The sequence below is a fragment of the Micromonospora sp. LOL_013 genome (genome assembly GCF_048060315.1).
Taxonomy (GTDB): domain Bacteria; phylum Actinomycetota; class Actinomycetes; order Mycobacteriales; family Micromonosporaceae; genus Micromonospora_E.
In genome coordinates this window covers 1-57,671 of the sequence record NZ_JBHMIQ010000017.1, presented here as the reverse complement: position 1 = coordinate 57,671, position 57,671 = coordinate 1, and the positions used below count along the sequence as shown (strand labels likewise).

The following is a 57,671-nucleotide window of genomic DNA, read 5'->3' as shown; positions in this document are numbered from 1 at the left end:
TGTACCTGTCGTTCACCGACTACAACCTGTTCACCACGCCGGGATGGGTCGGGCTGGACAACTACCGCCGGCTCTTCGACGACGACCGGTGGCTGCAGTCGGTCCGGGTCACCGCTGGGTACGTGCTGCTCGCCGTACCGTTGAAGCTCGCCGCGGCGCTGGCGGTGGCGATGCTGCTCAACCAGCGCCGCCGCGGCCAGGGCTTCTACCGGGCGGCGTTCTACGGGCCGTCGTTGATCGGCGCCAGCGTCAGCGTCGCCATCGTCTGGAAGGCGCTGTTCAGCGACGACGCGGTGGTCGACCGACTGCTGAGCTCGGTCGGTCTGGGCAGCGGCGGGTGGGTCGGCAATCCCGACTTCTCGCTGCTCATGCTGGTGCTGCTGGCGGCCTGGCAGTTCGGCGCGCCTATGGTGATCTTCCTCGCCGGGCTCAAGCAGGTGCCGGCCGAGCTGTACGAGGCGGCCGAGGTGGACGGCGCCGGCCGGGCGCGTCGATTCTGGTCGGTGACCCTGCCGATGATCTCACCGGTGCTGTTCTTCAACCTGCTGCTGGAGACAATCAACTCGTTCCAGATCTTCACCTCGGCGTACGTCATCGGCGGCCGCAACGGCAGCCCTGCCGGCTCGACCCTGTTCTACACGGTCTACCTCTATGACCGGGGCTTCACCGACTTCCGGATGGGCTACGCCTCGGCGATGGCTTGGATGCTACTGCTCGGCGTGGGGCTGGTGACCGCGATGCTGTTCCGAACCGCCCGTGGCTGGGTCCACTATTCGGGAGACGACCGATGACCCCCGCGTCTCGGGCGGCGGGTGCCGCCACCCGGCGGCGTCGCCTCGGCAGCGTCGGCTGGCATCTGGCGGCGGTGGCGCTGCTGGCGGTGATCCTCTACCCGGTAGTCTGGGTCGTCTCCGCCTCGTTCAAACCGTCCGGGTCGATCGTCGGCAGCCTGGAACTGTTTCCCCAGGAGCCGACGCTGGGCAACTACCAGCGGGCGGCCGAGGGCATGGCCGGTATCAGCGTGCTGCGGTTCTTCTGGAACTCGGCGGTGCTGGCGGTGCTCGCCGTGGTCGGGACGGTGGCGTCGTCGGCCCTGGCCGGCTACGCCTTCGCCCGGCTACGGTTCCATGGCCGTACCGTCCTGTTCGTACTGATGATCTCGACCCTGCTGCTGCCGTTCCACGTGCTGATCGTCCCGCAGTACGCGGTCTTCCAGAAACTCGCTCTGGTCGACACCTACGTGCCGCTGCTGGCCGGCAAGTTCCTCGCCGCCGAGGCGTTCTTCGTCTTCTTGATGGTCCAGTTCATGCGCGGCATCCCGCATGAACTGGACGAGTCGGCCCGGATCGACGGCGCTGGGCCGTGGGGCATCTTCTGGCACGTGGTGCTGCCGTTGTCCCGGCCGGCAATGGTCACCACGGCCATCTTCACCTTCATCTGGACCTGGAACGACTTCCTCGCCCCGCTCATCTACCTCAGCACCCCCGACAAGTACCCGTTGCCGTTGGCGCTGCAGCTCTACATCGATCAGACCACGCTGTCCGACTACGGTGCGTTGATGGCCATGTCGATGCTCGCGCTGCTGCCGGTCATCGGGTTCTTCCTGTTCTTCCAGCGTCTGCTGGTCGACGGGGTCGCCACCTCGGGGTTGAAGGGGTGAGCGCCACCGGCCGCGACGACCTCGCCACCGCCGCCGGAGCCGGTGTGCGTAACGCCCGCTTCGCGTTGTTCGGTGAGACCCTGCTGGTCGGAGTGCTGGTGCTGGTCAGCTTGCTGCCGCTGGTCACGCTGCTGGCCGCGCTGGCCGCCGGGTGCGCGCAGCTGCGGGCGTACATCGACGACACCGGCAGCACCCGGCTCGGTGCCTTCGGCGTACGGTTGAGGGCCGCGCTGCCCGGCAGCTGGCCATGGTCGCTCGCGGCGGTCGGGGCCGGGCTGCTGCTGTACTTCGACGCGGCGGTGGTACGCACCGGCCAGTTGCCCGTCGGTGAGCTGGTCGCGGCGGCCTGCCTGCTCACCGCGGTCGGCCTGGGCGCCCTACTGTTGCGGGCCGCCGCTGGCTGGCACCCGGGCGCAGCCTGGCCGGCGCTGCTGCGCGCCGCGGCGCGCACGCTGCGGACCGACCCGGGCGGTACGGTGCTGCTGACGCTCGCCCTCACCGGTCTGGTCCTGGTCACCTGGCAGCTGGTCCCGCTGGTGGTGCCGATGACCGGCTGTGTACTGCTCGCCGCGGTCGCGGTGCACCGCCGTCAGGCGGCACCGGCTGGACCCGACTGACCCTCCGGTCCCGTCGGATGGACAGCTGACGGTCAGTCGTGCAGCTGGGCGAGGTGCCGCATCTTGTTCATCGCGTCCAGCGCGGCGACCTTGTACGCCTCGGCAAGGGTCGGATAGTTGAACACGGCGTCGACGAAGTAGTCGACGGTACCGTTGCAGCCCATCACCGCCTGCCCGATGTGCACCAGTTCGGTGGCCCCGGTGCCGAAGATGTGCACGCCGAGCAGTTGCCGGCTGTCCGGGGCGACCAGTAGCTTGAGCATCCCGTACGAGTCGCCGACGATCTGCCCGCGGGCGAGCTCCCGGTAGCGGGCGACCCCCACCTCGAAGGGCACCCGGTTGTCGGTGAGCTGGTCCTCGGTGCTGCCGATGAAGCTGATCTCCGGGATCGTGTAGATGCCGATCGGTTGTAGCTGTGGCATGCCACGGGCTGGTTCACCGCAGGCGTGGTGGGCGGCGAGCCGGCCCTGCTCCATCGAGGTGGAGGCCAGGGCGGGAAAACCGATGATGTCTCCGACCGCGTAGATGTGCCCGGCCGTGGTCTGGAAGTTCTCGTTGACCTGAATCCGGCCCCGGGCGTCGGCGGTCAGGCCGGCCCGCTCCAGATCAAGGTCACCCGCAACGCCCTGGCGCCCGGCGGAGTACATCACGGTGTCGGCGGCGATCCGCTTGCCGCTCTCCAGCACCGCGACCGCCCCGCGCTGGTGGCGCTGCACCGACGCCACCTCCTCGCCGAAACGGAAGGTGACAGCGAGGTCACGCAGGTGATACTTGAGCGCTTCGACGATTTCCAGGTCGCAGAATTCGAGCATCCGGTCCCGCCGCTCCACCACGGTGACCTCGGTGCCGAGCGCGGCGAACATCGAGGCGTACTCGATGCCGATCACCCCGGCTCCGATCACCAGCATCGACTGCGGCACCTGTTCGAGGTTGATGATGCCGTCCGAGTCGATGATGGTCCGCTCGTCGAAGTCGACGCTGGCCGGGCGGGCCGGGCGGGTACCGGCCGCGATCACGATCTTCTCGGCGGTGACCTTGTTTCCGTGGCCGGTCGCATCGGTCACCACCACGGTGTGCGCGTCATCGAACCGTGCCGTGCCGGTCATGATCCGTACCCGGTTGCGGGTCAACTGGCTGCGGGTCACGTCGATTTCGCGCCCGATCACGTGCTGGGTCCGGGCAGTTAGGTCACTGACCGTGATGTGATCCTTGACCCGGTAGCTCTGACCGTAGACCTCGCGCTGGTTGAGGCCGGTCAGGTAGAGGACGGCCTCGCGCAGGGTCTTGGAGGGGATGGTGCCGGTGTTGATGCACACGCCGCCGAGCATGTGCGCGCGCTCGACGACCATGATGCTCCGGTCGAGCTTCGCCGCGGCGATCGCCGCCTTCTGTCCACTGGGGCCGGATCCGATCACGAGCACGTCGACGTCATACACCGACCCAGTGTGACAGGCCCGGGTTTCCGGATGCTTACGACCACCCCTGTCCGTCCGGACGACCTGGGGCGATAGACGGGTTGCCTTCCGCAGCGAAAAGCTTACTATGGGGCAGCACATGAAGGCAACGTGTATGAATATATGATGGCACGGGCGTTGATGTCCGCTATGCCGTAAGCCACCGCTTCCCTCTCCAGTCGGAGCTCCGCCCGCCCAGTCGGACCTGAGAGGCACTACCGTGAGCCACCCCTACCGCACCTCTGCTGACCACTCCGGATTCTCCCCCTCCCGCCGCTCCCGCCGCCGGCCCGTCTGGCTGTGGATCACCGCGCCGGTCCTGCTGGCCGTCCTGGTCATCGGGATCGGCGCGCTGACCAGGGGCGAGCAGTCGCAGGCGACGCCGACGCCGACAATCGACGAGAGCACGTCGCAGACCCCACCGGCCGACACCGAAGGCTGGCAGGCGTGCCAGGACCTACGTGAGATCAGCGCGGCCGAGCTCGACCACGACGTCAATCGGGAGATCGGCCGGCAGGCACAGGCGTCGACCGACGCCACGCTGGCCGCCCGTGGAAAGGACCTGGTGGACGCCGCCCGGGCCGCCGCCGACCAGGAGCCGATCGAGGGGAACCTGACGATCTCGGCCGCGCAGGTCGACCTGCGCGAGGCCTGCGACCGGGTGTTCGGCCCGGCCTGACCCGACGGACAGGTGCCGGCCAGCCGGGGGCTAGCCGGCCGGGGCCGGCCGGCGCCACGTGTCGAAGGCGATTCGCACCGCCTGTTCCACCGCCGCGATGCCGGCATCCAGCGAGTCGTGGTGGTCGGACAGCACCGCCACCAGCCAGTCGTGGTCGTCCTCGACGATCCGCCCGATGCTGTTGACCAGCCAGCGTCCGTCATGATCGTCGACGGTGTCCCAGCCGTTCTTCACCCAGGTACGGGAGCCGGTCGTACCGGCACCGACCGGCACCCCCCACCGCTGTCCATCGACCACCCGACGCATCAGGTCCAGCACCAGGCCCCGCTCCGCCGGTCGCAGCGGGCTCTCCTCGTCGACCAGCACTCGAAGCAGCCGGACCTGGTCGGCTGAGGTGGTGACAGTCGTTCCCCAGGCCGACCTCGGTCGGGTCCGGGTCAGGCCCAGCTCGGTGTTGACCCGGTCCAGTCCGGAGACGCCGCCGATGGCGGCGAAGAGTTCACTGGCCGCCGCGTTGTCACTGGCTGTGATCATGGCCTCGGCCCGGTCGCGTTGCACGGCGGTCAACGGGATCCCGCCCCGGTCCAGCAGCAGGGCAGTGAGAATCTCCACCTTGACGATGCTCGCCGTCTGAAACTGGAGCTCGTCACCGGTACGGAACCCGGCCCCGGTGCCGCGCTCGACAGCCGCGAAGCTGAACTGGCCGGGCAGGCCGGCGGCGTACTCGCGTACCTGTCGGGCCGCCAGCGCCGCCCGGCGGCGCTGCTCCACCACGACGTCCGGGGTCGGCACCGCAGAGGTCGGCACGGCCACTACCGTACCCGGCCCGCCAGCGGCCACCCGACCGCCGGTCACCGGCAAACCGGCGGCAGCCCGCCACCCATAGCCGAGGCCACCTGCGGCGAGCAGGCCGGACAGGCCGAAGCCGAGCAGTGACCGACGAGATGTTCCGCCACGGGAGTCGGCGCGTCGGCCGGACGTCGCGGTTCGCCGGGCAGGGTGCCGGGAGTTCCCGGACCGGCCGGACCGATCCGCGAGGCGACCACTAACCGGGCCTTCTCCGATGATCACGTGGGCCCCCAGATCCGGTGCTGTCCGCTCTACCACCGGTGGTACGGGCATCGCACGGCGGACGTTCAAATCGACGGCTCAACGGAGGGCGTGTCCGGGTGCGACCGGGGGCAACGCATAAGGTGGCGGGCATCCTCCCTAAGACGGACAAGGCGGATCGACGATGGCGGACACGGCTGCGGTTGGCACGCTCGGCGCTGGCGACCATGCCTGTCTCACCTTCTCCGACCAGGAGGAGCGACTGGACCTGGTGGCGGCCTTCGTTCGTCGCGGGCTGCGGGCCGGGCAGAAGGTGGTCTGCTGGACCGACTCGGTGAGCCCGGACGAGCTCGCCGGTGAGCTGCACGACCGCGCGGTACGGCCTGGATCGGCCCTGCGCCGGGGCCAGCTGCGCATCGTCTCGGCCACCGAGTCGCTGCTCGGCGGGGCAACCGCCGACGCCGGGGCGATGGTGCGGACACTCGCGCGGGAGGCGCGCCAGGCCAGCGACGAGGGGTACGCCGGCCTCCGGGTGACCGCCGACATGTGCTGGGCGACCCGCCCGGCCGCCGCAGCCGATCAACTGGTCGAGTTCGAGACGCTGGTCGCCGACCTGTTCGCACACGGCCAGCTCTGTCTGATCTGCCAGTACGACCGGGAGCGGTTTGACGCCGTCACGCTGGCGTTCGCCGCCCGGGCCCATCCCCGGACCGTCGCCGCTCAGGTCTACCTGGAGCATCCGCTGCTGCGGGTCTGCCGGCAGTACAGCCCGGCCGGCCTGCGCATCGCCGGTGAGCTGGACTACCGGCACAAGGATGTGCTCGAGTTGGCGCTGGCCGAGTCGGTACGGATCGACCGCCACCTGCACATCAACCTGACCGGGCTGGACTACATCGACGGAGCCTGCGCCGGGATCATCCTGGCTGCCGCTCGGGCGTTGCCGGGATCGCGCCGAATGACGGTATCCTGCCGCCGGCTGGTCGGTACCGTGCTGTCCCTGGTCGGCGCGGATGACGTGGCTCAACTGCGGGTACAGAGACGCCATGAGCAGCCCTGATCCCACCTCGCTCGGCATCGGGGGACGGCCGACGGGCACTCCGTCCCCGGCCGGTGCCGTTGACCAGCCGTTCGACCGGGACGGTCTGTACGGCCTGCGGGCTACGCTCAGCGCACACGCTCCCGGGCTGGGCATCTCGGCCGAGCAGACCGAGCATCTGCTCATCGTTGCCGGGGAGCTCGCCACCAACGCGTTACGCCACGGCGGCGGCAGTGGCCGGCTCCGGTTTTGGCGCCGCGACGACATCCTGTACTGCCAGGTCAGCGACGGTGGACCGGGAATGCGTGACCCGCAGGTGGGAACCGTTCCGCCGGACCAGGCGCGGGCCGGTGGTCGGGGGATCTGGATCTGCCGGCAACTCTGCACGGAGTTGATCATCGATCGTGTCGAACCGGGGCCGGGGGCGGTGGTTACCGCAGTGATCAGCCTGGCCCGGCCGGCCGGTGACCGACGATCCGGGGCGCTGATGCTGGTGTCAGAGGGCCAGGACCGCGACCACGGCGAGGTAGCCGCCGAACAACAGGGTGCCTTCGAAGCCCAACCGACCCCAGCCGCGGACCTGCCGGGCCAGCAGCCCACCGAGCAGCACCGTGGTCATCAGTAGCGCGGCAGAGGTGAGGAACAGTTCGTCCGGACCGGCCGCGTGGTAGATCGACCCGGGGCGGTAGAAGACATCAGCGACCACCAGGTTGAGCGCGTCGAGGCAGTTGCCGCCGAGGACGGCCGCGACCGCGAGGGTCACCGCCCCGCGCCGTACCGCCGCGATCGCGGTGATCGTCTCCGGCAACGCGTTGACCAGGCCCATGAGCACCCCGCCGACGAATCCGGCCCGTAGCCCGGTCGCCTGCACCAGGCTCTCGGCGGCGAGTGCGGTCAGCCAGCCGCTGGCGGCGACGGCCAGCCCGACGAGAGCGAACCGCACCCACAGCCGACGCAGTGGACGGTCGTCGAGGGGACCGTGACTCTGCGGCAGATCCCGGCGGGTCTCGTTGGTGTCGACGGCTTGCCAGTAGGGCGTAACGTCGGTGGAGTGGACGATCATGACGCCGCCGAGGTAGCAGCCGATCATGATCATCGAGACCGGGTGGACGCCCGCCACCGCGCCGTCCGGGGTGTAGGTGGCCAGCAGCGCCAGGGCCAGCAGCGCCAGCAGCAGGCAGCCGAAGAGCAAATTGGACAGCGAAGCGGCGGCGTGTTCGAGGTTGACCCGCCGGTAGAACAGGTCGGCCACCGCGATTGCGGTGGTCTGCGCAGCGATGCCGCCGACGGCGTTGCTGTAGGCCAGTTGCGGAGCGTCACTAGCCGCGGTCACCGCAGTCATCACGATCCCGGACAGCGACGTCGCCAGACCAAAGAAGACCGCACCGAAGACCGCTTCTCCCCAGCCAGTCCGGTCGGCGAGCGCGTCACCCACGGCGACGAGCCGGATCCCAGCCGCCACCGTTACCACTCCGGCGATCGCGAACGCGGCTATCGACCAGGAGACAGGCCAGTCCGCCGTCACCAGGAAATCCGGCATAGACGCATTTTTTCACATGTCCCGCAGTCGCGTGCGATAACCGGACCACGCCGACAACCGCCCACGACAACCCGCCACGATAGATCAGGATAAACTGAACACCTGCCATTATATCCACACTGGATGCCCCGAATGCCGGTACCGGCAGGGCACGGTCCGTCAACCGAGAACCGAGAGGAATGTACGTGGTATTCAAGAAGATGCTGGGCGCTCTTGGAATCGGCGCTCCCAGCGTCGACACGGTGCTACAGAACCCCAACGCCCGGCCGGGCCTTGCCCTCACCGGGCAGGTGAACATCACTGGCGGCAGCCACGACGTGCAGCTGGACCAGATCACGGTCAGCTTGGTCACCCGGGTTGAGGTGGAGGCCGGCGGCGAGGACCACAACGCCCTGGCCGAGTTCCACCGGTTCCCTGTGTCCGGCGGCATCCACCTGCGCGAAGGCCAGCAGTTGTCGTTGCCCTTCCAGTTCCCGGTGCCGTGGGAGACCCCGGTGACCGACCTCTACGGGCAGCGCCTGCACGGCATGACCATGGGTCTGCGGACCGAGGTCGCCATCCCGGGGGCGATCGACCGAGGCGACCTCGATGCGGTGCACATCTACCCGCTGCCGTTGCAGGAGCGCATCCTGGAGGCGTTCGCCCGGCTTGGCTTCGCCTTCAAGGGCGCCGACCTGGAGTACGGGCGGCTACACGGCGTGCCCCAGACCCTGCCGTTCTACCAGGAAATCGAGTACTACGCCGCACCCCAGTACGCCGGCGGCATCAATGAGGTCGAGCTGACCTTCGTGGCCAGCGAGTACGGCATCGACGTCGTGCTGGAGTTCGACAAGCGCGGTGGTCTTTTCCGGCCGGGGCACGACTCGTACGGCCGCTACCGGGTCAGTCACACAGACGCCGACCAGGTGGACTGGACCGCCCAGGTCGACACCTGGGTCCGCCAGGCCCTCTCCCAGCGCCAGTCGCTGATCGGCGGGTACGGCGCGCCCGGTGGGCATTACGGCGGGCACCATGGCGGGTCGGGAATGGGTGGGGCCGTCGCCGGCGCGGTCGGTGGCGCCGCGCTCGGCTTCGCCGGCGGGATGATCGCCGGCGAGGTCTTCGACTCGTTCGGCGGGGACGACGACTCGGGTGAAGAGTTCGAGGAGGAGTGACCATCAGCCGGGCGTTGGTGCCCCGGTCGGGGCACCAACGCCCGGCGACGCGGCGTCGCTACCAGGTCACCGCGGTACCCGGCACACAATCGAGAGAGATCCGACCCGCGCCGACGTTATCCACTGCGGACACTCACCACCGATGGGTTCGGCAGTTCGACTGGGTCATTCGACAGCTGACGTTGCAATGCTGAGCGATATAGACGTAGGTTGAGGTCAGCCGACCGACGTACAAGGCCAACCCGTTCCGAGCGGCGGCATTCGGTACGACCGGCGAGGGTGACGACTTTGCGTATCCGGGTCCTCGGTCAGATCCCCGGGCGGTGAAACCGGCCGGGCAACGCCCGAACCGGCACCGGCCCAGCTGCCAGCCGACATCCCCGACTTCACCGGCCGGATCACCGAGTTGGCCGAGCTCGACCAACTGCTCGACGACGCCCACGGGTGGACCGACGACGTGGACCGGTCGCCGGTGGTGACCATCGCCGCAGTGTCCGGCACCGCCGGCGTCGGCAAGACCGCGCTCGCCGTCCGCTGGGCGCACCGGATCCGGCACCGGTTCCCCGACGGCCAGCTCTACGTCGATCTGCAGGGCTACGACGCCGAGCAGCCCGTCTCCCCGGGCCAGGCCCTCGCCGGCTTCCTGCGGGTAGCCGCGGAACTGGCGGCCACCCGCCCCACCGCGCCACTGGTCGAACTGGTCCGCGGACTCGCCGATCAGCACCGGCGCCTCGATCTGCTCGACGCGGGTGGCGACCGGCGCACCGGCGTACGCGCGGTGTTCTCCTGGTCCTACCTGCATCTGCCGGCCGACGCCGCCCGCGCGTTCCGGCTGCTGGGGCTGCATCCCGGGCCTGGGCCTGGCCACCGCTACGGGATGCACGACCTGCTCCGAGCGTACGCCGTGGACCTCGCCGGCCGGCAGGATTCACCGGTCGACCGGCACCAGGCGATGACCGTCCTGTTCGACCACTACCTGCACACCGCCGCAGCCGCCATGGATTACTCTTCCCCGCCGAGCGACACCGGCGGCCGGCGGCGACCGGCCCGAGCGTCGCGGCGCGGCCGCTGCCCGACGCCGTCGCGGCCCGGACCTGGCTGGAGCAGGAGCGGGCCAACCGCCGACCGACTCGAACTGGTTCTGGACCGGCGGGCTGCTGGACACCGACCGGGTCACCGGGGATCCCCGGACCGTCCTGAACCAGTCGTTGTCCGGCGCGGTGACCCGGGTGCTGGACGAACCGCGGCCTGGTCTGCCGTGGCTGGTGATCGCGGTGCTGGTCGGCGCGGCCGGGATGACCGTCGCGGTCCGCTGCGCGCGGGCCGGCGACGAACTGCTGGCGGTGCTCGCCTGCGCGGCCACCGGGCTGCTGGTCTCCCCTGTCTCCTGGCACCACCACTGGGTGTGGTGGGTGCCGGCGCTGCTGGTCCTCGGCGGTGACCAACGGTGGTGCGGCCGCAGGTCGACGATCCTCACTGCCGCCGCCGGCTGGCTGGTCCTGGCGGGCAGCACGAGCTGGGTACTGGCCAGTCCGGGCGGGTGGGACCTGCACTTCTCCGGGCTCGGGCTGATCTACAGCAACCTGTACGTGCTGCTGGCGCTCGGTGGGCTCGGGCTGCTCGGTAGGCGGGTACGGCCGGACCGGACCGGGCCCCGGCGGCGGGCGGCGGCAGCGGTGGGGCCGGTCGAGGCGGCTGCGCCGGTTATCTGCCCGATGGCACCGAGACCTGGTCGGCCAGCGAGATCGAGGCGTCGGTAGCGCACAGCGCCCGCCGGGTCGCCCAGCTCACCAGCAGCGTTGCCGGTGCCGCCGACGGCCCACTGCCGGCGGACGCTGCCGCCGCGATCCGGGCCTGGTACGACCGCCGGCTGGCCGCCACCCAGCTGGGCTGATAACCGGTCGGGTCGGTGATTGGCCGACGGCACCGGATCGGCCGCCGGTGGTCAGCCTCGTTCTAGCAGGTGACCGATGACCTGCGGGGCCAGCATCACCGGGGTGCCCGAACTGTCCCGGCGCGGATCGAGCTGCGGCAACGCCACCGACTCCCCGGACGGGGTGGCACCGACCGGTCGGGAACCCACCCAGGCCAGCTCCAGCCCCGACTCGCCCTTGAGGAACCGCTGCACCCGGACCCCACCGGTGGCCCGGCCCTTCGCGGGATACTCGGCGAACGGCGTGACCTTGACGTGATGCCCGGTGGAGGTGACCACCATCGGCTCTCCGTGCACCGGGTCGTCGGTCCGTACGGCGGCGAAGAACAGCACCCGGGCATCGGCCGCGAGGTTGATCCCGGCCATGCCGCCGCCCTTGAGCCCTTGCGGACGGACCAGCTTCGCGGCGAACCGCAGCAGCGAGGCGTCAGTGGTGACGAACACCAGGCTCTCGGTGCCGTCGGTCAGCCAACTGGCTCCGACGACCTCGTCGCCGTCGCGCAGACCGATCACCTCGAACTCGTCCGCGCGTACCGGCCAGTCCGGCGCGCAGACCTTCACCACGCCGTGGCGGGTGCCCAGCGCGAGTCCCGGCGCGTCCCGTTGGGTGGCCGGGGCCAGGCCGACAACCTGCTCACCCGTGCCCAACGGCAGCAGTTCGGCGACCGGCATGCCGCCGGACAGCGACACCGTTCCGGAACGCTGCGGCAGCACCGGCAACGGCAGAACATCGGTACGGACCGCCCGGCCGGTGCTGGTGATCAGCAGCACCTGGCCACGGGCAGTGGCCGGCACCACGGCCTGCACCGCGTCGTGCCGGGCCCGGCTGTTGCGCCGGGCATCCTCGACCGACTCCTCGCTCTCGGCGACGGTGCGGGCGACCAGCCCGGTGGCGGACAGGATGACCTGGCAGGGGTCGTCGGCGACCTCCAGCGGACCGGCCGGGACCGAGGCGGCCAGCACTTCCTTGAGGTCGCCGTCGACGAGAGTGGTCCGCCGGGGGGTGGCGAACTGCTTGGCCACCTTGGCCAGCTCGTCGGAGACCAGCTTCCGCAGCGCCGCGGGGTCGTCGAGGATCCGCGACAGCTCGGCGATCTCGCTACGCAGCCGGTCCTGCTCGGCCTCGAGCTCGATCCGGTCGAACCGGGTCAGCCGGCGCAGCGGGGTGTCCAGGATGTAGCCGGCCTGCACGGCGGTCAGCCCGAACTCGGCCATCAGCGCGTCCCGCGCCGCCTGCGCGTCGTCGCTGCCCCGGATCAGCCGCACCACCCGGTCGATGTCGAGCAGGGCGATCAGCAGACCGTCGACCAGATGCAGTCGATCCTGGCGGCGGCTCCGTCGGTAGAGGCTGCGTCGGGTGACGACGTCGTACCGGTGAGCAAGGAAGGCTTCCAGTAGCTCCTTCAGCCCGAGCGTACGTGGCTGCCCGTCGACCAGCACCAGGTTGTTGACGCCGAACGACTGCTCCATCGGGGTCAGCCGGTAGAGATCGGCGAGCAGAGCCTGCGGGTTGACCCCGATCTTGCATTCGATGACCAGGCGGGTGCCGTTCTCCCGGTCGGTCAGGTCCTTGACGTCGGCGATGCCCTGCAACCGTTTGGTCTTGTTGACCTCTTCGGTGATCTTCTCGATGATCCGCTCGGTACCGACCCCGTAAGGCAGCTCGGTCACCGTGATCGCCTGCCGCCCACGGCTGCCCTCGAGCAGGCCGATCTGCACCTTGGCGCGCATCCGCACCACCCCTCGCCCGGTGGCGAACGCACGGCGCACCTCGTCGAGTCCGAGCAGCAAGCCACCGGTCGGCAGATCCGGGCCGGGAACGAACTCCATCAGCTTGTCGAGGCTCGCGTCGGGATGGCGGATCAGCCAGCGGGTGGCCGCGACGACCTCACTGAGATTGTGCGGGATCATGTTGGTCGCCATCCCGACGGCGATTCCGGACGCGCCGTTGACCAGCAGGTTCGGGAAGGCTGCCGGCAACACCTTCGGCTCGGTCAACGAGCCGTCATAGTTGGGCTTGAAGTCGACGGTCTCCTCGTCGAGTTCGCCGACGAGCAGCATCGCCGGGCGGGACATCCGCGCCTCGGTGTAGCGGCTGGCCGCCGGACCGTCGTCGGGGGAGCCGAAGTTGCCGTGCCCGTCGACCAGCGGCACGTTGAGCGAGAAGTGCTGCGCCATCCGGACCATCGCGTCGTAGATCGCAGTGTCGCCGTGCGGGTGGAACTTGCCCATCACGTCGCCCACCACCCGAGCCGACTTGACGTAGCCCCGGTCCGGACGGTGCCCCTGCTCGCTCATCGAGTAGAGGATCCGTCGGTGCACCGGTTTGAGCCCGTCCCTGGCGTCGGGCAGGGCTCGGGCATAGATGACCGAGTAGGCGTACTCCAGGTAGGAGTCCTGGATCTCGGTCTCCAGCGGGTTGTCCAGGATCCGGGCGCCGGCCTGGTCGAACGCGGACAGGTCGACCCCGGACTGCTTGCTCTTGCTGCGTGCCATCTCTACGTTCCCAGCGCTTCCTCGATCGAGCGGGTCATGCTCAGGCGTCGATACTCTCCTGGTCGACCCGGCCGGCCGAGTCGATCAGCCAGTTGCGGCGCGGCTCGACCTTCTCCCCCATCAGCAACTCCAGGGTGCGGTCGGCGACCTCCACGTCGGCCAGGGTGATCCGGCGTACCGAGCGAGTCGCCGGGTTCATGGTGGTCTCCCACAATTCGTCGGCGTCCATCTCGCCGAGGCCCTTGAACCGGGGCACCGGGGTGACGACCTGTCGCCCGGCCCGCTCGATGCGCCGTACGGTCTGCTCCATCTCGGCCTCGGTGAAGGTGAAGATGGTCTCCGCGTTGCGGCCCTTGGTGGTGATCTTGTGGAGCGGAGGCATCGCCGCGTACAGCCGGCCGGCCTCGATCACCGGGCGCAGATACTTGGCGAACAGGGTGATCAGCAGGGTCCGGATGTGCGAGCCGTCCACGTCCGCGTCGGCCATCAGGATCACCCGGCCGTACCGCATGGCGGCCAGGTCGAAGGTACGCCCGGTGCCGGCCCCGAGGACCTGGACGATCGCCGCAACCTCGGCGTTGCGCAACGTGTCGGCCAGGTTGGCCTTCTGCACGTTGAGGATCTTGCCCCGGATCGGCAGCAGTGCCTGGTACTCGGCGACGCGGGCCATCCGGGCCGAACCAAGCGCGCTGTCGCCCTCCACGATGAACAACTCGCTGCGTTGCAGGCCGGTCGACCGGCAGTCGACCAGCTTCGGCGGCATGGACGCCCCTTCCAGGGCGGTCTTGCGCCGAGCGGCGTCCTTCTGCTGCTTCTGAGTGAGCCGGACCCGGGCCGCGTCGACAACCTTCTGCAGCACGGTCCGGGCCTCGGTACGGGTTCGACGATCCTCCACCCAGGACTTGATGTGCCGCTCCACCACCGTCTGGACCACCCGGGTGATGCCTGCGGTGGAAAGCTCGTCCTTGGTCTGCGAGGTGAACTGGGGCTCCGGTATCCGCACGTGCACCACGGCCGTCATGCCTTCGAGGACGTCGTCGACGGTCGGCGGATCCTCCTTGGATTTTAGCAGGCCACGGCTGTTGCGCACCGCGTCCACGACGGCCCGGGTCACCCCGCGTTCGAAACCCCGCCGGTGGGTGCCGCCGTGCAGGTTACGGATGGTGTTCGTGAAGCATTCCACGGTCCGCTCGTAACCGGTGCCCCAGCCGAGGGCGACCTCCACCTCGGCCCGGCGCTCCACGTCCGACTGCATCACCCCGTTGGCGTCGGCGGCGTTCTCCTTGTAGGTGCCGGTGCCGGTGATGAACAGCGTACCGCTGACCGGTCGGTCCCCGGTCGGGGTGAGGAACTCCACCATCTCAACCAGGCCCCGGGGATGGTGGTACACCTCCTCGGCCAGCTCGCCAGAGGTGGCGTCGCGCAGCACGTAGGTGACCCCGGGTACCAGGAAGGCGGTGTTACGCAGCCTGGTCCGCACGGCCGCCACGTCGAGTGCGGCGCCGGCGTCGAAGTAGCGGGCGTCGTACCAGTAGCGGATGGAGGTGCCGGTGGCCTCGCCGCGCTTCATCCGACCGACCGCCCGCAGCCCCGACTGCCTGGTGAAGCCGGCGACCGGGCCGGGGCCGTCGAAGACCCCCGGGACGCCCCGCTGGAACGACATCTCCGACACCCGGCCGGCCCGCTTGACCCGTACGTCGAACCGTAGCGAGAGCGCGTTCACCGCCGACGCGCCGACCCCGTGCAGGCCGCCGGACGCCTTGTAACCGGAGCCGCCGAACTTGCCGCCGGCGTGCAGCCGGGTCAGCACCAGTTCGACCCCGGACAGCCCGGACCGGGTGTGTACGTCGGTCGGGATGCCCCGGCCGTCGTCGTCGACCTGGACCGAACCGTCGGCGTGCAGAGTCACCTCGACCCGGCTGGCGTGGCCGGCGACGCCCTCGTCGGTGGAGTTGTCGAGGATCTCGTTGAGCAGGTGGCCGACGCCCCGGCTGTCGGTGGAGCCGATGTACATGCCGGGCCGTTTACGGACAGCCTCCAGCCCTTCCAGGTGGGTGAGGTCGTCTGCTCCGTACAGCGTCTCAGATTGTGCAGTCAACGCGTCGAACTCCCGGTGCCGGCCCACGGTGCCCCGCCTCGCCGGTGCACAGGACCGGCCGGCAGGGCAACGACGGTGGCCTGCGAGCCACCGTCCGACGAGCGTAACCGCAGCCACCGACAGCGCCGCGCCGGGCCGGTACCGGGTGTCGCCGGGCCCAGACGGTCGCACCCCCCGCGCTCCCGATCGCCGCACGCGGGCGGGGCCGGTACGCGGGACGTCCCGCGTACCGGCCCCGCCCTGGGGTGGTTGCCGTCAGCCGGCGCTGCAGGTCGGGGTCATCCCGCTGCCGGTGCCAGTGCCCTGGAAGCCGAACTGAGTCGACTGCCCGGCACCGATCTGGCCGTTCCACGGTGCGTTGCTGAAGCGCACCGTGCCGGTGCTACCGCTGGCCTGAGAGTTCCACGCGTTGGTGACCGCCGCCCCGGACGGCAGGGTCATGGTGACCGTCCAACTGCTCGTCGAGGCGGACCCGGCGGTCACCCGCACGTTCGCCACGAAGCCACCTGACCACTGGTCGAGCGAGATCACCGCGGCTGAGCAGTTGCCATCACCTGGCGGCTGCGAGGGCGGCGGAGCCGTCGTGGGCGGCGGGGCCGTGGTCGGCGGCGGAGCCGTCGTGGGCGGCGGCGGAGCCGTCGTGGGCGGCGGGGTGCCGCCGGCGTTGAGCGCGGAGAGGGTCGAGTGGTACGCCTGCTTCTTGTTGCCGTTGCACTCGAACAGCAGCGGGGTGCCGCCGCTGCGCCACGAGTCGCAGTCCCGGATGCCCCAGGTGGTGATGCCGGTGCAGCGGGACACCGCCAGGCAGTCCTGCACCACGTTGCGGTAGGTGTTGGCCTGGCTGCTGCCGGAGCCTTCGATGTCGAGCTCGGTGATCTGCACGTCGACGCCGAGGGCGGCAAAACTGGACAGCGTGGTGCGGTAGTTCGACGGGTACGGCGAGCCGCTGTTGAAGTGCGACTGCAGGCCGACGCAGTCGATGGGTACGCCGCGCTGCTTGAAGTCGCGGACCAAGTTGTACGCGGCCTGGGTCTTGGCCCAGGACCAGTTGTCGATGTTGTAGTCGTTGTAGCAGAGCTTGGCGCCGGGGTCGGCGGCGCGGGCGGCCCGGAACGCCGCCTCGATCCAGTCGTTGCCGGTGCGCTGCAGGTTGGAGTCGCGCCGGGCACCGCTACCGCCGTCGGCGAAGGCCTCGTTCACCACGTCCCAGGAGTGGATCTTGCCCCGGTAGTAGGAGGCGACCTGGGTGACGTGGTTGAGCATGGCCTGGCGCAGTGGAGCGCCTTCCATCTGCCGCATCCAGCCGGGTTGCTGGGAGTGCCAGGCGAGGGTGTGGCCACGGACGGCCATGCCGCGGGAGATGGCGTGGTTGACGATCCGGTCGCCGTTGCTGAAGTTGAACTGGCCCTGCTGCGGCTCGGTAGCGTCGAGTTTCATCTCGTTCTCGGCGGTGACGCTGTTGAACTCCCGGTTGAGGATGTTCACGTACGTCGAATCGCTGAGCTTGTTGGCCGCGACGGCGGCACCGAAATACCGGCCGGACTGCTCCGCGGCCGCGCCGAGCGTGGACTCGGCGGCGCTGGCGGAGGTTGCGTACAGCAGCGAGGTACCGGCGGCAAGGGCAACCACCGCGGCGGAGGCCAACGCGGCCCGCGGTCCCCTTCTCCTCGGTCTGCTGGCTGATTGATGGGTCATGGCGATGGTTGCCTCTCGGTGCGGAGTGTGGTCGGCGGGTGAACCTCGGCCACACATCGACTTTCATCGAAGTGCTGTTGAGCGATGCTAACGGAAAATTTCCGGTAGCTCAATGACCAAGACCGATACCGGCGGACCCGCTGTTCAACCAGCGGTCCGGAGGACGGCAGCACGGCGTCGGCACCTGATGGCGAGACCAGAGGTACCAAAATTTTCGAAAAGATCCGAGCAGATCCGGACCGCGCGCAACACCATCAGCGGCACCGTCGCGCTACGGGTCGGCGGTGTCGGCCGCGCCCGGACAATGCGGCATGGACACCAGCCGGCCGGCTGCGACTCGCCCGGCCGCTGTATGGAACTCTGTCAGATGAGCGCCCCGGGAGGAAGCACCTTGACGGACTCGACACCGGTCACCCTGCACGACGTCCGCGACGCGGCCGCGCGGATAGCCGGCGCCGCGCACCGCACCCCTGTGCTGCGCTCGCGCACTCTGGACGCCATGGTCGGCGCCGAGGTCTTCGTCAAGTGCGAAAACCTGCAACGGGTCGGGGCGTTCAAGTTTCGTGGCGCCTACAACACAATCTCCCGGCTGTCACCGGCTCAGCTGGCCCGGGGCATCGCCGCGTACTCGTCCGGTAACCATGCCCAGGCCGTCGCGCTGGCCGCCCGGGAGTTGGGCAGCACCGCAGTGATCGTGATGCCGCAGGACACCCCGGCGGCCAAGATGGCGGCGGTCCGCGGTTACGGGGCCGAGATCGTCACCTACGACCGGTACACCGGTGACCGGGTCGCCATCGGTACGGCGTTGGCCGCCGACCGGGGACTGGCCCTGGTCCCGCCGTACGATCACCCGCACGTCATCGCCGGGCAGGGCACCGCAGCGCTCGAGCTGGTCGAGGAGGTCGGCCCGCTCGACGCGCTGCTGGTGCCGGTCGGTGGCGGCGGGCTGGCGGCGGGCACCGCAGTCGCCGCGAAAGGACTACTGCCCCGGATCCGGGTGATCGGCGTCGAACCGGCGGCCGGCGACGACACGTTGCGATCGCTGGCCGCCGGCCGACGGGTCACCATCCCGGTGCCACGCACGATCGCCGACGGGCAGGCCGCCGAGACGCCCGGTGAGCTGACCTTCGCGATCAACCGGCAACTGCTCGACGACATCGCGCTGGTCGATGACGACGAGATCCGGATGGCGATGCGGTTCGCCTTCGACCGGATGCGGGTCGTCGTCGAGCCCAGCGGCGCGACCGGGCTGGCCGCCCTACTGGCAGGTCGGTCGGTATCGACGCTACGGCGGGTCGGCGTGATCGTCTCCGGCGGCAACGTCGATACCCGGCGCTTCGTCGACCTGATGTCCACCGCCGAGTCGCCCCGGCCGGCTGATCCCAGGTAACTCACCCGACGCGGGTGATGCGGGTCGGTCTCGGCCCGACCTACGGTGCACCGAGGACGTCACACGGCGCGAGGAGGTGGGGTCGGATGGTCGACACGGTCGAGGACGCGCTGGATCGGCTGGTTCGCGACGCAAGCTCGGTCCTGACCCGGCTGCCACCCCGGCTGAGCGGCACCGTTCGCTTCGACGTGCACGACGAGAGCAGGACGACGCACTGGTTTGTCACCCTGGGAACCGGGAAGGTCCAGGTGTCGTCGACGGGGCCCGAGCCGGATTCGATCATCCGCAGTGAACGGGTCCGCTTCGACCGGTTGGCCCGGGGCGAGGACCGGTTCATCCCCCTGCTGTTCCGCAACACGGTCGTCGTCGAGGGAGACCTGGGCCTTGCGGACCAGATCTGCCGGGTCCTGTTCGGCAGTGTGCCGGCCGGGCTGCATCCAAGGGACTTCACCCGGAGGGAGGCCGTCAAGAATGAACGAGAAGACCGTCAGCATCCTGGACGGGAACACCTTCGTGGTGACTGACGAACGCGGTGACGTGACCGCCTCACCGGACCTGCCAACCGGCCTGTTCTCGTTCGATACGCGCTTCCTCTCCACCTGGGTGCTCCGGATCGACGGCCATCGACTGAACGCGCTGTCCCAGGACGACCTGCACTTCTTCGAGACCCGCTTCTTCCTCGTGCCGGGCCGACCCACTCACTACGTCGACGCCAAGCTGTCCGTCATCCGGGAGCAGTCGATCGGCGCGGCGTTCGTCGAGCGGATCACCGTGCTCAACCATGACATCGCGCCGGCAACCCTGACCCTGCGAGTCGACATGGACACCGACTTCGCGGACCTGTTCGAAATCAAGGACGTTCAGCACAAGCGCGGAACGAAGTCGGTCCAGCACGACGACGGTCGGCTGCGGTACAGCTACCGGCGGGAGACCTTTCGGCGGGACACCGTCATCTCCAGCACGCTTCCGGCCCGGATCGACGACGACGGCATGACGTTCGACGTCACCCTGGAGCCGCGCGGTCAATGGCAGACCGAACTCCGGGTGGAACCGGTGATCAATGGCGGCGACCCCACGTCGCCGACCATCTGGGGCGCCTACCGGCGCCGGGCCCGACCGCAACTACGCCAAGAGCTGGAGCGCTGGATCGACCAGGCGCCGGAGTTGCTCGCCGACAACCCCAACCTCACCACGGCGTATGAGCGAAGCCTGATCGACCTCGCCGCCATGCGGTATGCCTCGCTGACCGCCACCGGCGCGATCCCGACCGCTGGGCTGCCCTGGTTCATGACGCTGTTCGGCCGGGACAGCATCTTCATCAGCCTGCAGACCATGCCGTTCCTACCCCAGCTGACTCCCCCGGTGCTGCGACTGCTCGGCTCATTGCAGGGCGGCAGCCTAGACGACCTGCGGGAGGAGGAGCCCGGCAAGATACTGCACGAATTCCGGTACGGCGAGTCTGCGGCGTTCGAGGAGCAGCCGCACACCCCGTACTACGGCTCGGCCGACGCGACTCCGCTGTTCGTGATCCTGCTCGACGAGTACGAACGGTGGAGCGGCGACGTCGAACTGGTCCGCGGGCTCGAACGCCAGGCCCGCGCCGCGTTGCACTGGATCGACGAATACGGGGACCTGGTCGGCAACGGCTACGTCTCCTACTGGCGACGCAACACCCGCAATGGTCTGGAGAACCAGTGTTGGAAGGACTCCTGGGACGCGATCTCCTACCGTGACGGACGGCTGTCCGCGCTGCCGAGGGCAACCTGCGAGCTGCAGGGTTACGCCTATGACGCCAAAATCCGTGGCGCCCGGCTGGCCCGCCAGTTCTGGAACGACCCAGCGTACGCCGACCGGCTGGAGCGGGAGGCCGCCGACCTGAAGCAGCGGTTCAACCGCGACTTCTGGGTGGCCGACGGCGAGTACTACGCGCTCGCTCTCGACCCGGACGGCACCCCGGTCGACGCGCTGGCGTCGAACATGGGGCACCTGCTGTGGAGCGGAATCGTCGAGCCGGATCGGGCCGGCAAGTTGGCCGAGTATCTGCTCGGGCCGGCGATGTTCTCCGGCTGGGGGGTACGGACGTTGGCCGAGACCGAGGCACGGTACAACCCGGTCGGCTACCACGTGGGGTCGGTCTGGCCGTTCGACAACTCGATCATCGCCTGGGGGCTGCGCCGGTACGGGTTCCGCGAGGAGGCCGCCCGGATCGCGGAAGGGATGATCGAGGCGTCCGGGTTCTTCGACGGACGGTTGCCGGAGGCCTTCGCCGGCTACCGACGCGAGTTGACCGAATATCCGGTCGAGTACCCGACGGCGTGCAGCCCACAGGGCTGGTCGGCGGGGGCGGTGCTGCTGCTGCTGCGTACCATGCTGGATCTCACCCCGTACCAGGACCATCTGGGCGTCGACCCGCATCTCCCGCCGTCGATACCCCGGATCGAGCTGCTCGACGTACCCGGCCGGTGGGGCCGGGCGGACGCGCTCGGCCGACGGGCCGAGCGTCACCAGCGGCAGCACACCGGGCTGCTCGCCCGGCTGGGACACAGCGACAACGGCTGACTCGGGGCGGCCACGCCCCGGGCCGGTCAGTGCGCGTCACGGGTACGTTCGACGAGCGCCGTGCCGCGCCGCGCGGCGGCGCCGGCGTCCACCGACAGGTCCGGGTCATCCGCCGGACGCGGCACGCACAGCAGCAACGCCGCCGGCTGGACCGTCACCCGCAGCGTGGCGCCGGGTTCGATCAGGTCGCCGTCGAGCTCGCGGGGTTGGTCGCGGTCACTGACCACCGACACCTCGCGCCCCCGGTACACCTGCATCCGCGGCACCCGTCGCCGACCCCGTACCAGTGCCCAGGCCAGCGCAAGCCAGTGCCGCAGCGTCCGTGGCGTCAGCACGGCGACGTCGAGCAGACCGTCGTCGGGTTCGGCGTCGGCCAGCAGGGTCATCCCGCCCTGCAGCCGGCCGACGTTGGCCACCAGCACGGTGCGGGCCCGGGACCGTACCGGCGGCTGGTCGTCGATCTGGACCTGCACCGGCACCGGCCGGTCCCGCAGGTGCCGCACGGCGCCGGCAACATACGCCAGCCAGCCGATCCGTGCCTTGGCCTGCTCGGAGGTGGCGGCCAGCAGGCTCGCGTCGAACCCCATGCCAGCCATCACCACGAAGCAGCGCTCGTCGTCGAGCCGACCGACGTCGAGCCGGCGGGTCTGCCGTTCCACCGCGACCTCCAGCCCGGCCGCGAGGTCGGTCGACAGCCCCAGGTTGGCGGCGAGCAGGTTACCGGTGCCGGCCGGCAGGATGGCGAGCGCCACGTCGGTGCCGACCAGACCGGCGACACACGACATCACGGTGCCGTCGCCGCCGCAGGCGAACACGACGTCAACCCCGGCCGCGACCGCGTCCCGGGCCTGCGTCCGCCCCGGTTCGGCGACCGTCGTCTCCAGCCAGATCGGTGCCGCCCAGCCGGCTTCGGCCAGGCTCGCGTCGACCGCCGCTCGCAGGACGTCGAGGTCAGTAACCTTCGTAGGGTTGACCACTACGGCGGACCGTACCGGCGCTGTCTGCTTCTGCACCAGGTCAGTGTGGGCCACCGGGTCAGCCGGTGACGCGGAAGGTGGCGTCGGCGCGTGCCTGCGCGTCGGCGATCGGGTCGAGGCGCAGTTGGTAGCCGTAGTGCCGGATGTAGCGGTCCGGGAAGTTGTAGGACTGGAACGACGACCATCCGGCGTCGGCCAGGCCGACGACCCGGCGGAAGGTGGCGTCGGCGGCGAAGACCGCCGAGCCGTCGTCGGGTGCCAACTCGAAGTCGAACGCGTAGTGCCGCAGGTAGTGGCCCGGATAGTTGACCGATTCGATCGAGACGTACCCCGAGCCGCCGGACAGGCCGGGCACCAGCCGGAACTGCGCGTCCTGGGCCGGGCTGACGTTGGCGTCGATGCGCACGTCGAAGTTGGCGTGCCGCACGTAGCGGTCCGGGTAGTTGTACGACTGAATTCGGTTCACCGGGGTGGTCGTGCCCCAGCGGGCAAGCACCCTGGACTGCTCGGCCGCGGTCAGGTTGAGGATCGATCCGTGCCGCTTGCGGCTGCCGCCCATGCTGTAGTCCGACCGGGTCCGGAAGTTGCCCGTGCCGCCCAGGTTAGTCGAGGTGACCGGCAGGTAGCCGCGGCCGGTGGCGTACTGGTCAAGCCAGAGCACCCACTCGTCACGGCCGTTGAACTGGGCCCACATCGGGCCCTCGACGACGTTGCCGCCGCCGGTGCCGTTGGAGATGCCCAGGTGCGACAGGTTGCCGAGGGTCGTCCAGTTACCGAGGATCGAGTTGCTCGCCTCGATGGTGATGTGACCGTCGGCCGACGCCCGGTAGTAGCGGTAGCCGCCGACGCTGTTCGGGACCTCGATGATCTGGGTGTCGATGATGCCCTGGCCGCTACCCCGATCGATGTACAGCTGCGGAGCACCGATGGTACGGAAGTCGCTGGTCCGCGCGTACCAGATGCGGTGCTTGGTGACCCCGTTGCGGGCCGAGTTGGTCGCCCAGTAGACGACGTAGTCACCGGTCGCCGGGTTGTAGATCGCCTCCGGTGCCCAGGCGTTGCCGGCGCCCGCGATACCGTTGGCGACGTTGAGCAGCCACGGTGCCGACCAGTTGACCAGGTCGGTGGACTCCCAGACGACGATCGAGGTGCTGCCCCGGTTGGCGGCGTCGTTCCACGACGTTCCGCTGGCGATCCGCAGATCGGTGGCGATGATCCAGTACCGGTCGCCGGCCGGTGAGCGGACCAGGACCGGGTCCCGCACGCCACGGGTGCCCACTGTGGATATCAGGACCGGGCTGCCGTTGTTGAGGTCGGTCCAGTGCAGCCCGTCGGTACTGTGCGCCAGATAGATCTGCTCGCCGTTGGTCGACTCCCCGGTGAAGTGGGCCAACAGGTATCCGGTGAACGGGTCGAGGGCGGCAGCCGGTCTCGCCGCGGTCACCGACCATGAGGTGAACAGCAGGCAGGCGGCGGCGAGGACGGCGCTGAGCCGGGCAAGGGTCCTCGGCATCGGGTCTCCTTCAGTTGGAGTTGGTCGGGTCCGGCCAGCGCCGGCGGTCCGCCGCCTACGTGCTGGCGCACGACGTGGCACTGCCGGGCACCGGACGGCAGCGACGCCGCAGGCGACAGGTATCCAGATCATCCGATGTTATCGCTAACACGGCACCCGGTACGATTGCCGCGCGATTGCCGGATTGAATCGACAGTGTTAACTACCTGCAGTCTCGATGTCAATGGGTCGAGGGCCGGCAGCGGATACCCGTGTCCGCCGGGGAGTCGGCCAACGGCTCCCCGGCGCTGCTTAAGCTGGTGCATGCTCGATGAACTCGTCGCACGTGCCCACCGGCTTGTCCCCCGCGACGGCCGACTCCTGCTCGGCATCACCGGCTGCCCGGCGGCGGGCAAATCGACGCTGGCGGCGCTGCTGGTCGCCGGGCTGCGGCAGGTCGGGGTTCCGGCGGCGCTGGTGCCGATGGACGGCTTCCACCTGTCCGACGCGGCACTGGACCGGCTCGGCCGGCGCGACCGCAAGGGCGCCATCGACACCTTCGACGGTGACGGCTACCTTGCCCTGCTGCACCGGCTGCGGACCGAGCGGCATCGGACCGTCTGGGCGCCGGGTTTCGAACGTGACCTCGAACAACCGGTGGCCGGCACCATCGCGGTGGACCCACCGGTACGGCTGGTCGTCACCGAAGGAAACTACCTGCTCGCGGACGCAGAGCCCTGGCCGGCGGTACGTGCGCTGCTGGCCGAGGTGTGGTTCTGCCAACTCGACGACGACGTACGGCGGGACCGTCTCATCCGCCGGCACGTCGAGTTCGGCAAGTCACCCGCCGCCGCCCGCGCCTGGGTAGCCACGGTCGACGACCCGAACGCCCGGTTGATCGGGGCCGGTCGAGACCGAGCCGACCTCGTCGTCGACATGACCACGTTGGGACCGGCCGACGGCAACGCTCCGCGCCCGGTTGACCGGCCGCCCCGGCCCGGCGGACGCTAGCGGCACGGCTGGCCGGCGGCGCTAACAGCACGGCTGCCCGCCGTGCCGGTCCGGCGGGTCTTCGGCTCCGCCGGAGGACGGGGCGGCCGCCGGGCCATCCGCCCGGGCCAGCAGGAACAACGGGAGCAGCACCGCCGCACCGGCACTGACCGCCAACACCGGGTACCCGACGGTGCCGAGCACCATTCCGGCACCGACGCTGGCCACCGCCGAGGCTCCCCAGGCGACCGCGTCCACGCCCCCCTGGACGTGCTGGCGGTCGGCGAGTGTCAACGACTGGGTGAGCAGGCCGCTGCCGCCGACGAAGGTGAGGTTCCAGCCGGAACCGAGTAGGAACAGCGCGACGTACAGCTGCGCGCTTGCGGCCGCCGGCACCAATGCGACCATCGTGGACAGGGCGATCAACCCGATGCCGGCGAGGATCGCCGTCCGTGCCCCGAACCGGTCGACGATGTGCCCGGACAGCGGCGCCAGCAGGAACATGCCGAGCAGGTGCGAGCTGACCACCGCACCTACCGCGCCAAGGTCGTGACCGTGCATGTCCATGTGTAACGGCGCCATTGTCATCACGGCGACCATCGACACCTGGCCGGCGGTCATCGACACCACCGCGGTACGGACCACCGGACGTCGCCACACCCCGACCGACACGGCACCCGGCTTCGTGTCACCGGGCGTCAGGGCAGCGCGCCGCGTACCGGCCCGGGTCGTCGGCAGGGTCGCCGACGCCGCTGCCGCGGCACCCGCACCGACCAGCGCCAGGAGGTACGGCCCGGCGAGCGGCGGCAGACCCAGCCCGGCGGAGAACCGCGCGAGTGGCGCGATCAGGTTGGGCCCGGCCAACGCGCCGACGGTACCCGCCCAGACGACGACGCCGACCGCGAAACCCCTGCGGTCGGGCGGGTACAGGTCCGCCGCGCAGTACCGGGCCAGCTGCGCTGCGCCGTTGCCGACACCGAGCAGCAGCATGCCGACCATCAGCGGGCCCGCCGCGTCGGCCAGCACGGCGCCGCCCGCGACGACCGCACCGACGGCCGCGACCAGGTAGCCCAACACGAGCGCGGTACGGCTGCCACGTCTGGCCAGCACGGCGGCGAGCGTCAGGGTGCCGACGGCGGAGCCGACGATTCCGGCCGCGTTCGGTATGCCGCTCCACAGCGGGCTGAGCAACTGCGCCCCGACGAGAGTGCTCACCGTGCTCGCACCGACCATCGGCACGTGGGTCACCGCCGCGCCGGTGAACAGCGCGGCCATCGGCCGGTGTCGGGTCCGGCGGGCCTCGACCGCGGCGGGCACCATGGTCAGCCAGGTCTCTCGACGAGGATGCCCCTGGGCACTGGCACAGACATGTGCCGACCTCTTCTGCGAGACGTCGGCTGTGGCGGAACGTTGTCAAGATTCTTTACGGCTGGCGGCTGCGGTGCTTCTCCGGCGTTGCCCGGCCGACGTGTCGGGTGCAGACGACGGGCGGGCCATCGGTTTCGCCGATGGCCCGCCCTGTGCGGTGCCGGCCGGCTCACGGCGTACCGCGGCCGGAGGTGCCCGGGTCAGAGGTGTCAGTTCGGGGCGTGGACTCCGGTCGCCGCGTAGTCCTTGATGGATCCTCGGACGTACATCTCGCTTCCGGTGTTACCAGCCGGCGAACGGCGTGGTGGAGGCGTTGCGTCCGTACACGTCTGTGTAGACCGTGGATGGCCCGCTGTTGCGCACCGAGAAGGTGCCGGGCCGGTACTCGCGCAGGGTGCCCTTGAACGGCGATCGGGGATCGCCCCAGGCGACCTGTTGGCCGGTCTGCTGGGTCACCTGTCGAGCCTCGGCGCAGTAGTCGCCACCGACCAGGTCGGTGTAGCACAGGTCCACGATCCGGCCCATCCTGTTCGGCAGTGTCGGGTCGTAGTACCGGGAGGGATTGACGACGTAGAACAGCCGCGCGAGGTGAAAGTCCAGCCCGGAGCCCGTCACCCGCACGTCGGAGAACCAGAAGTCGTCCATGTCGGAAACCGTGAACGGCACCGGGTTGGGGTAGAGCGGGTCGAAATGCGTACGACCTTCCCGGATCGCGTCGATACAGCCGTTCTCGGCGATCAACCGGCTCAGCGATCGGGTGTCCGACGGCGAGTCCGCCGGCACCGGGGGTGCGACGTCGATGAGCGGACGACCGAAGCCGGGGCATTCGCTGGGGCTGAAGCCGCCGGGTCGGCCAAGCGGGATCATCGCGTTGTATCGAGCCTCGGTGACCGGGCCACCGTTGCTCCCGACGCAGCGCTGGTTGAACAGCAGCTCGTGGACGTTGTTGGTGAACGCGTCCGGCGAGTGGGTACCCTGGCGGAACTTCAGCAAGACGTCGCAGACGGCGATCGTGGGCCGCTCCGGTGGGAAAAAGCTGGTGCCGTTGTCCCCCTGGATGACGTTGCTGTTGTTCACCACCAGTACCTTGTGCCCGACGTGGTCCTCGTGGCGGTGACTGTGGTCGGGCATGTTGTCCAGCATGACCTCGCTGGTGTAGCCGAAGGCCGGCCAGCCTGCGGTGCCGTACAGGTCCGAGGTCCGCGGATCGTCACCGTGTTCGTGGCCGAAGTAGCAGCCGCTCGGGTGCCAGGTCGGGTAGACCTTGCCGTCTGGGCCGTAGGTCCAGTACCGGGCGTGGATCTCGACCGAGCACTCGCCGGCCCGCGGCAGGTAGCCCTTCTCGTTGGCGGTGGCGATCAGTTCGTACGCCCGGCTCCTGGGCGCGCTCGCCGGTGGCAGCGCAGTGCCCCAGGCCGGGTCGCCGGGCGGCATCGGCGGCGGCGCGGTGGTCGGCGGTGGACTGGACGGCGGCGCGGTCGTGGGTGGAGGGGTGGTGGGGTCGGTGGGCGACCCCGTACAGGTGGTGCCGTTGAGCGCGAAGCTGGTCGGGGCGGTGTTGCTGCCGTTCCACGACCCGTTGAAGCCGAACGACGTAGTCGCCCCGGTAGCGATGTTGCCGTTGTAGCTGGCGTTGCGGGCAGTGATCTGTCCACCGCTCTGCGACACCGTGGCGTTCCACGCCTGGGTGATCTGCTGACCGTTGCCGTAGCTCCAGGTCAACGTCCACGAGCTGACCGGGTCACCGAGGTTGGTGACGGCCACGCTGGCCGTGAAGCCACCCGGCCACTGCGAGGCGACGGAGTAGGTGACGCCGCATCCGACGGCAGCGTACGCGGCCGTGACGGCCACTCCGCTTCCGGCGATGACGGCCGTCACGGTCGCGGCTGACCACAGCCGGGACCGGTACCGGTGTTAACGCATGTGCTGGCTCTCCTCCACTGACGTGCGGACGGATCGACAGGGCGCGCTGTCACCTACGGTCGACCACCCCGGGTGGCCTGAAGCGCGAGGTGTCCCGGTGTGGCGCGGCACGGGTGGCACCGGGCAGCGCAGCGTGGTGGATCGTCCGAAGGGAAGACAGCGAACGCACCATCGATAGATGCTCATAAATGTTATGCCGGCGCACTCACTGTCAACTGGATACGCTGACGTCCACCGATGTAAGGTTGATCATCTTTGGAGCAGCCGAACCTCGCCTACCCGTTCTCGACCCCGGGCAGGTCGAACGTGTGCGCGAGCTGCGCGCGACCGTCGACGCCGACGCGCTCCGACACGAGCTCCGGACACTCCCGGCACCCCGGGTCCGGGTGCTCACCCCGGACGCCTGCGCCGAGCTGGACGGTGACCTACGGGACCGTTTCGCGGCAGCGGGCTGGACGGCCCGACTCGACCGGTTTCACGCGCGGGGTGTCCCCCAGTGGGGGCCGAGCGGGCGGTACGAGGACGTCCTGACCGACGTGGACATCGACGGCGTCAACATCGTCGCCGCCAAGGAGGGCGAGCTCTCCGAGGTGGTCCTGGTCCTCGCCCACCACGACACGGTTCCAGGCACCGGCGGCGCCGACGACAACGGCACCGGCGTGGTCGGACTACTGGAACTGGCACGACTGCTGGGTGGGACACGGTTCCGCCGTACGGTGCTGCTCGTCGCGGTCGACCACGAGGAACTCGGCTTTCACGGTGCCCGTCACCTGGTGCGGCAGATGTCGGTTGCCAGGCGGAAGGTGGTCGGCGCCTATGTGTTCGAGATGCTCGGATTCGCTAGCACGGAGCCCGGCAGCCAACATCTGCCGACCGGGCTCGGCCTGCTCTACCCTGGGCAGATCAAGCGAATTCGGCGCGACGGGCAGCGAGCGGACTTCGCTGCCGTGCTCTACCAGCGGTCCAGTCGTACGATGGCGACGCTGTTCGCGGCCGCCCTGACCCAGCTGGCCGGCCCGACCGGCACTATTCTGCTCCGCGCACCCACCGACCTCCCTGTGCTGGGGCCGCTGCTTGGCCGTTTCGTGCCGTTCACCCAGCACTTCGCGCGCAGCGACCACCTGCCGTTCTGGGACGCCGATCTGCCCGCGGTCCAAATCACCGACACGGCCAACTTCCGCAACCCGCACTACCACCGGGCCGGCGATGTCCCCGAAACGGTCAGCATGCAGCAGGTGGCGGACGTGGTCGCAGCCACCGCCCTGGCCGTGGAGATCCTGGCGGAGCGGCTCGACTAGCCGGCACTGGCGCCCGCGAAGCCTGGACGGCATCCTGACACCCATGACATCGATCACCGCAGGTGCCTGGATTCGCCGTTACCACTCGGCGGCGGTGGACGCGCCGCGCCTGATCTGCCTCCCGCACGCCGGTGGCAGCGCCAGCTTCTACTTCCGGCACTCGGTCGCCCTGGCCCCCGCCGTCGCGGTTCTCGCCGTGCAGTACCCCGGTCGCATGGAGCGCCACGACGAGCCCTTCGCCAATTCCGTCGCCGACCTCGCAGACGGAGCCTTCGACGCGCTCGCCGCCCTGCCCGACCTCGGCGGCGACGTCTCCCTCTTCGGACACAGCATGGGCGCGACCGTCGCCTTCGAGGTGGCACGACGGCTGGAGAACCGGCTGGGGCTCACTCCTCGCCGGCTCTTCGTCTCCGGCCGCCGCGCTCCGTCCCGGCACCGCGATGAACGCGTACACACTCTCAACGACGACGGCCTCATCGCCGAACTGACGGCCCTCGACGGTTCCGACAGCCGGGTCTTCGCCGACCCGGAGATGCGGGCGCTGCTGCTGCCGGCGATCCGCAACGACTACCGTGCGATCGAGACCTACCGGTGCGCCCCAGACGTGACGATCTCCGCCCCGGTGACGGTACTGACCGGCACCGCCGACCCGACGACCACCCCGGACGAGGCCGACGCGTGGCGCCGGCACACCACCGCGGGCGTCACCATCCACACGATGACCGGCGGGCACTTCTTCCTCAACGAGCACCGCCCAGCCGTCCTCGAAATCGTCACCCGGTCGCTGTCGGCACGCGACGGTATGCCCGACCGGTGAGGCGCCCGGACCCGCAACGCAAGTCACTCAACCGCATGTGCGAACGACGGGTCTAGATCAGCAATCTCCTACCGAGGCACAGTGCATTAGAAGCTGCTGACCAGAGATTACTCCTGGTCAGCGGCTTCTTTAACAACTGTCGGGACGGCCGGATTCGAACCGACGACCCCTTGACCCCCAGTCAAGTGCGCTACCAAGCTGCGCCACGTCCCGCCTCCGCCGACACAACGCCAGCGGCAGCCGGTACAGCGTAGCGCACCGGTCGGCCAGGACTCCGTGGCCCCACCCGACGGCCACGACAGCCACAGCGGCAACAGGCGTCAGCCGTGGGCCTTGCCCCGCCCGCCGGGACCCACCTGCTTGCGCGGGCGCACCGTGACCTCGATCGGGGTTCCCTCGAAGCCGAACTCCTCCCGCAGCTTGCGCTCGACGAACCGCTGGTAGCCGGCATCGAGCGGGCCGGTGGTGAACAGCACGAACCGGGGCGGCGCCACGCCGGCCTGGGTGGCGAAGAGGATGCGCGGTGCGCGGCCGCCGCGTACCGGGTGCGGGGTGGCCTGCACCAGGGCGGTGATCCACTGGTTGAGCTGGCCGGTCGGGATCCGGGTCTCCCAGCTGGCCAGGGCGGTCCGCAGCGCCGGGGCGAGCCGCTCCACCGACCGGCCGGTCCGGGCGGAGATGTTCACCCGGATCGCCCACGGGATGCGCCGGAGATCCCGCTCGATCTCCTTCTCCAGGTAGTACCGCCGGTCGGCGTCGACCAGGTCCCACTTGTTGAACGCGATCACCAGCGCCCGGCCGGCCTCGACGACCATCGACAACACCCGCTGGTCCTGCTCGCTCAGGACTTCGCTGGCGTCGAGCAGGACGACCGCCACCTCGGCCGCTTCGATCGCACCGGCGGTGCGCAGGCTGGCGTAGTACTCGGTGCCGCTGGCCCGGTTTGCGCGCTTGCGCAGCCCAGCGGTGTCGACGAACTGCCAGGGCTCACCGCCGATCTCGACGATGCTGTCCACCGGGTCGACGGTGGTGCCCGCGACGGAGTCGACGACGGCCCGATCCTCCCGGGCGAGCCGGTTGAGCAGACTCGACTTGCCGACGTTCGGCCGGCCGACCAGGGCGACCCGGCGAGGGCCACGCGGCCCACCCGGCTCGGTGACCGGCGGCGGATCAGGTAACGCGTCGAGGACCGCGTCGAGCAGATCACCGGACCCGCGGCCGTGCAGCGCGGAGACCGGGTACGGCTCCCCCAGGCCGAGCGACCACAGGGCGGCCGACTCCAACTCGACGGACATGTTGTCGGCCTTGTTGGCGACCAGCAGGACCGGTTTGGCGCTGCGTCGCAGCATCTTGACCGCGGCCTCGTCGACGTCGGTCGAGCCGACCGTGGCGTCGACGACGAACAGGACGACGTCCGCAGTGGCCACCGCAGCTTCGGCCTGGGCGGCGATCGCGGCGGCGCGGTCGCGGGCATCCGGCTCCCAGCCGCCGGTGTCGACGACGACGAACTGCCGGCCGGACCAGTTGGCGTCGTACGGTACCCGGTCCCGGGTCACGCCCGGGGTGTCCTCCACCACCGCCTGCCGGCGGCCGATGATCCGGTTGACCAGTGTGGACTTGCCGACGTTGGGACGCCCGACGACGGCGACCACCGGGACCGGGGCAGCCGGCCCGGTCCGCTCGTCCGGAACCGCCTCGGCGCTCACCGGGTCGTCCGGGCTGCGAGCAGCTCACGGAGCCGGTCGACGACCTCGTCGATGCCCATCCCGGTGGTGTCCAGCTCGACCGCGTCGGCGGACTGCTGCAACGGGTCGGCGGCCCGGGTCGAGTCGAGCCGGTCGCGGCGGGCCAGCGCCGCCGCTGTCGCCGCCACGTCGGCGGCGGTCTCGGCGCTGCGCCGCATCGCCCGGGCCTCGGCCGAAGCGGTGAGGTAGACCTTGAGGTCGGCGTCGGGTGCGACGACGGAGCCGATGTCACGGCCCTCGACGACGATCGGGGCCGGCTGGTCGATCAACGCGCGCTGCTCGGCGACCAGCCGTTCGCGTACCGCAGGCACGGCGGCCACCGCGGACACTGCGGAGGTGACCTCCTGGCTGCGGATCTCGACGTCCACCGCGACGCCGTCCGCACTGATATGCGGTGCCGCCGGATCGGTGCCGACGGTCAAGGCGACGTCCGACGCGACCTTGACGACCCCGGGCGTGTCGTGCGGATTGACGCCAGACCGGAGCACCGCCCAGGTGATCGCCCGGTACATCGCCCCGGTGTCCAGATAGCGGGCGCCCGTCGCGGTGGCCAGTCGCCGGGAAACGGTGGATTTGCCGGATCCGGACGGACCATCCACCGCCACCACAAAGTGCCCGGTCCGTACCTGCTCAGCCACCGTCGGTTTCCTCTCTTCCGCACCACCGGCCCCGGTAGTCCCGGGAGCATCCACGAGAGCACCTGCCGAGTGCCCGCTTTCCGGGTCCATCATGCCTGGTTAGTCACTGACGGCCGCGAACAGGGCGGCGACCTCCGCGTTGTTCAGCCGCCGGGTCCGCCCCGGCCGCAGGTCACCGAGCCGGATCGGCCCGATGGCGGTCCGCGCCAGTCGCGAGACCGGGTGCCCCACCTCGTCGAACAGCCGACGCACGATGTGGTTGCGCCCCTCGTGCAGCACCACCTCAACCTGCGCGGTGCGACCCAGGGTGTCCAGCAGCGCGTACTTGTCCACTTTGGCCGGCCCGTCGTCGAGGTCGACACCGGCGAGCAGCCGGCGGCCGACCGCCCGGGGCACCGGGCCGGCGATCTCACACAGGTACGTCTTCGGCACCCCGTACGACGGATGCATCAGGCGATGCGCCAGCGTGCCGTCGTTGGTCAGCAGCAACAGTCCCTCACTGTCCGCGTCCAGCCGGCCGACGTGGTAGACCCGCTGGTCGACCCGGTCGAGCAGGTCCGACAACGCGGTACGCCCCTTTTCGTCTGCCATGGTGGAAACGACACCGCGGGGCTTGTTCATCGCCAGATAGGCGAGCCGGTGGTCGGCGACGACCCGTTCGCCGTCGACGTGGATGACCGCCGTACGCGGGTCGACCTTGTCACCGAGTTGAGCGATGCGTCCGTCGACCGTCACCCGGCGTCGGAAGATCAGATCCTCGCAGGCCCGCCGCGAGCCGACCCCGGCGGTGGCGAGCACCTTCTGCAGACGCTGGACACCGCTGTCGTCATCGCTGGGCATCGGCAATCTCTTCCACGTCGTCGGGCAGGAACGGCGCGAGCGAGGGTAGCTCCTCGACGCTGTCCAACCCCAGTTTCTCCAGGAACAGCGTCGAGGTGCGGTAGAGGTAGGCGCCGGACTCCGGCTCGCTGCCGCACTCCTCGATCAGGCCACGGGACAACAGGGTACGGATCACCCCGTCGCAGTTGACACCCCGGATCGCGGAGACCCGACCGCGCGTCACCGGCTGCTTGTAGGCGACCACAGCGAGGGTCTCCAGCGCGGCCTGGGTCAGCCGCGCCGACTGCCCGTCGAGCACGAACCGCTCCACGTACGGTGCGTACTCCGGACGGGTGTAGAGCCGCCAGCCGCCAGCCGCCCGGCGCAGGTCGAAGCCGTGACCGGCCGCGGTGTAGCCGGCGGAAAGGTCGGCGAGGACCGCGGCGATCCGGTCGGTGGGCTGCTCCAGCACCTGGGCCAGAACCACCTCGGCGACGGGTTCGTCGATCACGAGCATGATTGCTTCGAGCGCGGCGCGCAGCTCGCCGTCGTCGAGCAACGCCAGCGCCTCCGGTCGGACCGGCGACGGCTCAACCACCGGGGTCGGCTCAGTAGCTGGTGCCGGCTCAGCGACCGACACCGGTTCAGGCTCGGGGTCCGGCTCCGCCGCCGGGACCGGTTCAGGCTCGGGGTCCGGCGGCGGCTCCGGTTCGGGCGCGGGGGCACGCTCCGCTGGTACGGGGGCCCGAGCCCACGGTGGAACCCAGGCGGCCGCCTGCTCGGCGAGCGAGTCAGGCTGCTCGTCGGTGCTCACGAGGTCTCCTCCTGGACGGTGTCCGGCTGGGCGGGCGGTGCCGCCGCGGCGTCCCGTTCCTCCGGGTGGCCGGCGTACTCGTCGATGGTGAGCTCCCCGCCGCCGTCGGCGCCCCCGGTCCAGCGTACGGTCAGATCTCCCAGGGCCTGCTCCTGGCTGAAGCCGACCAGACCCTCCCGGTAGAGCTCCAGCAGCGCGAGGAAGCGTGCGACGACCTCCAGGGTGGACTCGCAGTCCAGGCACAGCGTCTGGAACGTCGCGGTGCCCATCCGGCGCAGCCGGTCACGCAACAGAGTGGCGTGCTCCCGCACGCTCACCCGGATCTGGTGCACGTGGTCGATGGAGACGACCGGTGCGACGCGTGGCGTCATCGCCCTGATCGCGAGCTTCGCGAGCCGCTCCGGACCGACACCGAGCACCAGTTCAGGCAGCGCCTGCGCGTACCGCTCCTCCATGGTGACCGAGCGGGGATAGCGGCGGGCCCCGGCGGTCTCCAGCTCGGCGATGTGCCCCGCGGCCTCCTTGAACGCCTTGTACTGCAACAGCCGGGCGAACAGCAGGTCCCGGGCTTCCAGCAGAGCCAGATCCTCTTCGTCCTCGACCTGGGCGGCGGGCAGCAGCCGGGCCGCCTTGAGGTCGAGCAGGGTCGCCGCGACGACCAGGAACTCACTGGCCTCGTCCAGGTCCCAGTCGTCGCCCATCGCCCGGATGTAGCCGATGAACTCGTCGGTGACCTGGTGCAACGCCACCTCGGTTACGTCCAGCTTGTGTTTCCCGATGAGCTGCAGCAACAGGTCGAACGGGCCGGTGAAGTTGTCCAGCCGGACGGTGAATCCGGTGCTCTCGCCGGGCCGGGCCACCCCGGCGGCGTCGCCGGAGCCGGGTGCCGTATCGGCCACCTGCCCAGCTGTCGCGTCGACCGTCGGAGCGCTCACCCGTCGACCGTAGTCCACCTGCTCGACGAGCTGCACCGCAGGTTAGCGCTCCGCCTGGTGCGCGATGACCTCACGGGCCAGCTGCCGGTAGTTGCGGGCCCCAGACGAGGCCGGGTCAAGGCTGGTGATCGGCGCGCCGGCCACCGTCGACTCGGGGAACTTCACCGTCTTGGTGATGACCGTCTGGTAGACCTTGTCGCCGAACGCCTCGACCACCCGCTGCAGCACCTGCCGGCAGTGGGTGGTGCGGCTGTCGTACATCGTGGCGAGGATGCCTTCCAGCTCCAGGTCGAAGTTGAGCCGCTCGCGGACCTTGTCGATGGTGTCCAGCAGCAGCGCCACCCCGCGCAGGCTGAAGAACTCACACTCCAGGGGGATCAGCACACCGTGCGCCACGGTGAGCGCGTTGATCGCCAGCAGACCGAGCGAGGGCTGGCAGTCGATCAGAACGAAGTCGTACTCCTTGCGGATCGACTTGAGCACCCGGGCCAGGGCCATCTCCCGGGCGACCTCGTTGACCAGCTGGATCTCCGCGGCCGACAAATCGATGTTGGCCGGCAGCAGGTGCAGACCGGCGACGTCGGTCTTGATCAGCACGTCCTCGGCGGTGACGTCGTCCTGCATCAGCAGGTTGTAGACCGACAGATCAAGGTTGTGCGGGTTGACCCCGAGCCCGACCGACAACGCGCCCTGCGGGTCGAAGTCGACCAGCAGCACCCGGCGTCCGTACTCGGCCAACGCGGCACCGAGGTTGATCGTCGTGGTGGTCTTGCCGACGCCGCCCTTCTGGTTGGCCATCGCGATGATCCGCGCCGGGCCGTGCCGGTCGGTCGGCATCGGCTCGGGGATCGGCTTGCGCATGGTGTAGGCGGTCGGATCGGCGGGACCGAGCTCCGCGCTCAGATCGAGCCCCGCCTGTTGTTCGCGGAGCGTCGAGGTCCACGCCTCGGCACGGTCACCGTTGCCCGCCATGTCCTGTGCGCCCCCTCCCGACGACTGCTCGGCGCCGGAGCCGACCGGCGTCTGCAGCGGCGTCGCCGCTGCGGGGCCTTCGCCTGCCGCCGTACGAAAGCCGCGCCGTTGCCCGACTGTACGCCACCCGGCTGGGGTGCGGCGGACACCGGTCCGGCGTGTCGACCCGGCTTGCCCGGGTACGCCCGGCGGCCTCACCCGCACCCGCCCACGGATCAACCGTAGGCACGCGGAGCGGGTCAATGACGGGCCCGCGGATGGGAGGTGGCGTAGATTTCGCGGAGCCGGTCGACGGTCACCAGAGTGTAGACCTGGGTGGTGGTCACCGACGCGTGCCCGAGCAGTTCCTGGACCACCCGTACGTCCGCGCCGCCGTCGAGCAGATGGGTGGCGTACGAGTGCCGCAGGGTGTGCGGGGAAACCGGATGCGCCCCGCTCACCGGCAGCCCGGCGCGTGCTGCGGCGCGCCGCAGCACCGTCCACGCGCTCTGCCGGGACAGCTGCCCGCCCCGCGCGTTGAGGAAGACGGCCGGGCTGCCCCGGCCCGCCGCCGCGAGGGCCGGCCGCACCCGGGTCAGGTACGCCCGCAGCGCGTCGGCCGCGTACCCACCGACCGGGACCACCCGCTGCCGGCCGCCCTTGCCGCGGAGCAGGACCGCCCCGGTGGCCAGGTCGAGGTCGTCGACGGCGGCACCGACCGCCTCGGAGATCCGCGCCCCGGTGCCGTAGAGGAACTCCAGCAGTGCCCGGTCGCGTACGGCCAACGGCGGCACCGGACCGTCCACGGCCCCGGCGGCGGCCAGCAGCCGTTCGATCTGGTCGAGGTCGAGCGCCCGGGGCAGCCGACGCGGCGGGACGGCGGGACGGACATCGCGGCCGGCGTCGGAGTCGGCGTGTCCCTCCCGGACGGCGAACCGGTGCAGCCCGCGGATGGCGCTGGCGGCCCGGGCGGTGGACGCGGCCGACAGCGGCGGCTGCCCATCTGCGCCGGACCGCATCGCGGCGAGGTGCCCGGTGATCTGCGCCGACCCCACCTTGGCCAGCTCGTCGATCCCCAGGTTCGCCAGGGTGCCGAGGTATCGGTCCAGGTCGCGCCGGTACGACCGGAGGGTGTGCTGGGACAGCCCGCGTTCGACGGTCAGGTGATCCAGGTAGCTGCGGACCGCGTGCCGCAGCGCGGGGGCCGGCGGCACCGTCGGTGGCGGCGCGTCGCCGGTCAGCCCAGCACCTCGGCCAACGACCGGCTGCTCAGGCCGTGTGCCTCGGCCACCGGGCCGGAGGTGATCTCGCCGTCGTGGGTGTTCAGACCGGCGGCGAGAGCCCGATCGTGGCGCAGCGCGTCGCGCCAGCCCCGGTTGGCGAGTTCGAGGGCGTACGGCAGGGTGACGTTGGTCAACGCGTAGGTGCTGGTGTGCGGGACGGCGCCCGGCATGTTCGCCACGCAGTAGAAGACCGAGTCGTGGACCGGGTAGACGGGTTCGGCGTGGGTGGTGGGCCGGGAGTCCTCGAAACAGCCACCCTGGTCGATCGAGATGTCGACGAGCACACTGCCGGGCTTCATCCGGGACACCAGTTCGTTGGTGACGATCCTGGGTGCCTTCGCCCCGGGCACCAGGACCGCGCCGATCACCAGGTCCGCGTCGATCACCGCCCGTTCGACCTCGTAGGTGTTCGACGCGACCGTCTTCATCCGCCCCTGGTGGATCGCGTCCGCCTGACGCAGCTTGCTGATCTCCCGGTCGAGCAGCAGGACGTCGGCATGCATCCCGGCCGCGATCGCCGCCGCGTTCATCCCGGACACCCCGGCCCCGATGACCACCACCTTCGCCGGGTAGACGCCGGGGACCCCGCCCATCAGCACGCCGCGCCCGCCGCCGGGACGCATCAGGTGGTACGCGCCGACCTGCGCGGCCAGCCGACCGGCGACCTCGGACATCGGTGCGAGCAGCGGGAGGGACCGGTCGGCGTTTTCCACCGTCTCGTACGCGATTCCGGTGACCCGCTGCCGCAGCAGGGCGTCGGTGCACTCCCGCGACGCCGCAAGGTGCAGGTAGGTGAAGAGCACCTGGCCGGAACGCATCCGGTGGTGTTCCTCGGCGACCGGCTCCTTCACCTTGAGTACCAGGTCGGCGCTTGCCCAGACATCGTCGGCGCTCGGGGCGATACTCGCCCCGGCGGCGGCGAACTCGTCGTCGGTGATGGAGGACCCGACGCCGGCGCCAGTCTCCACCGTCACCTGGTGACCGGCCCGGGTGAACTCGTGCACCCCGGCCGGGGTGATCGCCACCCGGTACTCGTGGTTCTTGACCTCGCGGGGAATGCCAACCTTCACGTCGCCGTCACCTTTCCGCGGGCCACGCTGCCCGAACTTGTCTCCCGGCGAAGTCTAGATCCGGTCGACGGGTCCGACAGTCCGCACGTTGACAGTCGATGGCGGCGCGGCTTGACGGTGTGTCATCCCACGCAGCCACCGGCCAGCTGGCTACACAGAGCGAAGGTCCGAGACCACCAGGTAGCACCCGTTCACGGGTTTTCCCAGCATCCGGACTTTCGCTGCGACGACCTGGACCAAGGTCACTACATTGCCGCTTCATGACCTTTCCTCAGCATCCTGGCGCCGGTGGCGTCTCCGACAAAAGCAAGATCATCGCCGGGGTCCTCGGCATCCTGCTGGGCGGCTTCGGCGTCGGCCGGTTCTACACAGGCCATACCAAGATCGCCGTACTCCAGCTGGTCGTCAGCGTCGTCACCTGTGGCCTCGGTTCGCTCTGGGGCCTGATCGACGGGATTCTCGTCCTGGTCAACGGCGGCACCGACGCCCAGGGGCGGCCGCTGCGCGACTGACCACCCGATTGCTCGGCGACCCCGGCGGATCCGGCCGGTCGCCGAGCGGAGATTGCGACAAGCCGAACGGCGGTCGGGCGACATCCGCCCCGGCCGCCGTTCGGCGTACACCGGGTCAGCGCGCCGCGCCGCCGGGCGGGCGCGAGGCAGGTTCGGTGGCGGCGCGCAGCGCCGCCCACCCTGTCTGCCGGGCGCAGGCGGCAGCCAGCAGACCGGCCACCGCCGGACCGTTGGTGATCTCGCCGGCCAGCACCATCCGGACCGCCTCGTCGAGGTCGACGAGGCGGATCTGCAGCTCGGCCTCCTCGTCGTGGCGGTGGTGCCGGTCCTGCTCCGGCACCGGGGTAAGGTCCCGGGCGAGGAAGATCCGGACCGTCTCGTCCGAGAATCCCGGCGACGGGTGCACATCGACGAGCAGGTCGAGTCGACCGGCGGTCAGGTCGGCCTCCTCGACGAGCTCCCGGTGGGCGGTGGCGGGCAGTTCCTCCCCGGCGACGTCGATCAGGCCGGCGGGTAGCTCCCACAGTTGCCGGCCCACCGGGTGGCGGTACTGACGGATCAGCACCACTCGTCCGGCCTCGTCGAGCGCGACCACTGCGACCGCGCCGACGTGCCGTACGTAGTCGCGCCTGGCCACACCGCCGCCTGGCATCGTCACCTCGTCACTGACCACCGAGAAGACCGGGCCGGAGAACCGGTCGATCCGCGACAACACCTGGTAGACGTGACCACCCGAGCCGTCTTCGGCGTCCGGCTCATGCTCCCGCATCAGGCCCGGCCTCCGGGGGCCGGCACCAGATCCACCGGCAACTGGTCGGCCTCCGAATAGGTGATCACGGCACCGACGAAGGCGTGGAACAACGGATGCGGCCGGGTCGGGCGGCTCTTCAGCTCCGGATGGGCCTGGGTGGCCACGAAGAACGGGTGCTCAGCCCGGTCCAGCTCGACGAACTCAACCAGCCGGCCGTCCGGCGAGGTGCCCGAGATCCGCAACCCGGCTTTCTCCAACACCTCCCGGTACGCGTTGTTCACCTCGTAGCGGTGCCGGTGCCGCTCATTGACCTCGGTCGCCCCGTACGCCTGCGCGACGATCGAGCCCTCGGCCAGCAACGCCCGGTACCCGCCCAGCCGCATCGTGCCGCCCATGTCCCCCTTGCCGGCGACGATCTGCTCTTGGTCGGCCATGGTCGCGATGATCGGGTGTTCGACCTCCTCGTCGAACTCGGCGGAGTTGGCACCGGCCAGACCGGCGCCGTTGCGGGCCACCTCGATCGTCATGCACTGCAAACCGAGGCAGAGCCCGAGCACCGGGACACCGTTCTCTCGCCCGTACCGGGCCGCGCCGATCTTGCCCTCGATGCCCCGCACCCCGAACCCGCCCGGAATCACGATCCCGTCGACCCCGCTGAGCGCGGCGGCGGCACCGTTCGGGCTGACACACTCGTCGCTGGGCACCCACCGGATCTGCACCCGCGCACGGTGCCCGAAACCCGCCGCCCGGATCGCCTCGGTCACCGAGAGGTACGCGTCCGGCAGGTCGACGTACTTGCCGACCAGCGCCACGGTCACGGTGTGTCGCGGATGGTGCACCCGCTCCAGCAGGTCGTCCCAACTGGTCCAGTCCACGTCCCGGAAGGACAGGCTCAGCCGGCGCACCACGTAGGCGTCGAGGCCCTCCCGGTGCAGCACCTTCGGAATGTCGTAGATGCTCGGCGCGTCGGGGGCGGCGATGACCGCCTCCCGGTCCACGTCACAGTAGAGCGACAGCTTGTGCTTCAACTTGTCCGGGATCTCCCGGTCGGAGCGGCACACAATCGCGTCCGGCTGGATACCGATGCTGCGCAGCGCGGCGACCGAGTGCTGCGTCGGCTTGGTCTTGAGCTCGCCGGACGGCACCAGATAGGGAACCAGCGACACGTGCAGGTAGAAGCAGCGGTCCCGGCCGACATCGTGGCGGACCTGGCGGATCGCCTCCAGGAACGGCAACGACTCGATGTCTCCGACGGTGCCGCCTACCTCGGTGATCACCACGTCCGGGATCAGCCCGTGCTCGTCGGGCTCCCCCATCGCCCGGATCCTGGCCTTGATCTCGTTGGTGATGTGCGGGATCACCTGCACCGTGTCGCCGAGGTACTCGCCCCGGCGTTCCTTGGCGATGACCTCGGAGTAGATCTGACCGGTGGTCACGTTGGCCTTGCAGGACAGGTCACGGTCGAGGAACCGCTCGTAGTGCCCCACGTCGAGATCGGTCTCGGCGCCGTCGTCGGTGACGAACACCTCACCGTGCTGGAAGGGGTTCATCGTGCCGGGGTCGACGTTGAGGTACGGGTCGAGCTTCTGCATCACCACCCGGAGTCCGCGGGCGTTGAGCAGGTTACCCAGGCTGGATGCGGTCAACCCCTTGCCGAGTGAGGACGCGACGCCCCCGGTGACGAAAATGTGCCGTACCGTCTGTGTCGAAGGGGCCAAGGCGTGCTCCCGTGGGTCGTCTGACTGGTCATGCAGACCGGCGCGTCACTGATGAAGCTGCTGGCGCGATCCACGGGACTCCACGGTAACACCTGCCGAAACAGCGGACTCGCTGACCTCGTCGGGTGCCTTCGCCGTGGTCTGCTCGGCCGAGCCCGGCGGGCCGGTCGACGGTCTGGTCCGGTCCGCCGAGTGCCCGAGCACCCGCAACGCCACCAGCGCGGCCAGCGGCACGGTCACCGCCGCCGCCGCACCAGCCACGTCCAGCGCCGAACCCGCGAGTCCGCCGCCGATCACCGACGACACAGCGATGCCAGCCATCGCCGCCCGCACCGCCGGGTAGATGCCGAACAGCCGTTTCAGCCCGCCCCACGGCTGCAGCAGGGCGAACCACACGAGTACTGCGGCGACCAGCGCCAGTACCGTCAACGGGCTGCTCAACAGGGCCGACATGTTGGCCGCCGAGGAACGGTGCAGGGTCAGACCGCCGGTGCCGTCGGCCAGTGCGGTGAAGAACCGTCCCAGGCTGCCCCGTTCGGTCTCCGGCCGCTGCAGATCGAGCAGTGCGAAGCCGGCGGTCACCAGCAGACCCGCGATCGTCGCCCACGCCACTTTGGGCACGCTCAGCCACCCACCGGTGCTGATCGCCGCCGTGATCGCCACCCCGGCGGTCAACGCGATCGCTCCTACCGGGTCGGCACCCAGGTAGGGGCTGCCGACCAGGATCACCGCTGCACCACCGATGGTGACCACCACCGTCACCCGCCAGCTACGCCGGACCCGCTGGGCCAGGCAACCGGCGGCCAGCAGGGTGCCGGCGATCAGCACTCCCAGCCCCACTGTGCCGAGCCCGGCGTAGCGACCGCCTTCAGAGGCGGAGTACCCGGTGACGCCGTTGAGCTGCAGCCGGGCCCCGGTCAGCACGTCGGCGGCGACGACCGCCGCCGCGATCATGGCGACCAGCGTCATCGGGGCGAGCGTGTGCCGGTAGGAACGGCTGAACCGGACCGCCGCCGTCGCGGCGGCGACCGCCAGCAGCGTGGTCACGGCCAACGCAGGGCCGGGCTGGCCACTGCGCCACCAGGGCACCACCTCGGCCAGCAACGCCGCCGGGATGACGAGCGCGGCCGCGATCAGCAGCACCTCCATGACGGCGTCGACCCGTCGGGTGACCGGATCCGGGCCGGGCCGCCCAGCGGTGCGTCGCACCCGGCGCAGCAACGGTACGACGGCCACGGCGAGGACCGTATGGAACCCGGCGAGCAGGCCGAAGAACCAGACCGCGGCGCGTCGCTGGGCGCGGGCCTCCCGGTCGGCGTCGGCCGGGTACGCGATCGCCGTCGCGAGGTCCTCCGGCCGGCCGGGTACCGAACTCGCCGGCTGGCCGATGAACAGCCCGTCGGGTTGGTCCCGGTCGAGCACGTGCAGCGCGGTCGGCGCCAGGTCCACCAGCTGCAGGTAGCCGTCCCGGCCGGTGGTCGGCGACGTCATCCAGCCGGCGTCCCAGCCGGGGCCGTCGGCGATCGCGACGTGCAGCCGGGCCGGTGCGCTGGTGTCGGCCAGCCCGGCGACCAGCACGAGTGAACGCTGCGGGCGGGCCGCCAGGACCCGCGCCAGCGTCGCGTCGGCCTGCCGGGCGGCGGCGGCCCGTTCGATCGGGTCGGAACCGGCGACCACTCCGGCGGCGACCACGCTCAGCACGCAGGAGGCGAGCAGGTCCGCCGGGTCCTGCGGGAGTTCCGGCTCGTAGCGGTCGACCCGGCCGAACGGCCGGGCGGCGGTCAGCGCGGCACCCGGTCCGACAGCCACCGTGCACCGCACCGACTCGGCCAACGCGCCGGGCACCGCGCCCCAGGCGAGACGTTCCTGGTTGAGGCGTACGGTCGCGGGCTGCGAGGTCAGGTAGCCGCCGATGCCGTCGGGTTGCTCGACGGCGATCTGCGCCGGCGGGCAGGTGCCGTCGCCGGTGGTGCCGTCGTACGCCGCGTAGTTGCCGGCGCCGAGGGTGACCCAGCCGTCGGCCGGACAGGTCGGGCGCTGCGCGGATCGCACCGAAAGTGAGGCGATCGAGCCCTGCTCCGCCAGCCGCCACAGCGTCGGCGTCGTCCGCCGGTCGATGTCGTCCCAGCGCAGGCCCGGAACTCCGACGATCACCACGTAGTCGGCGCTGCGGCCGGAGGTGCCCACTGCCGGCCGGCCGGCCAGTGCCGCCACGCCAGCGGCCAGCAGCACCGACATCAGCAGCAGCGGCACGACCCGGTGACGCATCAGCCGATCCCGTCCACGGGTCGTTCGTCGCGGTCGGTCGGCCCGTTGCGGCGGCCCGACACCGACTGACCGCCGGCTACCTTCCGCACGCCGGTGACGCCCCGCCCGTCGGTCAACTCCCGGTAGACGGCGCGGACCAGGTCGAGACTGTCCGCGTCGGTCGGCCAGCCGGCGGCCTGCCGGGGTCCACGATCGGCCAGGTCGGCCCGCTGCTGATGGTCGCTCAGCAGCTCGCGCACAGCGCCGTCCAGTGCGGCCAGGTCGCCGGGCGGAATCAACCGGCAGGCGTCTCCGACCAGTTCGGGCAACCCGCCGACCGCGGTCGCCACCAGTGGTACGCCGGCCCGCAACGCCTCCTGGGCGAACAGCTGTCGAGCCTCCCAGTCGCTGCTGACGACCGCCAGGTCGGCACCGAGTAGCAGGTCGGCCACGTCATGACGGTGGCCGAGCAGGGTGACCGGTGCCCGTACCGCCGAGATCTGCGCCGCCAGGGACAGGTAGCTGGGCCCGGTTCCGGCGATCACCACCTGCGCCGGTGGGGTCAGTTCGCGCCACCCGGCGGCGGCGTCGACCAGCAGGTCGTAGCGCTTCTGCGGGTGCAGCCGGCCGACCGAGAGCACCAGGGGTCGATGGGCGCCGACACCGAACTCCGCGCGAACCGCGGCACGGCTGCGCCTCGGCGCGGGTAACTCCGGCGCCGCCACCGGGCCGAGCCGGGCATCGGACGCGCCGAGTTCCAACGCCCGCTCGACAAGGTCGGCGGAGGCGCCGAGGGTCACCTGGGCGACCCGCGCCACCCGCCGCTCGACCAGCCGCGCGAGCTGCCCCCGCAGTCCACCGGCGAGAATGCTGTTGTGCCAGGTCACCACGATCGGCGCGGACGGTCGGGCGAGCGCCGCGACGAATCCGGCGCGTAGTCCGTGCGCGTGCACGACGTCGGCCCCGTCGGCGAGGACGCGGCGGAGCGCGGTCACCGCGCGGACGTCGGCCAGGGTCGGGTTGGCCGGGATCTCCACCGGGACGAACCGGGCACCGGACGCGGTGAACCGGAACTGCTGTTCGACAGCGAGCGGACCGCACACGGTCACCCGCGCCCCGCCCGACACAAGGCCGCGGCTCAGGGATGCGACGTGCTGGCCGATACCGCCCGTGCTGGAGCCGATCAGCAGCAGGACCGCCCCCCTCCAGCGGTCGTCCGTCGGATCACTCACCGCGACTCCGTCCCCTTCCCGTCCCGTCGCCGGCCGGCCGCCAGCCGCCAGGTCCGGCGCACCGCACCAACAACCATCGGCCGCAGATCGTGGCGGTCCGCAGGCAGGGCCACCGCGAGAAAGACCGCCAACCCGGTCGCCCCGGACAGCATGCCCTGCAGCAGCACGCCGGGCACGGTCGGGGTGGTCGGCCCCGGCCCGGTCAGGTACGCCACGCCGGCGCCCGCAGCCGCCGCGGCGGCACTGGCTACCAGACCAGTCGCCGTCGCACGGCCGAGCCCGGTCAGCACCGCGCCACCGCCGACCCGGCGGAGCGCCGCGACCAGCAGCAGCCCCATCACCAACATGCCGAGCGCGTTGGCCAGCGCCAAGGCGGGGACCCGGTCACGGTCCGGCAGCACCAGCGACAGCACCGGCGCGGCGACCAGCACGCAGCTCCAGCCGCCGGCCACCGCTGCGGCGGCAGGCGCCGGACGGCCGGCCGCGTACAGCGCCCTGGAGCCGATCGCGAAGATGCCGTAGCCGATCAGGCCCGGAGCGAAGCCGGCGATGCCGGCGGCCAGCGTCCCGGCCTGCCCGGCCGGGACCAGAAAGGCCGCAGCCGGAAGGCAGACCGAGACCAGGACGGCCGCGCCGAGACAGCAGAGCAGGACCACGCCGCGTACGGCCGGACCGAGGTTTGATCGGTACCCGGCGATGTCCCCGTGGCTGTGGGCTGCGGCCAGGGTCGGGTACGCCGCAGTCGCCAACGGCACCGCGAGCACCGACCAGGGCAGCAGGAACACCGTCTGGGCCAGCGTGAACAGCACGACGCTGCCCTGCGGCGCGCCACCGGCGAAGCAGAGCCAGACCGCGACCAGTATGGCGAGCTGCTGCGCGCCGACAGTGACCGCGCCGGCCGCCGCCAGCCCGCCGACCGCATCGCGGGCCGCGCCAACGAACCGTAGGCCGGGTCGTAGCCGCAGACCCAGCGGGCGCAGCGGCACGAACAGGCACAGCGACAGCACGGCCACTCCGCCGGTGGTACCAGCGGCCAGCAGCAGTTGGCCTGACGCGCCCACCCCGGGCAGGTCGGCCAGCCGTCCCTCGGTGGCGGCGAAGGTCAGGTAGGTGCCGATCACCGTGACGCTGGACAGCAGCGGGGCGATCACCGGCCAGGCGAACCGGTGGTGCGCCTGCAGCACTCCGGTGAGCACCACGGCGATCCCGTACAGGGGAAGTTGCGGGGCGAACAGCCGCAGCATCAGGGTGCCGGCGTCGATCTGCGCAGGACCGGCGTCGGCGTCAAGCAGCCGCACGATCGGCCCGGCCGCGAACGCGAGCAGCACCGCGAGCGGGATCAGCAGGGCCAGCGTCCAGGTGAGCAGCGCCGACGTGGTCGCGGACACGCCGCTACGGTCGCCGGCGGCCACCGCACCGGCGAGCAGCGGCACCACGAGGCTGGCCAGCGCTCCCCCGGCGACGATCTCGAAGATGATGTTGGGGATCGTGTTGGCGGCGAGGTAGATGTCGCCCAGCGCGGTCGGCCCCACCGACCAGGCGAAGACGGCGGTACGGCCGACCCCGGCCAGCCGGCTCGCCACGGTGAGCACCGCGATCAGCGCCGCGGCACCGGCGACCCGGGTGCCGACCGCCGAGTTGGTCATTGCCGCGTCCTGGTCAGGGTGTCCGGCGGCCGAGGGCGTCGAGCTCACGCAGGCCGGGGGTGCGCGCGATCACCTGGGTAAAGCTGACCCGCTCGCTCGCTGCGGTGAGCCCGGCGAGCACGGCGAGCACGGCCGCGCGTCCGGCCGGCCCGGTACGCTGCGCGACAGCTACCCCGAGCAGGGCACCCAGCGCGTTGGCACCGCAGTCGCCGAGCATCACCTGCTCGTCGAGATCGTCGCGGAGCAGTCCGAGCACCGCGCCGCTGGTCCCCGCAGCGGTGCCCGCCGTCGGGCCGGCCAGCAACGGGGCGGCGATCAGCAGCCCGGCCTTGGCCGCCCGCCCGGGACGCAGGTCCAACAGATTGACCAGGTTGGCGGTGCCGGCGATGACGCCGGCGCCGAGCAGCATGTCGGCCGCCCGGGTGACCGGTCGGCGGGCGGTGTCCCGACGGTCCGCGGCGAGCAGCGCGGCCGCGGCGGTGGCGGCGGCGCCGACCCCCACGATCTTGACCAGCCCACTGGTCACCCGGCCGGACCGCAGCGCCGAGAGATGCCCGGCGAAGCCCTTGTCCGCCCGCTGCTCCGGTCGGGCGCCGACGATGTCGTCGTAGAGCCCGACCGCTCCGGCACCGGCACCGGCGACCAGCGCCGCTGCGGCGGCAGGCGGGCTCGCGGCCCCGAACGCGGCGGCGGTCGACGCGGCCGTAGCGAGCGCCGGGCCGCCGGCGAGGCTCACCGAACGGCCCCGGAAGTTGGTGCGCTCCAATCCGCTACCTGGTGCGACCCGCTTGGCGGTTCGCAGTGCGACGCGGGCGGCGACGGCACCGGCGGCACCGAGCAGCAACAGGCCCAGCGGGTGACGATTCGGCATCAGGGGTTCACTCCGTCGACAGGGTGCTATTCAGGACGTTTCGGCATCAACGACGTGGCACCCGCGCCGAGCCCGTAATGCCCGGCCTGATCGAGGGTGAACTGCTCGGCCACGGCGAGCGCCGTCACCGACTGGCCGGCGGTCGTGTTGCCGTTGTCGACGGTCGAGATCGACTGGGTCAGCGTAGGGTCGTTGCGGACCGCGGAGATCAGGTTCCCGTCGCTGGAGCCGGTCCCGGCCACCACGACCTGGCTGACCCGGTCGAACTGCACCACCATGGTGACCACCGCGGCGTCCTTCTTGGCGGCGTCCCGGTCGACGTACGGCTGCCCACTGACCACGACGACCGCCTCAGCAGGTCCGGTGACCTCATGTTCGACGGTGATGTAGCCGGCGTCGCCGTACGCGTCGAGCAGCGCAGCCAGGTCCGCCGGTTCGACTGCCGGCGGCTCCTCTCGGTCGACCAACGCGCTGGCCAGCAGCGCGCTGGAGGTCTCCACCCCGTCGCTGTTACCGGGCAGTCCGGCGGTGGGGATGGTGGGCCGGGCCGCCGCCGTAGCGAGCGCCAGCAACTCCACGCTGTTGTCCGGGTTGACGAACTTGTCCTGCACGTCGATCCGACCGGTCAACGTCGCTCCGGCGAGGTCGAGCGCGGCCATCACGCCTTCGGCATGGTCCCGGCCGCTGGGCAGACAGACCACCAGCAGCCGGCGACCGGCGAGCTTGTCGGCGAGCAGGATCGGCGCGGCCTCGGCGACGAAGTCCTCCTCACGGTTGACCTCCTCGCGCAGCGAGTTGACGGTCTCCCGCAACTGCGTGTTGTCCTTGCGGAGCGCATTCACGTTGTCGCTCAGAGAATCGGCAACCGGGCCGTTCAGCGCAGCGGTGCCGACCACGAGGCCGATCGCCAGGGCGAGGAACACCGCGGTGAGCGACACCACGTGGTAACGGAAGTTGATCACACTTGCCGCCTTCTCCGATCCGTCTGCGCTGACCAGTAGTTTCGTCCGCGCTAGAAGAGCTGACCCACCTGGAAGACGAAATTGTCCCACCACTCGGATGCGACCCCGAGATAGGCCTTACCGACCGTGGAAACCGCCACGGCGGACGCCATGGCGGCGATTGCGGAGAGCACCAGCAGCAGCAACGACGAGCCGGAAATGCTCTGCCGGTACAGCCGGCTCACCCCTTTGGCATCGACCAGCTTACCGCCGACCTTCAACCGGGTCAGAAAGGTGGAGGCCATCCCGCCCCGCCCCTTGTCGAGGAACTCGACCAGCGTGGCGTGGGTACCGACCGCGACGATCAACGACGCGCCCTTCTCGTCGGCGAGCAGCATGGCGAGATCCTCACTGGTCGCCGCCGCTGGGAAGGTCAACGCCTCCACCCCGAGTTCACGGACCCGGTCCATGCCCGGCGCCCGGCCATCGCGGTAGGCGTGGACGACCACCTCGGCGCCGCAGCGCAGCACGTCGTCGGTGACCGAATCCATGTCCCCGATAATCATGTCGGGGGTGTAGCCGGCCTCGACCAGTGCGTCCGCTCCCCCGTCCACACCAATCAGCACCGGCTTGAACTCCCGGATGTACGGCCGCAGCACGTCCAGGTCTGCCTTGTAGTCGTAACCCCGGACCACGATCAGGCAGTGCCGGCGGGCGATCCTGGTCTCTATGTCCGGTACCCCGACCCCGTCCAGCAGCAGGTCCCGTTCCTGTTTGAGGTACTCCATCGTGTTGGCGGCGAACGCCTCCAACTGGACCGAGAGTCCTTCCCTGGCCTCGGCCATCGCCTTGGCGACCGAATCCGCGTCCTGGCGTACCCCGGACGCCACCCGGTCGTCGCCGACGAAGACCTCGGCGCCGTCGACCCGTACCGTGTCGCCCTCGCGAATCTTCTCGAACGCGTCCTCACCAAGGCCGTCGACCAGGGGGATACCCGCCTGGATCAGCACCTCCGGACCGAGGTTCGGGTACCGGCCGGAGACCGACGGTTTGGCGTTGAGGACCGCAGCCACGCCGACGGCGACCAACGAGTCGGCCGCGACCCGATCCAGGTCCACGTGGTCAATGACCGCGATGTCACCTGACCGGAGCCGACCGGCAAGACGCTTCGTCCGGCGGTCGAGCCGAGCCGTGCCGGAGATCGTTCCGGGCTCGGGATTACGAGCTCGGCGCAAGGTGGGTAGACGCATCCCTACCATCCTGGCATGTTGGGCGGTGAACACCGACACGACATGCCCGCTGTGCCATTGCCGGCAGGTCAGACACACCGGGCCGACTCCGGCAGGTCAACCCCGTCGATCGCGGGCGGCGACCGCGAGCAGCTCCTCCGCGTGCGCGATACCCAGATCCGAGTCGGGTAGCCCGGCGAGCATCCGGGCGAGTTCCCGCGCCCGGTCGGTGTCCTCGACCACCCGCACGCCGCTGGTCGTCACCGCTCCCCCGGTGTCCTTCGCCACCACCAGATGCCGGTCGGCGAACGCCGCCACCTGCGGCAGGTGCGTCACCACCAGCACCTGATGGCTACGGGCAAGCCGGGCAAGCCGACGACCGATCTCCACCGCGGCCTGCCCACCCACTCCGGCGTCGACCTCGTCGAACACCAACGTCGGCGGGCCGCCGGCTCCGGCGAACACCACCTCGATGGCGAGCATCACCCGGGAGAGCTCGCCGCCGCTGGCACCCCGCTGCAACGGCAGTGGCGGCGCGCCCGGATGCGCCAGCAACCGCAGCTCGACCTCGTCGGCACCGTCCGGGCCGACGCCGGCGTCGACACCGTCGACGGTCAGCGTCGGTTCGCCCCGGCCCGCCGGCCGGACGAGCACCGCGACCTCGATCCGGGCGTGCGGCATGGCCAGCCCGGCCAGCTCCACGCTCACCAGCTCGGCGAAACGCGCCGCCGCCTGCCGACGGGCCGCCGACACCCGGGCCGCCAGCTCCGCCACCTCGTCGGCCAGCCGGGCACGTTCCCGGTCCAGCTCGTCCAGCAGCTCGTCGGAGGTGTCCAACTCGGCCAGCCGGGACCGGGCCCGCTCCGCCCAGCTGATCACCCCGTCCACGTCGTCGGCGTACTTGCGGGTCAGCCCGCGCAGCGCCATCCGCCGCTCGTAGACCACCTGCAGACGCTGTGGGTCGGCGTCCAGCGCGGCGAGGTACCCGGACAGCTCCGCCGCCACGTCGCCGACCAACGTCGCCGCCTCGGTCACCCGGGCCGCCAGTTCACCGAGCGTCGGGTCCACGCCGGCCTGTGCCTCCAGCGACCGGCGGGCGGTGCCGAGCAGACCGGTCGCGTCCGGCGTGTCGTCGGCCGGTTCGGTGCCGCCGGCGAGAGCGAGGGCGGCGAGCTGGGCGGCGGTACGCAGCCCTTCGGCGTGCTCCAACCGTTGCGCCTCGGCCTTGAGCGCGGCTTCCTCGCCCGGCTGCGGATCGACCCGGGTAATCTCGTCGAGACCCAGCCGGAGCAGGTCCGCCTCCTGGTTGCGCTCGCGGGCGTTGCGCCGCCGGTCTGCCAGATCGTCGCTGACCTGGCGCCACCGACCGTACGTCTCCCGCATGGCCGCGAGCAGCTTGTCGTGGTCGGCCCCGGCGAACCGGTCCAGCGACGCGCGCTGCTCAGCCGGGCGCAGCAGCCGCAACTGGTCGGACTGCCCGTGCACGGCGACGGCCTGGGCACCGATCTCGCTCAGCACCGACACCGGCATGCCGCGGCCGCCGACGTGCGCCCGGGACCGTCCTTCGGCGGTCACCGTACGGCTGAGCAGCAGAACATCGTCCTCGTCAGGCTCGCCTCCGGCGTCTGCGACCCGCTCACGCACCACGGCTCCACTGGCACCGACCAGCCGCAGCCGGCCCTCGACGACCGCCCGGCCAGGATCCGCTCGAACCCGCCCGGCGTCGGCCCGGCCACCGAGCAGCAGCCCTAGCCCGGTCACCACCATCGTCTTGCCTGCCCCGGTTTCACCGGTGATCACGTTCATGCCGCCGGTCAACGGCAGCGTGGTGTCCTCGATGACGCCCAGCCCGGTGATGCGCAGCTCTTCCAGCACAGCCACCGACAGTAGTAGCGGGCCGCGACGTTGACTACCCGGGGCGGTCAGCGCCGGTTACCCCGCCAACCGTTGACCGGCAAATCGAACTTGGCGACCAGACGGTCACTGAACGGGCGCGGATGCAGCCGGACTACCCGCACCGGCAGGTCGCCCCGTTGGACCGTCACCCGCGCACCGGGCGGCAGGTCGTAGACCCGCCGGCCGTCGCAGCACAGCACCGCGAACGTGGTGTACGGGTCGACGGTGATGACGAAGGTGGAACTCGGCGCGGTCACCAGCGGCCGGCTGAACAGCGCGTGCGCGCTGATCGGCACCAGCAGCAGCGCCTCGACCTCGGGCCACACCACCGGACCGCCGGCCGAGAACGCATACGCGGTCGATCCGGTCGGCGTAGCGCAGACCACCCCGTCCGCGCCGTAGCGCGACAACGGTCGGCCGTCCACGTCGACCATCAGCTCCAGCATCTGGGCGCGCTGCCCCTTTTCGACACTGATCTCGTTCAGCGCCCACGAGTCGATGGTGACGCCGTACTCCAGCTCGGCCCGCACGTCCAGGGTCAACCGTTCATCCACTGTGTAGTCACGGGCCACCACCTGCCGGACCGCCCGGTCCAGATCACCGATCTCGGCCTCGGCAAGGAACCCGACCTTGCCGAGGTTGATCCCGAGCAGCGGGGCCTTCGCCGGACGGGCCAGCTCCGCGGCGCGCAGGAAGGTACCGTCACCGCCGAGCGCGAACACGATCTCCACCCCGTCGGCAGCCGCCGGACCACCGACCGGCTGCACCCCGGGCAGATCCAGATCGTCGGCCTCCTCGGCGACCACCCGTACCTCGAAACCCGCCTCGATCAGATCGGCGGCGACGGTCCGGGCATGGTCAGTGCTGCGCCGCCGACCGGTGTGGGTGACCAGCAGCGCCGCTCTGGCACCGCGGGGGGCCATCGGCGCCCCGCCGGTCGGGACTGTCGCGTTCACCGCGCTCCACCTTCTTCCGTGGCCGGACCGGCGTCGACGATAGCCCGCACCCGGAGCGGGTCGACGGGCGGCGCGTCGGCCCGGAACCAGACGAAGAACTCGACGTTGCCCCGCGGGCCGGGTAGTGGACTGGCGACCACCGCCGACACGCCGAAGCCAAGCTGGGCACCGGCCTGCGCGACAGCGAGCACCGCCTCGGCGCGCAACTGCGGATCGCGCACCACGCCACCGGAACCGACCCGCTCCCGGCCGACCTCGAACTGTGGCTTGACCATCAGCAACAGATCGCCGTCCGGCTCGGTGCAGGCGACCAACGAGGGAAGGACCAGCCGCAGCGAGATGAACGACAGATCCGCCACGGTCAACCCGACCGGGCCGTCGATCCGGTCGGCAGTGAGGGTACGGACGTTGGTCCGTTCGTGGACGCGTACCCGTGGATCGCCCCGCAGCGACCAGGCCAGCTGTCCGTAGCCGACGTCCACCGCGACCACCTCGGCCGCGCCACGCCGCAGCAGCACGTCGGTGAAGCCGCCGGTCGAGGCCCCGGCGTCCAGGCAACGCCGACCGGCGACCGCGACTTCGGTGCCGGCCAGGGCGCCGGTCAGCTTGTGCGCACCCCGGGAGACGTACCCGTCCACCGGGTTCCCGCCGAGGAGCCGGACTGCCTCCGCCGGATCGACCATCGCGGCGGCCTTGGCGGCGGCGACGCCGCGCACTTCCACCCGCCCGGCCGCGATCAACTCGGCGGCCTGTTCACGGGACCGCGCGAGTCCGCGGCGGACCAGCTCCACATCGAGGCGGTTACGGCGTGCCATGCGACTCCGGGGAGGATCTCGGCCGGTCAGGCCTGGTCGATGGTGGCGAGAGCTTCCTGCAGGGTGCCGTGCGCCGCTTCGTACTGAACGATCTGGTCGGCCGGCGGCAGACCAGCGGCGTTACGGACCGCCTCGATGGCCGCGTCGACCGCCGGGTGCCCGGTCCGGGTAACGGTACTGCCGGCGGAAACGTCCGTACCGTCGACTGCGCCGTCCACCGCCGCGGTGCCCGACGCGGCGGCCGCGCCGGGCGGGGTCGGCGAGACCTGGTTACCGGGTGGGAGCCCCGGCACCGGGCCGGTCACTGCCCACCCACCGAGCCGTCGACGGATCTGCGGCCCACCGTCTTGCTGGCCGGGGCCTTCTTGGCGACGGCCTTCTTCGCCACTGCCTTCTTCGCGACCGTGTTCTTCGCCGCGGCTTTCTTGGCCGGCGGCGGAATCGCCGCCTCGGCCGTGGCGGCGGCCGCCCGGCTCCGGGTCCGCTCCATGTCGGCCTCCAGCCGATCCATCCGGTCCCGCAGCGCCACGACCTCCTCGGCCTTGACCAGGCCCACTGCGCCGAGCGCCCGGTCCACCTCCGCCCGCACCAGCCGGGTGAGTGACTCACGGTTCGCAGTGCCGGCCGACAGCAGGTCCTCCGCCACCGCCTGCAGCTGGGCGGCGGTCGCCCCGCCCTTGCCGACCAACGACCGCGCAGTCTGCTCGGCCTTCTTCCGGGACGCCTCGGTCACGCCGAGGGCCAGTTCCAGGTACGCCCGCCAGGCGTCACGCATGGTCCGACTCCTTCACCGCGGAGAATGTTCGGTTGACACGCTACCGGGACGCGACGCCGCAGTGCGGTACGGTGCCTGTGCTGAACACCGGTGGTGCGACCACCGGTCGCGGTGCCCGGCCGGGCACCGCGATCCGCCGCGAAGCCCGGGAGGTGCGATTGTGGCCAGCGTCGACGAATGTCGGCAGGCGCTGCGGGAGCTCGCCACCCGGCTCGAGGGCAACGCCGACCAGGTACGCGAACGAGTCAACCTGGACCGTACGCTCGCCTGCCGGATCACCGATCTCGGCGCCGCGTTCCACGGACGGCTGACCGACGGTCGTCTCGTCGACCTCGCCGACGGGGACGACCCGAAGGCCAAGATCGCCATGAACATCGGCAGTGACGACCTGCTCGCGCTGGTCCGCGGCGACCTCGACGTAGGTCGCGCGTTGGCGGCCCGACGGCTGTCGGTCAGCGCCAGCCCGTTCGACCTGCTGAAGCTCCGGAAGCTGCTGTGAGCCAACCCGCTCCGTGGCCAGGTCCGCGTCCGCCGGCCCGGCTCGCCCGGCGACCCGGTACCCGGTCAGCGTAGGCTGCGGCCCGGCGTCGAACCACCCCAGCACGTCGGGTCACGCCAGCGCCAGGACACGCAGCGCAGACTCGGCTGCGGCGGACTCACATCGCACCTCGGTCACCGGGTCTCCCTGCCATGCGTGCTGGCAGAGCACCCGCAGCGCCTGCACGCTGTCACCGCCGGTGCCGTCGAGGACGAGCACCGCCGAGCCGTCGCGGTGCACCTGCCACCCGGCACCATCCGTCGGCCCGTCGTCGATCGGTCGGGCGTCGTCGGTCGCGAACAGTCCGGCGAGGTCCGCCGCCAAGTACGTCGGCCGGCGTGCCGGCGGGGCGGCCAGCAGTTCCCGAGCGTCGCTGATCCCGGTCAGCACGAGCAGACTCGCCATGCCGGCGCGGTTCGCCCCTTCGATGTCGGTATCCAGCCGGTCACCGACCACCAGCGGCCGACCGGCACCGGCACGTCGAGCGGTACTGACGAACAAACCCGGTTCCGGTTTGCCGACGACCTGGTCCGGCTCCCGGTTCAGCGCCGTGCGCAGCGCGGCGACCAGCGAGCCGTTACCGGGCAGCGGTCCCCGGGCACTGGGCAGGGTCCGGTCGGTGTTCGTCGCCACCCAGTCGGCTCCGCCCCGGATCGCCACCGATGCCTCCGCCAGATCGGCCCACCCAATCCCAGGGCCGTACCCCTGAACCACCACCGCGGGCTTGTCATCGGCCGACGCGACCAGCGCCAGCCCGGCCTCGGTGAGCTCGTCACGCAGCGCGTCCGCGCCCACGACCAGCGCCTTGACACCTGGACCGTACTGCTGTGCCAGCAGCGCGGCGGTCGCACCGGCCGACGTCACCACCTCGTCGGCAGTGGCCGGCACCCCCATGTCACGGAGCAGCTTGGCGACGTCGGCCGAACGCCGGGAGGCATTGTTCGTCGCGTACGCGACCGGCAGGCCGGCCTGCCGCAGCCGATTCACCGCCTCGACCGCCCCGGGGATGGGCCGGTCGATCAGGTAGATCACCCCGTCGAGATCAAATATCACCAGGTCGTATGCGGCGGACAGCCCGCAGCGGACAGCGGTAGCGTCGTAGGTTCGGGTCATCGGGGCCGGTCTTCTTCCGCGCTTCGGTGAGGTGAGCCGCCGGGGTGTGACGTGGCGGTCGGCTCGTCGTCGATTTCGTCGTCCGTCTCGTCCTCGGTCAGCAGCACGCCGTCGATTTTCAGAAGGCGCTCGGTCGCGTCAGTTGCCGCCTCCTCGTCGGCCTCGGCCGCCCGGGCGAACCATTCCCGAGCCTCGTCCTTACGCCCAGCGCTGAGCAGCGCGTCGGCGTACGCGTAACGGAGCCGGCAGACCCAGGGCTCGGCGGACTCCACGGTCAACTCCCGGACCTGCAGCATCGCCACCGCTGCGGCCGGCTGCCCCAGGTCGCCACGCGCACCTGCGGCGACCAGCAACAGCTCGATGGCGGCGGCGGGGTCCAGGCCGGCGCGATCCGCGCCACGGTAGATGTCGATCGCCCGCTCCGGCCGGCCGAGGGCGCGTTCGCAGTCGGCCAGTACGGCGAGGTGCGTCTGACGTCCGGTCATCCGGTGATAGGTCCGGAGTTCGGCGACGGCGGTCTGCCACTGCCCGGCCCGGTACGCGGCCAGGCCGACAGCTTCCCGTACCGCCGCGATGCGGGCGGCGAGCCGACGTGCCGCCAAGGCGTGGGCGAGCGCCGTCTCCGGCTCCTCGTCGAGCAGCTGGCCGGTGGCGACGAGGTGCCGGGCCACCGTGTCGGCCACCGGCCGGGCCAGTCCGAGCAGTTCGGCCCGGATCTCGGTGTGCAGGTCGGTGGCGAGGATATCGTCGGACAACACCGGCGGCGGCGTACGTTCGGCCACGCGGTCGGCACCGTCCTCGTCGCGCCGACGGTACGGCGCGGCGGAGGCATCCGCAGAACGGTCCGACGATGCCCGTCGGAAGGGCCGGTCGGTCGGACCGTCCGTACGCCTGCGGAACTGCCCCGGCGCGCCGTCGGCACGGGACCGGGCGGCGTCACCGGAGTGCGGGCGCCGATCCTCGGACCGAGGGCTTCTCCGGTCGGCCGGTCGGCCGGTGGTCGGAAAGCTGCCCGACCGGCGATCACCGTGGGAACGGTCGCGCCGATCTTCTCCGTGCCCGGTACGTCGGTCACCACCCCGCTGCTCGAGGCGCCGGTCCTCCCGTCCCCGCCCGGCATCGAACCGACGCTCACCGTCAGCACGCTGGGCGCGAGGTCCCCCAGTCGGAAATCCGCCACGGTCGGGCCGGCGCTCGCCACCGTCCCCACCCGTGGTCCGGCGGTCGCCGCGGAAGCCTCGGTCCTCGCGGGGTTCACTGCGGCGGCCGTCGTCGGACCAGCTCCTGCGCCCCCCGCGGAAACCGCCGCTTCTGTCCCCCGCAGCGCCACCGGGTTCCCCTCGGCCGCCCCGGCGGTCGTCGTCACGGCGGCGGGCCGGCTCCCAGTCGCCGCGTCGGTCCCGGTGTGGCCGTGATGCGCTGTCGTCGCGCCGACGGAACCCGGACGGCTCTCGGCCTGCGCCGGACTCGTCACGGCGCACGTAGCCACGGTCACGACCACCGGCCCTGCGGTCGTCGGGCTGTCGGCGGTCACGGTCCCAACCGCCTCGGCGGCGGTCACCGTCATTGCCGGTGGCACCACCTCGGCGTGCACCGCCGGTGAACGGTTGCCGGCGGTCGGAACGAAACCGCTCCGCACCGCCCTCACCACCGCGCCGTCCGGTGTCGTGGTCGTCCCGGCGCGGCGTCCGGTCGCCACGGTCGTCCCGGCTGCGGCGGTAGCCGCGGCTGAAGCCGCCGGAACGACCGGGTTGTTCGTCGGCGCGGCGAGGTCGGTCGCCATCCTGCCCAGTTGGGTTCACGACTCCATCCTCCCTGATGCCGCCCAACCGAAGTACGGCGGGCAGACACAGTTGAGGGCCGCTCCCCGCAGGGAGCGACCCTCAACTGTAAAGATGTCCGGCGGTGACCTACTCTCCCACACCCTCACGAGTGCAGTACCATCGGCGC

48 protein-coding genes, 1 tRNA gene and 3 pseudogenes (1 of these 52 running past the window's edge) are annotated in these 57,671 nt (G+C 70.8%); 17 read left to right on the top strand and 35 right to left on the bottom strand.

Annotation, left to right across the window (positions count from 1 at the left end; translation table 11 throughout):
• The 3 genes in view from ACFHWS_RS13395 to ACFHWS_RS13385 are tightly spaced (each overlapping or abutting the next) and all read left to right on the top strand, a layout consistent with a single transcriptional unit that may run on beyond the window.
• A protein-coding gene (locus ACFHWS_RS13395) for a carbohydrate ABC transporter permease (protein WP_416555111.1) crosses the window boundary here: on the top strand, positions 1-791 show its 3' portion. 169 nt of this gene lie to the left of the window's left edge; the window shows 791 of its 960 coding nt (coding positions 170-960); its start codon lies off the left edge, out of view; it ends in the stop codon at positions 789-791.
• Positions 788-1,660 carry a carbohydrate ABC transporter permease gene (locus tag ACFHWS_RS13390; RefSeq protein ID WP_416555109.1) on the top strand — a complete coding sequence of 291 codons (873 nt, stop codon included), beginning with the start codon at positions 788-790 and terminating at the stop codon, positions 1,658-1,660. The genes ACFHWS_RS13395 and ACFHWS_RS13390 overlap by 4 nt, the downstream gene beginning before the upstream one ends.
• Complete coding sequence (locus tag ACFHWS_RS13385) at positions 1,657-2,277, top strand: hypothetical protein (RefSeq protein ID WP_416555107.1); 621 nt, start codon at positions 1,657-1,659, stop codon at positions 2,275-2,277. The genes ACFHWS_RS13390 and ACFHWS_RS13385 overlap by 4 nt, the downstream gene beginning before the upstream one ends.
• A gap of 32 nt (positions 2,278-2,309) precedes the next feature.
• On the opposite strand, the gene sthA is transcribed toward ACFHWS_RS13385, so the two are convergent.
• Entirely contained in the window at positions 2,310-3,713 is a 1,404-nt protein-coding gene (gene sthA, locus ACFHWS_RS13380) for a Si-specific NAD(P)(+) transhydrogenase (RefSeq protein WP_416555105.1), read from the bottom strand.
• A 238-nt stretch (positions 3,714-3,951) separates the two neighbouring features.
• Here sthA and ACFHWS_RS13375 point away from each other — a divergent pair, with 238 nt between their 5' ends.
• Positions 3,952-4,410 carry a hypothetical protein gene (locus ACFHWS_RS13375; protein WP_416555103.1) on the top strand — a complete coding sequence of 153 codons (459 nt, stop codon included), beginning with the start codon at positions 3,952-3,954 and terminating at the stop codon, positions 4,408-4,410.
• A 30-nt stretch (positions 4,411-4,440) separates the two neighbouring features.
• On the opposite strand, the gene ACFHWS_RS13370 is transcribed toward ACFHWS_RS13375, so the two are convergent.
• Positions 4,441-5,217, bottom strand: coding sequence for a serine hydrolase (locus ACFHWS_RS13370; protein ID WP_416555101.1), 777 nt, complete (start codon positions 5,215-5,217; stop codon positions 4,441-4,443).
• 427 nt (positions 5,218-5,644) lie between these two features.
• On the opposite strand from ACFHWS_RS13370, the gene ACFHWS_RS13365 reads away from it, so the two are divergent.
• The gene (locus ACFHWS_RS13365; protein WP_416555099.1) at positions 5,645-6,517 is read left to right on the top strand and encodes an MEDS domain-containing protein; all 873 of its coding nucleotides are present in this window, start codon (positions 5,645-5,647) and stop codon (positions 6,515-6,517) included.
• Positions 6,471-6,932: pseudogene (locus tag ACFHWS_RS13360) on the top strand (ATP-binding protein); the annotation flags it as partial. The gene ACFHWS_RS13365 and the pseudogene ACFHWS_RS13360, both read left to right, overlap by 47 nt.
• 60 nt (positions 6,933-6,992) lie before the next feature.
• Here the strand turns inward: ACFHWS_RS13360 and ACFHWS_RS13355 are convergent.
• Positions 6,993-8,036, bottom strand: coding sequence for a sodium:calcium antiporter (locus ACFHWS_RS13355; protein WP_416568286.1), 1,044 nt, complete (start codon positions 8,034-8,036; stop codon positions 6,993-6,995).
• Positions 8,037-8,221: 185 nt separating this feature from the next.
• Here ACFHWS_RS13355 and ACFHWS_RS13350 point away from each other — a divergent pair, with 185 nt between their 5' ends.
• Positions 8,222-9,190 carry a sporulation protein gene (locus ACFHWS_RS13350; protein WP_278168894.1) on the top strand — a complete coding sequence of 323 codons (969 nt, stop codon included), beginning with the start codon at positions 8,222-8,224 and terminating at the stop codon, positions 9,188-9,190.
• A 133-nt stretch (positions 9,191-9,323) separates the two neighbouring features.
• Here the strand turns inward: ACFHWS_RS13350 and ACFHWS_RS13345 are convergent, their stop codons facing one another.
• Positions 9,324-10,037 carry a hypothetical protein gene (locus ACFHWS_RS13345; protein ID WP_416568285.1) on the bottom strand — a complete coding sequence of 238 codons (714 nt, stop codon included), beginning with the start codon at positions 10,035-10,037 and terminating at the stop codon, positions 9,324-9,326.
• 154 nt (positions 10,038-10,191) lie between these two features.
• Between ACFHWS_RS13345 and ACFHWS_RS13340 the strand changes: the two genes are divergently transcribed.
• Positions 10,192-10,950, top strand: a complete 759-nt coding sequence (locus ACFHWS_RS13340) for a glycosyltransferase 87 family protein (RefSeq protein ID WP_416568302.1) — start codon at positions 10,192-10,194, stop codon at positions 10,948-10,950.
• A 185-nt stretch (positions 10,951-11,135) separates the two neighbouring features.
• On the opposite strand, the gene ACFHWS_RS13335 is transcribed toward ACFHWS_RS13340, so the two are convergent.
• The 3 genes from ACFHWS_RS13335 to ACFHWS_RS13325 all read right to left on the bottom strand — a co-directional run bounded on the left by ACFHWS_RS13335 (position 11,136) and on the right by ACFHWS_RS13325 (position 17,412).
• A complete protein-coding gene (locus tag ACFHWS_RS13335) occupies positions 11,136-13,619 on the bottom strand; it encodes a DNA gyrase/topoisomerase IV subunit A (RefSeq protein ID WP_416555093.1) in 2,484 nt (827 codons plus the stop codon).
• A gap of 40 nt (positions 13,620-13,659) precedes the next feature.
• The gene (locus tag ACFHWS_RS13330; RefSeq protein WP_416568284.1) at positions 13,660-15,717 is read right to left on the bottom strand and encodes a DNA gyrase/topoisomerase IV subunit B; all 2,058 of its coding nucleotides are present in this window, start codon (positions 15,715-15,717) and stop codon (positions 13,660-13,662) included.
• Between the two features lie 255 nt (positions 15,718-15,972).
• Entirely contained in the window at positions 15,973-17,412 is a 1,440-nt protein-coding gene (locus ACFHWS_RS13325) for an endo-1,4-beta-xylanase (protein ID WP_416568283.1), read from the bottom strand.
• A gap of 391 nt (positions 17,413-17,803) precedes the next feature.
• Between ACFHWS_RS13325 and ACFHWS_RS13320 the strand changes: the two genes are divergently transcribed.
• The 3 genes from ACFHWS_RS13320 (at position 17,804) to ACFHWS_RS13310 (ending at position 21,361) form a co-directional block, all read left to right on the top strand.
• On the top strand, positions 17,804-18,802 hold the full coding sequence (locus tag ACFHWS_RS13320; protein ID WP_416568282.1) for a threo-3-hydroxy-L-aspartate ammonia-lyase: 999 nt from the start codon (positions 17,804-17,806) through the stop codon (positions 18,800-18,802).
• Between the two features lie 86 nt (positions 18,803-18,888).
• Positions 18,889-19,326, top strand: coding sequence for an SCP2 sterol-binding domain-containing protein (locus ACFHWS_RS13315; protein ID WP_416555085.1), 438 nt, complete (start codon positions 18,889-18,891; stop codon positions 19,324-19,326).
• Positions 19,274-21,361 (top strand): glycogen debranching N-terminal domain-containing protein, encoded by a 2,088-nt coding sequence (locus ACFHWS_RS13310; protein WP_416568281.1) that lies wholly within the window; start codon positions 19,274-19,276, stop codon positions 21,359-21,361. Before ACFHWS_RS13315 ends, ACFHWS_RS13310 begins: the two co-directional genes overlap by 53 nt.
• Before the next feature lie 26 nt (positions 21,362-21,387).
• Here the strand turns inward: ACFHWS_RS13310 and ACFHWS_RS13305 are convergent, their stop codons facing one another.
• Positions 21,388-22,374: a diacylglycerol/lipid kinase family protein gene (locus ACFHWS_RS13305; RefSeq protein ID WP_416555081.1), complete on the bottom strand. Its 987-nt coding sequence runs from the start codon at positions 22,372-22,374 to the stop codon at positions 21,388-21,390.
• Positions 22,375-22,396: 22 nt separating this feature from the next.
• Entirely contained in the window at positions 22,397-23,851 is a 1,455-nt protein-coding gene (locus ACFHWS_RS13300; protein WP_416555079.1) for a glycoside hydrolase family 43 protein, read from the bottom strand.
• A gap of 303 nt (positions 23,852-24,154) precedes the next feature.
• Here ACFHWS_RS13300 and ACFHWS_RS13295 point away from each other — a divergent pair, with 303 nt between their 5' ends.
• Positions 24,155-24,841 carry a nucleoside/nucleotide kinase family protein gene (locus tag ACFHWS_RS13295; protein ID WP_416555077.1) on the top strand — a complete coding sequence of 229 codons (687 nt, stop codon included), beginning with the start codon at positions 24,155-24,157 and terminating at the stop codon, positions 24,839-24,841.
• A gap of 21 nt (positions 24,842-24,862) precedes the next feature.
• Here ACFHWS_RS13295 and ACFHWS_RS13290 read toward each other — a convergent pair whose 3' ends face one another.
• Positions 24,863-26,140: an MFS transporter gene (locus ACFHWS_RS13290; RefSeq protein ID WP_416568280.1), complete on the bottom strand. Its 1,278-nt coding sequence runs from the start codon at positions 26,138-26,140 to the stop codon at positions 24,863-24,865.
• A 330-nt stretch (positions 26,141-26,470) separates the two neighbouring features.
• Complete coding sequence (locus tag ACFHWS_RS13285; protein ID WP_416568279.1) at positions 26,471-28,039, bottom strand: cellulose-binding domain-containing protein; 1,569 nt, start codon at positions 28,037-28,039, stop codon at positions 26,471-26,473.
• Between the two features lie 380 nt (positions 28,040-28,419).
• Between ACFHWS_RS13285 and ACFHWS_RS13280 the strand changes: the two genes are divergently transcribed.
• Entirely contained in the window at positions 28,420-29,409 is a 990-nt protein-coding gene (locus tag ACFHWS_RS13280) for a M20/M25/M40 family metallo-hydrolase (protein WP_416555069.1), read from the top strand.
• Positions 29,410-29,452: 43 nt separating this feature from the next.
• Entirely contained in the window at positions 29,453-30,226 is a 774-nt protein-coding gene (locus ACFHWS_RS13275) for a thioesterase II family protein (protein ID WP_416568278.1), read from the top strand.
• A 139-nt stretch (positions 30,227-30,365) separates the two neighbouring features.
• On the opposite strand, the gene ACFHWS_RS13270 is transcribed toward ACFHWS_RS13275, so the two are convergent.
• The 9 genes from ACFHWS_RS13270 to ald form a co-directional block, all read right to left on the bottom strand.
• Positions 30,366-30,439: transfer RNA gene (locus tag ACFHWS_RS13270), tRNA-Pro, on the bottom strand.
• Positions 30,440-30,546: 107 nt separating this feature from the next.
• Entirely contained in the window at positions 30,547-31,932 is a 1,386-nt protein-coding gene (gene der, locus ACFHWS_RS13265; RefSeq protein WP_416555065.1) for a ribosome biogenesis GTPase Der, read from the bottom strand.
• Positions 31,929-32,609 carry a (d)CMP kinase gene (gene cmk / locus ACFHWS_RS13260; protein ID WP_416555063.1) on the bottom strand — a complete coding sequence of 227 codons (681 nt, stop codon included), beginning with the start codon at positions 32,607-32,609 and terminating at the stop codon, positions 31,929-31,931. The genes der and cmk overlap by 4 nt, the downstream gene beginning before the upstream one ends.
• Positions 32,610-32,708: 99 nt before the next feature.
• Positions 32,709-33,449, bottom strand: a complete 741-nt coding sequence (locus tag ACFHWS_RS13255; RefSeq protein ID WP_416568277.1) for a pseudouridine synthase — start codon at positions 33,447-33,449, stop codon at positions 32,709-32,711.
• Positions 33,436-34,242 (bottom strand): SMC-Scp complex subunit ScpB, encoded by an 807-nt coding sequence (scpB, locus tag ACFHWS_RS13250; protein WP_416568276.1) that lies wholly within the window; start codon positions 34,240-34,242, stop codon positions 33,436-33,438. Before scpB ends, ACFHWS_RS13255 begins: the two co-directional genes overlap by 14 nt.
• Positions 34,239-35,177 (bottom strand): segregation and condensation protein A, encoded by a 939-nt coding sequence (locus tag ACFHWS_RS13245; protein ID WP_416555059.1) that lies wholly within the window; start codon positions 35,175-35,177, stop codon positions 34,239-34,241. The genes scpB and ACFHWS_RS13245 overlap by 4 nt, the downstream gene beginning before the upstream one ends.
• A 42-nt stretch (positions 35,178-35,219) precedes the next feature.
• Positions 35,220-36,149 carry a ParA family protein gene (locus ACFHWS_RS13240; protein WP_416555057.1) on the bottom strand — a complete coding sequence of 310 codons (930 nt, stop codon included), beginning with the start codon at positions 36,147-36,149 and terminating at the stop codon, positions 35,220-35,222.
• Positions 36,150-36,388: 239 nt separating this feature from the next.
• Complete coding sequence (locus tag ACFHWS_RS13235; RefSeq protein WP_416568301.1) at positions 36,389-37,369, bottom strand: site-specific tyrosine recombinase XerD; 981 nt, start codon at positions 37,367-37,369, stop codon at positions 36,389-36,391.
• The gene (gene ald / locus ACFHWS_RS13230) at positions 37,366-38,481 is read right to left on the bottom strand and encodes an alanine dehydrogenase (RefSeq protein ID WP_416555055.1); all 1,116 of its coding nucleotides are present in this window, start codon (positions 38,479-38,481) and stop codon (positions 37,366-37,368) included. The genes ACFHWS_RS13235 and ald overlap by 4 nt, the downstream gene beginning before the upstream one ends.
• 221 nt (positions 38,482-38,702) lie before the next feature.
• Here ald and ACFHWS_RS13225 point away from each other — a divergent pair, with 221 nt between their 5' ends.
• The gene (locus tag ACFHWS_RS13225) at positions 38,703-38,993 is read left to right on the top strand and encodes a TM2 domain-containing protein (RefSeq protein ID WP_416555212.1); all 291 of its coding nucleotides are present in this window, start codon (positions 38,703-38,705) and stop codon (positions 38,991-38,993) included.
• 115 nt (positions 38,994-39,108) lie between these two features.
• On the opposite strand, the gene ACFHWS_RS13220 is transcribed toward ACFHWS_RS13225, so the two are convergent.
• From ACFHWS_RS13220 to ACFHWS_RS13160, 13 genes and pseudogenes are all read right to left on the bottom strand, one after another.
• Positions 39,109-39,762 (bottom strand): NUDIX domain-containing protein, encoded by a 654-nt coding sequence (locus ACFHWS_RS13220; RefSeq protein WP_416555053.1) that lies wholly within the window; start codon positions 39,760-39,762, stop codon positions 39,109-39,111.
• A complete protein-coding gene (locus tag ACFHWS_RS13215) occupies positions 39,762-41,462 on the bottom strand; it encodes a CTP synthase (RefSeq protein ID WP_416568275.1) in 1,701 nt (566 codons plus the stop codon). Before ACFHWS_RS13215 ends, ACFHWS_RS13220 begins: the two co-directional genes overlap by 1 nt.
• Positions 41,463-41,612: 150 nt before the next feature.
• Positions 41,613-43,730: pseudogene (locus tag ACFHWS_RS13210) on the bottom strand (hypothetical protein); the annotation flags it as partial.
• The gene (locus tag ACFHWS_RS13205) at positions 43,730-44,941 is read right to left on the bottom strand and encodes a glycosyltransferase family 4 protein (protein ID WP_416555049.1); all 1,212 of its coding nucleotides are present in this window, start codon (positions 44,939-44,941) and stop codon (positions 43,730-43,732) included. The pseudogene ACFHWS_RS13210 and the gene ACFHWS_RS13205, both read right to left, overlap by 1 nt.
• Positions 44,938-46,587 carry a murein biosynthesis integral membrane protein MurJ gene (gene murJ, locus ACFHWS_RS13200; protein ID WP_416555047.1) on the bottom strand — a complete coding sequence of 550 codons (1,650 nt, stop codon included), beginning with the start codon at positions 46,585-46,587 and terminating at the stop codon, positions 44,938-44,940. The genes ACFHWS_RS13205 and murJ overlap by 4 nt, the downstream gene beginning before the upstream one ends.
• 13 nt (positions 46,588-46,600) lie before the next feature.
• A complete protein-coding gene (locus ACFHWS_RS13195; RefSeq protein WP_416555045.1) occupies positions 46,601-47,458 on the bottom strand; it encodes a hypothetical protein in 858 nt (285 codons plus the stop codon).
• 26 nt (positions 47,459-47,484) lie between these two features.
• Positions 47,485-48,420 (bottom strand): copper transporter, encoded by a 936-nt coding sequence (locus ACFHWS_RS13190; RefSeq protein ID WP_416555043.1) that lies wholly within the window; start codon positions 48,418-48,420, stop codon positions 47,485-47,487.
• Positions 48,421-48,470: 50 nt separating this feature from the next.
• The gene (gene steA, locus ACFHWS_RS13185) at positions 48,471-49,649 is read right to left on the bottom strand and encodes a putative cytokinetic ring protein SteA (RefSeq protein ID WP_416555041.1); all 1,179 of its coding nucleotides are present in this window, start codon (positions 49,647-49,649) and stop codon (positions 48,471-48,473) included.
• Between the two features lie 96 nt (positions 49,650-49,745).
• Positions 49,746-51,503: a DNA repair protein RecN gene (recN, locus tag ACFHWS_RS13180; RefSeq protein ID WP_416555210.1), complete on the bottom strand. Its 1,758-nt coding sequence runs from the start codon at positions 51,501-51,503 to the stop codon at positions 49,746-49,748.
• 47 nt (positions 51,504-51,550) lie between these two features.
• A complete protein-coding gene (locus ACFHWS_RS13175; protein ID WP_278174477.1) occupies positions 51,551-52,447 on the bottom strand; it encodes an NAD kinase in 897 nt (298 codons plus the stop codon).
• A gap of 29 nt (positions 52,448-52,476) precedes the next feature.
• Positions 52,477-53,295: a TlyA family RNA methyltransferase gene (locus ACFHWS_RS13170; RefSeq protein ID WP_416568274.1), complete on the bottom strand. Its 819-nt coding sequence runs from the start codon at positions 53,293-53,295 to the stop codon at positions 52,477-52,479.
• 26 nt (positions 53,296-53,321) lie between these two features.
• A complete protein-coding gene (locus ACFHWS_RS13165) occupies positions 53,322-53,600 on the bottom strand; it encodes a hypothetical protein (protein WP_416568273.1) in 279 nt (92 codons plus the stop codon).
• Positions 53,597-54,070 carry a phasin family protein gene (locus ACFHWS_RS13160; protein ID WP_416555035.1) on the bottom strand — a complete coding sequence of 158 codons (474 nt, stop codon included), beginning with the start codon at positions 54,068-54,070 and terminating at the stop codon, positions 53,597-53,599. The genes ACFHWS_RS13165 and ACFHWS_RS13160 overlap by 4 nt, the downstream gene beginning before the upstream one ends.
• Before the next feature lie 160 nt (positions 54,071-54,230).
• On the opposite strand from ACFHWS_RS13160, the gene ACFHWS_RS13155 reads away from it, so the two are divergent.
• On the top strand, positions 54,231-54,569 hold the full coding sequence (locus ACFHWS_RS13155) for an SCP2 sterol-binding domain-containing protein (protein WP_278168800.1): 339 nt from the start codon (positions 54,231-54,233) through the stop codon (positions 54,567-54,569).
• Between the two features lie 111 nt (positions 54,570-54,680).
• Here ACFHWS_RS13155 and ACFHWS_RS13150 read toward each other — a convergent pair whose 3' ends face one another.
• Together ACFHWS_RS13150 and ACFHWS_RS13145 are read right to left on the bottom strand one after the other, a co-directional pair.
• The gene (locus tag ACFHWS_RS13150; RefSeq protein ID WP_416555033.1) at positions 54,681-55,721 is read right to left on the bottom strand and encodes an HAD-IIA family hydrolase; all 1,041 of its coding nucleotides are present in this window, start codon (positions 55,719-55,721) and stop codon (positions 54,681-54,683) included.
• 29 nt (positions 55,722-55,750) lie between these two features.
• A pseudogene (locus ACFHWS_RS13145) lies at positions 55,751-56,392 on the bottom strand (Replicase polyprotein 1ab); the annotation flags it as partial.
• Between the two features lie 357 nt (positions 56,393-56,749).
• Here ACFHWS_RS13145 and ACFHWS_RS13140 point away from each other — a divergent pair.
• Positions 56,750-57,136: a hypothetical protein gene (locus ACFHWS_RS13140; RefSeq protein WP_416555031.1), complete on the top strand. Its 387-nt coding sequence runs from the start codon at positions 56,750-56,752 to the stop codon at positions 57,134-57,136.
• The last annotated feature ends 535 nt before the right edge of the window (positions 57,137-57,671 follow it).

Bases quoted from the DNA above. Each gene is read 5' to 3' on its own strand.
- ACFHWS_RS13390 (WP_416555109.1), top strand. From the start codon at position 788: ATGACCCCCGCGTCTCGGGCGGCGGGTGCCGCCACCCGGCGGCGTCGC.
- ACFHWS_RS13365 (WP_416555099.1), top strand. From the start codon at position 5,645: ATGGCGGACACGGCTGCGGTTGGCACGCTCGGCGCTGGCGACCATGCC.
- ACFHWS_RS13355 (WP_416568286.1), bottom strand. From the start codon at position 8,036: ATGCCGGATTTCCTGGTGACGGCGGACTGGCCTGTCTCCTGGTCGATA.
- ACFHWS_RS13345 (WP_416568285.1), bottom strand. From the start codon at position 10,037: ATGCAGCCCCAGCAGCCGGAACGCGCGGGCGGCGTCGGCCGGCAGATG.
- ACFHWS_RS13335 (WP_416555093.1), bottom strand. From the start codon at position 13,619: ATGGCACGCAGCAAGAGCAAGCAGTCCGGGGTCGACCTGTCCGCGTTC.
- ACFHWS_RS13325 (WP_416568283.1), bottom strand. From the start codon at position 17,412: ATGACCCATCAATCAGCCAGCAGACCGAGGAGAAGGGGACCGCGGGCC.
- ACFHWS_RS13315 (WP_416555085.1), top strand. From the start codon at position 18,889: ATGGTCGACACGGTCGAGGACGCGCTGGATCGGCTGGTTCGCGACGCA.
- ACFHWS_RS13310 (WP_416568281.1), top strand. From the start codon at position 19,274: ATGAACGAGAAGACCGTCAGCATCCTGGACGGGAACACCTTCGTGGTG.
- ACFHWS_RS13300 (WP_416555079.1), bottom strand. From the start codon at position 23,851: ATGCCGAGGACCCTTGCCCGGCTCAGCGCCGTCCTCGCCGCCGCCTGC.
- ACFHWS_RS13295 (WP_416555077.1), top strand. From the start codon at position 24,155: ATGCTCGATGAACTCGTCGCACGTGCCCACCGGCTTGTCCCCCGCGAC.
- ACFHWS_RS13290 (WP_416568280.1), bottom strand. From the start codon at position 26,140: ATGGTGCCCGCCGCGGTCGAGGCCCGCCGGACCCGACACCGGCCGATG.
- ACFHWS_RS13275 (WP_416568278.1), top strand. From the start codon at position 29,453: ATGACATCGATCACCGCAGGTGCCTGGATTCGCCGTTACCACTCGGCG.
- ACFHWS_RS13255 (WP_416568277.1), bottom strand. From the start codon at position 33,449: ATGCCCAGCGATGACGACAGCGGTGTCCAGCGTCTGCAGAAGGTGCTC.
- ACFHWS_RS13240 (WP_416555057.1), bottom strand. From the start codon at position 36,149: ATGGCGGGCAACGGTGACCGTGCCGAGGCGTGGACCTCGACGCTCCGC.
- ACFHWS_RS13220 (WP_416555053.1), bottom strand. From the start codon at position 39,762: ATGCGGGAGCATGAGCCGGACGCCGAAGACGGCTCGGGTGGTCACGTC.
- murJ (WP_416555047.1), bottom strand. From the start codon at position 46,587: ATGACCAACTCGGCGGTCGGCACCCGGGTCGCCGGTGCCGCGGCGCTG.
- ACFHWS_RS13195 (WP_416555045.1), bottom strand. From the start codon at position 47,458: ATGCCGAATCGTCACCCGCTGGGCCTGTTGCTGCTCGGTGCCGCCGGT.
- steA (WP_416555041.1), bottom strand. From the start codon at position 49,649: ATGCGTCTACCCACCTTGCGCCGAGCTCGTAATCCCGAGCCCGGAACG.
- ACFHWS_RS13175 (WP_278174477.1), bottom strand. From the start codon at position 52,447: ATGGCCCCCCGCGGTGCCAGAGCGGCGCTGCTGGTCACCCACACCGGT.
- ACFHWS_RS13170 (WP_416568274.1), bottom strand. From the start codon at position 53,295: ATGGCACGCCGTAACCGCCTCGATGTGGAGCTGGTCCGCCGCGGACTC.
- ACFHWS_RS13160 (WP_416555035.1), bottom strand. From the start codon at position 54,070: ATGCGTGACGCCTGGCGGGCGTACCTGGAACTGGCCCTCGGCGTGACC.
- ACFHWS_RS13150 (WP_416555033.1), bottom strand. From the start codon at position 55,721: ATGACCCGAACCTACGACGCTACCGCTGTCCGCTGCGGGCTGTCCGCC.